The following is a 55,742-nucleotide window of genomic DNA, read 5'->3' as shown; positions in this document are numbered from 1 at the left end:
CCGACGATCCGCATCCGCGACAACATACAGATCAAGCCGAACAACTACATCATCAAACTCAAGGGAATCGAGACAGCACGCGGCGAGCTCATGCTCGATCATTACCTCGCGATGAACTCGGGCACGGTGTTCGAAGAAGTGCCGGGTATCGAGACGACGGAGCCGGCCTTCGGTCTTCCTGCACTGTGGATTGCCGAAGATCAGCGCGAGCAGGCAGAGCTCAACGGCTATACGGTCGTCGATGCCGTATCCGTGCTCGCGACGCATCTGACAGAAGTCATCAAGATGCATGCGGCGGAGATCCTCGGACGTCAGGAGACGCAGAATCTCCTCGACAACTTGAAGAAGACGAATCCGGCGCTCGTCGACGAGGTCGTGCCCGAGGTTCTCGTCGTCGGCGAGGTACAGAAGGTTCTCGCAAACCTCCTGGCGGAGCGCGTTTCCATACGCGACATGGAGACGATTCTCGAAGTGCTCTCCGACTACGGGCGCGCGACAAAGGACACGGACATCCTCACCGAGTATGTGCGCCATGCACTCGCGCGTCAGATCTCGCAGCAGTATGTGCAGAACAACGTGCTGCCGTGCATCACGCTCGACCCGGGATTGGAAAACCACATCGCCGGCGCGGTGCAGCGCACGGAACACGGCTCTTACGTCAGTCTCGATCCCGATGCGATGCAGCGCCTCTTGGCGTCACTCAATGCGGAACTGCCGAAGCTTACGAACATGGGCTACGAACCGATCGTGCTCACAAGCCCTGCCGTGCGCACCTACTTCCGGCAGCTTGTCGAACGCTCCGTGCAGGGGCTTGTCGTACTCTCTCATGCGGAAATCGAGCAGACGGTTGAACTTCAGATTCTTGGGACGGTGAGAATTTAATTGCGCATCAAGGTGTTTCAGGCCGCCACGATGAAGGACGCCATGGCTCAGGTGAAAGACGAGCTTGGCGACGACGCGGTGATCCTGCATACGAAAAAAATAAAGAAGGGCGGCATCCTTGGCTATGGCGCAAAAGAAATCTTCGAGGTGACGGCGGCTCTCGACGAGGTGACACGCCGCCCGCCCAAGAAACGTCCTGAACGTCTGCCGACGCTCGCCGAACTGCAGGCGGAGGCGGCAGGCGGCGAAACGAAGCCGAAGAGCGCGGTGCCGCTGCCGCAAGGTCATGCGGCTGCCCTGCCGCAAGCGGCGCCTGCTGCTCCCGCGCAGCAGGTGTCTGTCCCAGTTCCTACAGGGCCGCCGGCTGCTCCTATGCCGCCGCTTATGCAGTCCGCGCAGCCGATGCAGCCGATGCAGCAGCCTCTGCCGATAGAGTCACAGCAGTCGATGCAGCAGCCGCGGCTTTCGCAGAGCGCAGCCAAGAGCTACCGAACGGCGGGCACGGAAGCTGCGGTTGCCGAGGCCGCGAGGCAGGCGCGTGCAGCAGCGCCCGCCTCGCCTGATGATGCTTCGGCTGAGCCGTTCGTTCCATCGTTTCCTTCGGGAAAGGTGCCGGAAGCTCCCTTTCAGCCGCTCGTGCCGTCTGCCGGGGAAGCTCCGCAGGAGTCGCCCGCACGCAAGGCGCGGCGCAGGAAGCCTGCACAGCCGAAGCGAAGAAAAGTGCATGCGGCGGAAGCGAAAGAAGCTGCAGGAGTAGAGGTGGAAAGGGAGGCGTCGTCTTCGCGCAGAGTGAAGCGTGAGGAGGACGAAGCGGCATCGTCGCAGGAAAAGCGGCGAGAAGACGAGTCACCGTCCGTCAAGAGTGAGGAAGAGCGCCAGCGCGAAACCATCGAGGAATTGCAGAACGAGCTGGCTCAGATGAAAGCGATGCTCGTCCAGGTCGTAAGCAAGGAAAAGACGCCCGAAGACGAGATGTCCCTGCAGCAGGTGCTGAAGCAGCAAGAGGTCGAATCGGACATCATCGACGACGTCGTGCTGCAGCTTCCCGCCGAAGCCATTCTGGCCGATAAGGATACGCCGCTTGCTTTAGACGGACTGACGAAGTATCTCGCCGACAACGTGCAGATGGCGGACGGCCTTGAACTCAAGAGCCGCAAGCGAAAGATCGCGGCTCTCTTGGGGCCGACGGGCGTCGGCAAGACGACGACGCTCGCGAAGATCGCCGCGCAGTGCGTCTTGGAAAAGGGCATCAGCACGGCGTTCATTACGGCGGACACATATCGCATATCGGCGGTCGAGCAGCTCAAGACGTATGCCGACATCCTCGGACTTCCCATCGCCATCGTCTATACGCCTGATGAACTCAAGGAAGCCATACAGAAGTTTCGCCAGAAGCAGCTGATTCTCATCGACACGGCGGGGCGCAGTCAGCACAACCGCCGTCAGATGGCGGAACTCAAGGAATTCCTTGCCGTCAACCAGAATATTGAGAAGTATCTCGTCCTCAGCGCCACGACGAAGAATGAGGATGCGAAAGACATCATCGACAAGTTCTCCGTCTGCAAGCCCGACAAGGTGATCTTCACGAAGACGGATGAAACGAAGAGCCTTGGCATCATCCTGAACATCTTGCGCAGGAAAGAAATGCGGCTCTCCTATCTGACGAACGGACAGAGCGTTCCCGATGACATTGTGCCGGCAGAGGCCGGAAAGCTTGCGGAACTTTTTTTGAGGTAGATTATGCAGGATCAGGCAGCGAGCCTCCGAAAGCTCGTAGAAAACAAAAAGGACTCTGCCGCTGCGGATTCCGGCACGGACGCTGCCCGGGAGGCGCCAGAGCCGAGCGCGGCGCGCCCCGTGCCAAAGGAGGGCGCACGCATCATTGCCGTCACGAGCGGCAAGGGCGGCGTCGGCAAGTCAAACCTGACCGTGAACCTTGCGCTCGCCTTTCTTGCCGAGGGAAAGAAGACGCTTGTCATCGACGCTGACCTCGGCATGGCGAATGTCGACGTCCTTTTGGGAACCTCTTCGAAATACAATCTTCTGCATCTCTTGGATGAGGATGTCGTGCTCGATGACGTGATCTTGAAGGGGCCTTATGGGCTTCGCTACATCTCGGGCGGCTCAGGCATGGAACAGGCGGGCGAGTTCACGCCTGCCGAGCGGGATTTGCTCGAAGAAAAGCTCACGGGCTGCGGGGAATTGGCCGACGTCATCCTCATCGATACAGGCGCGGGCATCGGCAGAAACGTCCTCGATTTTATCCTGGCGGCGGATGAGGTGCTTCTCGTGACGACGCCCGAGCCGACGGCCATGACCGACGCTTATGCCGTCATGAAGGCGTACAGCATGTATGCGGCGAAGCCGAACATGCGCCTCGTTGTCAATCGTGTCTACGACGAGGCAGAAGGTCTCGAAGTGGCGGAAAAGCTCAGGAAGACGGCAGAGCGCTTCCTGCACATGGAAATCCAATCCCTCGGGGCGATTTACGAGGATCGTACGATGATCCAGGCGGTACGTCAGCAAAAGCCGATTCTTGAGGCGTATCCGGACGCGCTTGCGGCAAAGTGCATCAAAGCGATTGCGAGATCCATGCTCTATGGGGAAAAGGTCTTTGTCAAAAAAGGTTGGAAATCATTTCTGCAATATTTCCTTGATTTTACACGATGATGGGGAGGTGCCTTGCCATGGCAGGCGATTTGATGAATGCGGCAACGGTGTTGAAAATTGGGCAGAGGGTTGAGTTTTACCTGGAAGATGACGATATAAGATATACGAGCCGCATAGAAGATATCACTGCGGATCGATTGATCGTCGCGATGCCCGTGGACGAAAAGCGCCGCCCCATCATACCGGCGGCGGGTGAGCAGCTTTACGGTCTTGCCGTGGGCGAGGCATGTCGCTACCGATTTTTCTCCGTATTCAAGGGTAAAGCGCGCGATCCGATTCCTGTCTGGATGATCACGAAGCCGGAAGTCGTCGAGCGCCATCAGAACCGCAGCTTTGTGCGTGCGATGGTGCGCCTGCCGATTCAGGTGCGGATCATCGACACGGAGGGGCGCGAGAGCGAGCTTATGAAGCTTCACACCACGGACGTCAGCGGCGGCGGCATTTCCTTTGCCGTGCCGCGTCACGTCAAGGTCAACAGCCGCGCGTCCATCGTGTTCACGAACTTCCCAAATATCGGCACGCTGTCCGTCATGGCTCGCATCGTGCGCTCCCTGCCGCTTGAGCCGAGCGATCGCGGCTGGCAGCTCGGGGCGCACTTTCTGGAGCTTGACCGGGGAACGATGAATAAGATCGTCCACTTTGTCTTCAGTGAACTGCGCCGCCAACTCACCCTGCACCCTGACAGTCCCGCTCGGGAATAAAAGCAGGATTTTTGGCGGTGACGGCGAAGAATATTAAAGAATGATGCAAGTGATTCGCGATTCGCGTTCTGCCTGGCTGGTACCAGGGCTCTTGGCGAAGGTTGCGGAGCAAACTGACATGCTGTGCCTCTTGCGCAGATACTGCAATGAGCAAGACGCCCGGAGGCGGCAGAAAACAAACAGGGGGATTTGAAATGGAAACAAATCAGTACATGGACATGTTTTTGGACGAGTCGCGCGAACATCTGCAGTCCTTGAACGATGGTCTGCTGAGCCTCGAAAATGACCCGAACGAGGTGTCCGTCGTCAACGAGATCTTTCGTAACGCGCATACGCTGAAAGGCATGTCGGCGACGATGGGGTTCAACAAGATCGCCGAACTTACGCACGAGATGGAAGATGTCCTCGACCTCATCCGCAATAACCAGCTCAAGGTGACAGAGGACATCATTGAGACGATCTTCAAGTGCCTTGACTCCTTGCAGGAGATGATCGAGAACGTTGGCAACGGCGACCCCGAGGATCTCGTTGACGTTTCCGACCTCGTGAAGAAGCTCTCGTCCATTTCCAAGGGCGAGCCGCAGCCGGAGGCGGAAGCGGCGCCGGCCGCAGCGGAGGCGCCGGCGGCCGAGGCAGCGCCCGCATCTTCGCTCGATTATACCGAGGATGATAAGGACGCGATGCGCGCGGCGAAGCAGGGCGGCATGGCCGTCTTTCACATACACATCAGGCTCGCTGACACATGCCTTTTGAAGGCAGCGCGCACCTACATGGTCATGAACGCCCTCGATGAGATCGGCGATGTCATCAAGTCGGTTCCGCCCGCGGAAGACCTGGAGGCGGAAAAGTTCGATCATGATTTCGATCTCGTTCTCGTCACGACATCCGATACGCAGGCGGTTTCCGATGCACTTGCACCCGTTTCCGAATTGGAAGAGGTGAAGATCGAGGAAGTCGACCCCGACAATCTCGCAGCGCCCGCGCCTGCGCCTGCTCCGGCAGCAGCGGCAGAGCCGGCGCAGGCCGCCGCTCCCGCTCCTGCAGCGGCGCCTCCTGCGGCAAAGCCCGCGGCAAAGCCTGCGGCGAAACCGGCAGCAAAGCCCGCCGCAAAGCCCGCGGCCGCAGAGAAGAAGCATCACGCGAGCCAGTCCGTGCGCGTTGACATTGAGAAGCTCGACAACCTCATGAACCTCGTTGGCGAGCTCGTCATCAACAAGGTGCGCCTTGAGCAGATCGGCACGACGAACCGCATGCCGGAACTGACGGAGACGTTGGAGCAGATGGATCGCGTGACGACGGACTTGCAGAACGTCGTCATGAAGGTGCGCATGGTTCCCGTCAGCCAGGTGTTCAACCGCTTCCCGCGCATGGTTCGCGACATAGCGAAGGAGCTGAACAAGGACATCAACCTCACGGTCGAGGGCGAGGAGACCGAACTCGATCGTACGGTCATCGACGAGATCGGCGATCCGTTGATGCACCTTCTGAGAAACTCGCTCGATCATGGCGTTGAGCATCCCGACGACCGTGAGAAGAAGGGCAAGCCGCGCACGGGTGAGGTTGGACTCATCGCGCGTCACGAGGGAAATAATGTCGTCATCATGGTCACGGACGACGGCGCGGGCATCGATGCCGAAAAGATTCGAGCAAAAGCAGTGGAGAAGGGGCTCTATACGCAGGATGAAGCCGACGCGCTTTCCGATGCGGATGCTGTGCGCATCATCTTTGCGCCGGGATTCTCCACGGCCGATCACATCACGGATATTTCGGGACGCGGCGTGGGCATGGATGTCGTGCGCAGCAAGATCGAGTCGTTGGGCGGTCATGTCGATGTCGAGACGAAGATTGATGAAGGCTCTGTATTCAAGATCAAATTGCCGCTGACGCTCGCCATCATCCAGGCGCTTCTCGTCAAGGTGCAGGAAGAGATGTATGCGATTCCTCTCGGCTCGATCGACAGCACGATCAACATCCATCCGGATGACATCAAGACGGTGCAGAATCAGGCAGTCATCGTACTGCGCGGGCAGATCATCCCGATCATCAACCTCAGCACGGCGCTGCAGGTGCCGCGCACAACGGAAGAGGACAACGACGATATCTTCGTCGTCGTCGTATATGTCGGCGAGCGCAAGGCGGGCATCGTCGTAGACAACCTTATCGGTCAGCAGGAAATCGTCATCAAGACGCTCGGAAAACTCCTTTCCGGACTCAAGATCTTCTCCGGAGCCACCGTGCTCGGAGATGGCCGTGTCGCCTTGATTTTGGATGTCGGTACGGTCGTGCAGCAGTAAGGGGGAGGATTAGACATGGCTAAGGAAAAGAAGGCAATCATGGAAGACGTTCAGGTGGCCGCGTTCAAGCTCTTGAAGGAAGAGTACGGCGTCAACATCTTGAACGTGCAGGAAATCAAGGTTTTGACGGACATCACGCGCGTGCCCTTCGCCCCCGACTACATCAAGGGCGTCATCAATCTGCGCGGTAGCGTTCTTCCCGTCATCGACCTCAAGCGCCGCATCGGTCTTGAGGACGCTCCCTACACGGATGCGACACGCATCATCATCATGAAGATCGGCGAGTTCTCCATCGGCATGATCGTCGACGCCGTGACGGAAGTGCTGACCATCTCCGGACGCGACATCAATCCGGCGAAGGACGTCAGCGACAGCACGAGCAACCGCTTTGTCAACAGCATCGGCAACATTGATGCGCGACTGATCATCATGCTGAATCTTGACGAGATCGTTGACCTGCCGGAAGATATGAAATAAGATGTTGCATCCTTCTCCTGCCTAGCAGGACGGGAGAAGGATATTTCTATCGGATCATGCCAATATGCTAGAGGTGCAGTTATGACGGAAGATATTATCGATCTTTCCCCGGTACAGCTTGATGTGCTGCGGGAGATAGGAAATGTCGGTGCGGGAAACTCTGCGACGGCCTTGTCGCAGCTCATCAATCGCCGCATTGATATGAATGTGCCGAAGGTTTCGGTCGTCCCTCTCGACGAGGTTCCCGACCTCGTCGGCGGGCCGGAGACGATCGTCGTCGGCGTTTTTCTGCGCGTCTATGGCAAGGCGCCGAGCAACATTCTGTTCCTCATGCCGAAGGACAGCGCTTTCTACCTTGTCGACGCCCTCATGGGCAAGGAGTCGGGAGAGACGACGCATCTCGACATGATGGCAGAGTCCGCCTTGATGGAAATCGGCAACATCTTGGCAGGAGCTTACCTCAATGCGCTTTACAGCTTCACGAACCTCTCGCTCATTCCGTCGATTCCGGCGCTCGCTATGGATATGGCAGGCGCCATCTTGAACGTCGTGCTCGTACAGCTCGGCCAGATGGGCGATCACGCCATGGTCATCGAGACGGAGTTCCTTGCCGAAGATGATGAGTTGCGCGGGCACTTCTTCCTTGTACCGGATCCAGGCTCCATGGAAATGATTCTTTCTGCAGTGGGGGTTGGATGACATGGCTGATATGTTACGCGTAGGAATCGCGGATTACAAGGTCGGTAAGGCTCCGCAGCAGATCATCAGCTACGGTCTTGGCTCCTGCATCGGCATATCCCTCTACGATCCGCAGACGAAGGTCGGCGGCCTCGTGCACATCATGCTGCCGGACAGCACGCAGGCGAGAGCGCACGAGAATCATGCGAAGTTTGCTGATACGGGCGTGCCTTTGTTGCTCGGCGAGGTCTTGAAACTCGGTGCGGCGAAGAACCGTCTCGTCGCGAAGATCGCGGGAGGCGCACAGATGTTCTCGTTCGCCAATGCGTCCGACGTCATGCGCGTGGGTCTGAGAAATGCCGAGGCTGCAAAGAAGGCGCTCGCCAAGGAAGGCATACGCATCGTTGCCGAGGATACGGGCGGCACGTACGGCCGCACGGTACAAATCGATTTGGCAACGGGAGATTACAAGGTCAAGACGATCGATCGCGGGGAAAAGATTATTTAACGGGGGATGGAATTTGTTTAAGATTGGAACAGCACTCGTCACGGGCGTCCTCGCTGCCTTCCTCACCGTTCTGACCGCCGTTTCGGCAGGCGCACGGTTTTCTACTGCAGCGGGGAGAAGCCTTGCGGTGTTTCTCGTCGTCACCGCGCTCATCTTTCTCGTTGCCTTTTTTTTGGAAAAGCAGTTCCCTGCCCTTTTTGCGCAAGCGCAGTCGGAGGAAATTCCAGCGAGGAAAGAGGGAAAAGCGACGCAGACGGCGAATGATAAAGAGGAGTCGGAAGGCTCGGAAAATGCCGGAGAAGATGGGGAAGCAGCAGACGCACAAGCGGATGGTCAAGAGCAGGATGCGGATTTTGAGGTCATGGAAGAGCCCGCCGCTGCGGTTCCCCGCGGAGAATGACTAGACGAGGAGGCGGCTGATTGATGAAAAAGGCAGAGACCCCCTCCGCAGAAATTCAAGATCTTTGGGCGCTTTACCGGGAAACGCGCGCACCGGAAGTTCGTGACAAGATTGTCGAAAAGTACTTGCCGCTCGTCAATATCATTGCGGGACGTGTCGTCGTCGGCCTGCCCGCACATGTTGATCGGGACGATCTCGTTTCGAGCGGCTTTTTTGGTTTGCTTGACGCAATCGAGCGATACGACGTCGAGCGCGGCAACAAATTTGAAACGTATGGCGGCGTGCGCATTCGCGGTGCCATGCTTGACTATTTGCGTACGATGGATTGGATTCCCGTATCGAAAAGGCAGAAGATTCGGCGCTATGAGCAGGCGGTGACGACATTGGAAGGCCGCCTGGGTCGCTCGGCGACGGACGACGAACTTGCCGCGGAACTCAAGATATCGAAGAAGGAACTGCACGATCTCGTTTCGCAGACGAACATCGCGACGGTCATTCCGCTCGAAGAGTATGTCCGCACGGAGTCTCCGTCGTCACAGACGATCGATCCCGAAGAAAATGCCGAGAAAAACGAATTGCGCGACACCTTGGCGGAAGCAATCGACCAGCTTCCGGAGAAGGAGCGCACGGTCGTTTCTCTCTATTATTATGAGGAACTTACCCTAAAGGAAATCAGCCTCATCCTGCATCTTTCGGAGGCGCGGATTTCTCAGCTCCATACGAAGGCCGTCTTTCGGCTTCGGGGCTTTTTGGCGAGATGGAAAACAAGCCTCATGGAGTGAGGCAAGAAGGAGGCAAAAAGGGCATGAGCGAACAGGAAAGGGCTGACGGAGAACGTCCGGTCTACAGCAAGATCAATATCCATGTCAGTTCGGACAAGATGGTGGCTACGGTCGGGTTTGACCATACGGACTCCAACGCATATCCGACGGCGGAGATGATCAAGAAGGCGCTCCAGGACAAGGGCGTCGTATTCGGCTTCGACGAGGCGGCGATCGAGCAGGGCGCGAAAGACGGAAAGGACTTCGAGGCGGCGCTTGGCAAGGAGCCACAGCATGGCGAGGACGCCTATCTGAAGAAGAACTACGACCTCGGGGTCAAGGGACGCCCCAAGACGGATGAATATGATCGGGCGGACTACAAGAACATGAACCTCTTCGTGCTCGTGAAGCAGGGCGAGCTTCTCGCTGAACGCGTTCTGCAGACGGACGGAGAGCCGGGCATGAATGTGCTCGGCGGCAAGGTCAACCAAAAGAAGGGGAGGCCGCTCGTATTCAAGGCGGGAAAGAACTCCTCGATTCGCGATGAGAATTTCCTCTACGCCGATATCGACGGACAGATCGTCGACACGGGCAAGGTCATCGGCGTCGACCCTCGCCTCGTCATCAAGGAGGATGTGGGCGTCGGCACGGGCAACATCGAATTTACGGGAGCGGTCGCTGTCCAGGGAAGCGTGCAGGCAGGATTTGTGGTAAAGGCTACGGGTGACATCGAGGTCGGCGGCATCGTTTCGGGCGCCGAGGTCGAGGGAAACAACATCCTCGTCAAGGGCGGCATCCAGGGCATGAACCGCGGCTTCGTCAAGGCGAAGGGGACGCTCATGGCATTCTTCGCAGAAAATGCGGAGATCGAAGCGGGACATAATGTCACGATTGCTGACGTTGTACTGAATTCACAGGTGCGTGCAGGCAAAAAGGTCACGGTGCTTGGCAGACGCGGGCAGATCATGGGTGGCTCTACGTTCGCCGGAGAAGAAATCGAGGCGACCCAGATCGGCAACCCTGCGAATGTTGCGACGAAACTTGAAGTCGGCGTCAACCCGATGGTGCAGCGTCAGTACAAGGCGGTGTGCCAGGAGTACGGCGATACGAAGAAGAAGCTCGACGAGATCAAGAAGACGCTCGCGACGCTCGGCAAGGTTGACATCAGCAAACTGCCGCCCGAGAGGCAGGAAATGGTCGCGCAGTTGGGGAAGGTGCGTTTCCAAGTGGAAGGGCAGTTGGAGCGCCTTCTGGAAGAGATGGACGAACTTGAGGAGAAAATCCAGAGCATGAAGCGCGGCCGCATCCGCGCTGCCGATACGATATATCCGGGCGTGAAGCTCAAGATCAACAACGTCATCAAGAATGTTCATTCGGAGGAGAAACGCTGCACGCTGAGCGTGGAAGGCGATCAGATCCGCACGGGCGCTTATTGATACGGGCGACGTTCTTGCGGATCGTGTCCCCTTGACTGTGCTTGGAAAGGATGGTGGGATGCATGGATGTAACACCGATGAGTTTGCAGGCAATCGTGCCGCGCACCTCTGAAGCGACGCAGGTGCAGCACAACATGAATCAGCAGTCGGCTGTACAGCAGGATTTTCAGGCCGTGCGTGACAAGCAGGAAACGGCGTTAAAACAGACGCAGGTCAGGAAGAAGGATCAGGCAGAAGAGGAGCGCATCAAGGACGATCCCGATCGCCGCAGGAAGCAGGGGCGCGGCAGGCGAGGCTCTGGCGGCGGCAGGCATGCCGAACAGGAGGAGGAAGCGCCGACGGAGAGGTTCGCCGTCGATGTATTCCGTGGACGCAATATTGATATATCTACGTAGGGAATGAAACGGGGCTGTCATAAGTCGTAGTCGACTCATGTGACAGCCCTATTTTAGAGGGAGAGCTGAATTTCTCAGCGATTTCTGGAGATAAGGGGAGCTGCGAGAAGTGATCACGGAAATTCTGGGCGCATTGATTGTCTTGGGGGCGGTGCTTGTCCTCATCATGCGGCGTCTTTTGAGCAAGGGAAAGGCCAAGGAGAAAGAATCGGTCGAAGTTTCCGCGAGTCGTCTGCGCTATGAGATCGAGCGCTCGGGTGACGCCGTCATCGGTAGGATGCAGATCCATGTCGAACGATTGGAGCGCATTTTGGCGGAGGCGAACGCGCAGAAGGCGGCTTTGGATGAGCGTCTTGCTGCCCTCGCGCAGTGGGAGAAGGTCTACGGCGCACGGCTCGGCGCTTTGCCGCAGCAGATGGAGTTCGCCTCCTCTGCGCCCCGCACGGCGACACAGGCGCCTCCGACTGTTTCTCCCGTCACTGCAGCGCCCGCTGTTTCCTCCCCTTCTGCCGTCGAAGTTGCCGCATCGTCCGCTGCAGCCATTGCGCCCGCTGCGGTTTCCACCGTCGGTGCGGGAGAGACGGCGTCGAGCTTTCAGGCAGCCCTGATGAAGCAGATGGCCGGAAGCCCGATTGGCGGTGCGGTGGATTTGCAGCTGCCGCCTGAGGAAATGGGGACGGACGCGGCGGCGAACATCGCGCATGGCACTCAGGCGGCGCAGGAGAATATGCGTCGGGAGATTCCCGTCCACGAAGATGCTGCATCCCGTGCATTGTCGGCGGCGCAAATGCCCGATGAGATGCAGGATGATGAGACGCAGGACGATGAGGCGTATGAGTACGAGGAGTACGAGGAAGATGAGTCGGAGGAAGAAGACGAAGAGGCAGTGATGGAAGAAGAGGCGGACGAATACGAAGAGGACGAACCGGCGGACGAGGAAGAGCCGCCGGAGTTTTCGGGCGAGGATTTGACCGCTGTGCAGGAAGCGGACGAGGCAGACGATGTGAAAATCCCGTCGCCTGATGTGCCTCCGAGCCGTCAGCAAGAGCAGATCCGTGCCTTTCTGCGCCAAGGAATGAGCGCGGAGGAAATTTCTCAGCGACTGGGACTCGGACTCGGCGCCATCGAACTCGTTCGTCACATAGAAAAGCGTGCGCACGAAGAGTAAACTACACGCACAAACGTCCACCTTGTGGACATTGTGCGCCGCCCTTAATGAAAGTTACCCAATCGGTCTGCGCCCTTCGGGCTTGACTTCTTGGACTTTCATAGTAAACAAAAGGGCTTGGCAAAATGCCAAGCCCTGCAGTATTCATGGTGCGACAGGAGGGATTCGAACCCCCGACCCACGGCTTAGAAGGCCGTTGCTCTATCCGACTGAGCTACTGACGCGATGGTCGGAGCAGCAGGATTTGAACCTGCGACCCCCTGGTCCCAAGCCAGGTGCTCTACCAAACTGAGCCATGCCCCGAAAACGCCGATGAAAAGTGTATCATGCGTAACATGAAAATTATAAAGGATATGGCGCGTTTTGTCAAGGTAGTGTTGGGAAACAACGATAAGCAGGAATTTCTGAGAAAATCACGACGGAAGAGAGAAGGGCGAAATATGGCACATACAGGTTACAAACTCCATGAGGAAGTAAAGACAGCGGGCGCCGCTTTGCAGCGAGCCGCAAGCCTCGGCGTGCTTGTGGCGGACAATGCCGCGCTCACTGCCGGTGAGGAACGGGATGCCATCCTCGTCATGAGTTTCGGCACGACGTTCAAGGAGACGCGCGAGAAGACGATTGACGCCGTGGCGGAGGAGGTGCGGCGCATGCATCCCGCAGTCAAGGTCATGCTCGCCTTCACGTCGCACATCGTCATCGAGCGTGTGGAAAAGAACGAGGGCATCCGCTATCCAACGCCCGAAGAGGCGCTGCAGAAGCTTAAGGAAGAGGGCTGTACGCGTGTCGCTCTCGTTTCGCTCGACATCATCCCGGGCATCGAGTATGCCTATAAGCGGGAAGTCTTTGACGAATGCAAGCCGTGGTTTCAGCGCATGACGCTCGGCACGCCTCTTGTCTATTGGCAAGGGCAGGAGGAGAAGCGCGATGATGTCGCAGAGGTCATGGCGGCTGTTGCGAAGGAGTTGCCGGCGCGTGCGGAAGACGAAGCCGTGCTCCTCATGGCGCACGGCACGCCGCATCCGGCAAATGCCTACTACGCTGTCATGCAGGCTCGCTTGGAAAATCTCGGTGAAGAGCGCGTCTACATCTACACCGTCGAGGGACGGCCGAATCTGGACGATGTCGTGCCGAAGCTCAAGGAGGCGGGCATAAGGAAGGCCACGCTCGCCCCTTTAATGCTCGTGGCGGGCGATCATGCGACGAACGATATGGCGGGCGACGAGCCGGATTCGCACAAATCGCTTTTGGAGCGCGAAGGCTTTCGCGTGCAGACGATTCTCAAGGGTATCGGAGAGAACGCCGCCGTGCGCAAAATTTTCGCGGCACGGGCAGCCGAGGCGTATGAGGCGCTGCTCGACACGGCAGAGAGTAAGCGTTTTTGAGGGCAACGGATGCAGAAGGTCTGCATCGGATGGTGCGAAGGAGGTTTCGCTATGCTGTCCGCCTCTTTACCGGCGCTGTCGCGCCGCGGGTTTTTGAAAATATCGCTGCGGACGCTGCTTTCGCTGGGAATCGGCAGTTTGTTCCCCGCGCGCTGGCGCAGGGCCTTTGCCGCTGAGGGGCTGGAAGCGTTCTTCGTGCGGCAGATCGTCACCGAGGACAGTCGAACCTCGCGCATGATTGCATGGGAGTCCACGGTGAGTGAGGTGCAGGCTGTCGTCGATCTGCGACTTGTGGGTGCAGCAGGGTTTTCTTCTTTCGCGGTGAGCGAGAAACTTCTCGATGACGGCGGCGAGCGGCTGTTCTCTCACGAGGCGCTTCTGACAGGGCTTTCGCCGGGCGCTTCGTATGAGTACCGCCTGCGCACGGGCGATACATCGTCGCCTTGGTTTTCCCTGCGAACGGCGGGGGACGGCGCATTCAAGGCGCTGATCTTTCCCGATTCGCAGTGCTCGGACGGATATCGCACATGGAAGAAGGCGGCGGAAAGTGCGGCGGCGCAGCACCCGGACGCGGACTTCTTTATCATGATGGGTGATCTCGTCGACAATGGGGAGGCCGCCTACCAGTGGCGGCAGTGGTTCGAGGGGGCGGCGGGACTCATGAGCCGCCTGCCGTGCGCTCCGCTGATGGGCAATCATGAAGCGTATGATCTCGACTGGCAATGTCGCCTGCCCTTGGCTTGGCTCGGCTACTTTCCCGTGCCCGGCAACGGCAGTCTGCGCTTCTCGCATTGGTACTATTCCTTCGATTACGGGCCGTGCCACTTCGTCGCGCTTAACACGCAGTGGGAGGAAGTCGAGGCATTGCGTGCGGGACTCCTGGAGGAGCAGATGGCTTGGCTGCGCCGCGACATGGCGGCGAGCCGCAAGAAGTGGAAGATCGTCTTGATGCACAAGGATGTCATCGAGTACGACTACCCCGATTTGAGCGATCCCGTCACGGGTGACATCAGTGCGACGGGGCGTCTACTCATGCCGCTCTTCGATGAATTGCGTCCCGATGTCGTTTTGACGGCGCATCAGCATACGTATCGGCGGCTAGGGTCTATCGTGAACTTTGCGCCGAGCGAAGAAGGACCTTTCTACATCGATACGGGAAACTGCGGCAACTGCTATTACGATGTGCCTGTGAATGCGCGTTTCGACAAGAAGGTGCTCACCCAGCCTGAGCGCGGCAATTATATGACATTGGAGGCGTCGGCGGAGCGTCTGCACTTTTCGTGCTTCCTGCCCGACGGAAGCCTTGTCGATGAAGTGAGTTTGCGGAAGTGATGACAGGAAGAAGAGGAGATATGACGACGGAGAGTATGGCGGCAGAATGCTTTGCGCCCGAAGAAGTGCTCGTGCTGGAGGAGAAGATTTATTTTTTGCAGGAGGGCGGAAAGAAGACGCGTATAGGAATTCTCAAGGAGATGACGGCAGACCGTCTGATCGTCGAGATGCGCCTGACGGATGCCGAATATGCACACGGCCCTGAGTCCGGCGCACGTTTCCACTGTGCCATGCCGAGCGAGAAGTGCACCTATCGCTTTTCTTCGGTGTTTTGCGCGAGCAGTCCCCTGCCCGATCATATCTGGTACATGGAGCTTCCGGCGGAGGTCGAGCGCCAGCAGAAGCGTGATTTCGTGCGCGTGCCCGTGCCGCTTCCCATGCAGGTGACCTTGTCGAATCTCTACGGCGGCAAGAACAAAGCGAAGGATACGACGCTCGTCGACATCAGCGGCAACGGCGTTTCTTTCGTGTGGAAAGAGCCGCTGGAAGACGGCATGGAAATCGAGATCGCCATACCCGATCTGCCCGCCGTTGGCGAGCTGAAGACGACGGCTGTCGTCATGCGCTCGCTCGACCGCACGGCGCTTGCGACGCCCATTTATCACATCGGCGCACATTTCGCGGCATATCTTGACAAGAGGCAGCAGAACCAGCTCGTTCGATGTATCTTCTTGCTGCAGCGCAAGTATTTGGAGCGCGGGCTTGGCATTTGAGCACGGGATTTTAGAATGAAGAAGACGCCCCCGAGAGCCGAGGATGGCTTTCGGGGGCGTATTTCGTGTCTGCGGTTTCGCGCAGGATGGTAATTGCTTTTTCAAGCGAGAAACGCCGTGAGAAGTCGCTCAAGCGATTCTTGGTCGGCGGCGCCCATCGTCTCGCGCGCCGAGTGCATGGCGAGAATGGGCGCTCCGATGTCCATCGTGCGCACGGGGACGAAGGAGGAAGCGATGGCGCCGAGCGTCGAGCCGCCGCGGCTGTCGGCGCGGTTCACGAACCTCTGCCAGGGAATCTCATGCTCTTCGGCAAGCGCGCGCACGACGGCGGAGGCTTCGGCGTCTCCCGCGTAGCTCTGCGACGCCGCCTGCTTGAGGACGACGCCTGCTGCGAGCGCGGGACGCACGACGGGATCGCTCTTCGCCGCGTGCGAAGGATGGACGGCGTGCGCCACGTCGACGGAGAGCAAAAAGCCGTCGGCGAGCGCACGGCAGACGGCGTCGCTTTCGCCAGAAAGGTCTTGATAGATGCGGCGCAGCACATCGCCGAGCACGGCGGAACCGGCACCCTGCTTCGTTCGGCTGCCGACCTCCTCGTTGTCGAAGAGCGCGATGAGGCGAATGCCCTGTGTGGGATGCGCTTCTTCGATGCCCTTGAGGCAGGCGAGCACGGAGGTGAGGTTGTCGAGCCTTGGCGAGGAGATGAATTCGTCGCGAAGTCCGAAGGTGCAGCCCGTCTCGCAAGGGTAAGCGCCGAGATCGTAGGAGAGGATGGCGTCTCGCTCTGTTTCACAGGCTTCGGCGAGCCAAGCGAGGAAGAAGTCCTCTTCTGCGTCCTTACCGAGGAGCGCGGCGAGCGGCAGCATGTCTTTTTGCGCGTTCAGCGCGCCGTCTTTGTTGACGTCACGGTCCATGTGGATGGCAAGGCTCGGGATCGTCATGAGCGGCTTTTGAAAGTCGACGAGCCGCACCTCGGGATGAAAGGCGTCCTTGCCGCGCAGCACGATTTTGCCCGCGAGCGAGAGCGGCCGGTCGAGCCATGTGCGCAGGATGAGTCCGCCGTACGTTTCGATGTTGAGCGTGCCGCAGCCGTCGCGTGTCATGCCTGCCTCGGGCTTCAGGCGAAAGCATGGGAAGTCCGTGTGCGCCGCCGCCATAAGAAGAGGCGTGCCGTGGCTCTTGAGCGGCTTCTCGCCGACGACGAAGGCGAGGAGCGTCGAGCCGTAGACGCGCAGGAAGTAGCGTCCGCCGGCGGCAAGACGCCACGAGTCCGCAGGCTTGAGTTCTTGAAAGCCCGCACGAAGAAGTCTCTTGGCGCTCTCCTCTACGACATGAAAAGGGGAGGTCGAGCACTGGATGAAACCGAGCAGCTCTTCTGCCGCTGTGGGTATGGCTGTAGTTGTCATGAGAGATTCCTCCGTGTATGTTCTTTACAAATTCCCGGCAGGATGAGTGCCGCACTGACGATAAGGCCGATGAAGAGCGGATGGATGGCGCTTCCTGCAGCGACTGCCGCCGTGGCAGCTGCCGTAGAAAGCAGCATGGAGGCGGTAGCCCAGCGCGGGGAAAGCCGCCCGGGACAGAAAATCGCCAGCGTCAGCGGCAGGAAGATGCCGCCGCCGCGAAGCGCCATCGACAGGTAGTTCCAGACGAGCACCTCGCTGTCGATGTAGGAAAGGGCGAAGAGAGCGGCAAGCGCCATGACGAGGAGCACCATGAGGCGGTGCAGAAGGAGAAGCCGTCTTTCGCTCTTCACGGCGAGGAGCGGCGCGAATACGTCGTGCGAGAGCATTGTGCCGATGCCGAGCGAGAGTCCGCCGATGCTGCCGACGAGGGAGAGCACGATGCCGCCCATGGCGATGCTGCCGATGAGCGTTCCTGCATGCGTAAAAAGGTAGGCGGGCAGTGCGAGAATGGGCGCGATGTCGGGCGCGGCCGCGTGCATGTAGATGCCGATGATCGAGCACGGCAGTCCGACGGGGATGACGATGAGCGCGGCGGTGAATGCACCGATGGTTGCCGTGCGCGGGTTGGCGGCGGAGAAGATGGCCTGGATGTAGGACTGCGTGGAGATGACGCCGACGATGAGCGAGAGGAGTCCGGCGGCGATGCTCTGGGCGCCGGCATGTCCGAGGCTCCATGTGCCGGACGCGAGCGGCGCCGCCGCTGTGAGCGCGGGCAGTCCGTGCCAGGCGGCGATGCCTGCGAGGCAAAGGCTCAGCCATAGGACGATCATCTTCAGGATGCCGCCGACGCCGGCGCTCTTCATGCCGCCGAAGAAGACGTAGCAGGCGACGAGGGCGATGAGGGCGAAGGCCGCCGTGCCGTAGCCGACGCCGAAGATCGCGGCGATGAGATGTAGTCCCGGCAGCGTGCTTGCAACGGCGCTGAAGAAGATGCCGACGGAGGAGACGAGGCTCGAAAAGACACTCGCACTCTTGCCGTAGCGGATGCCGAGGAACTCGGGAATCGTTTCGAGCGAGGTGCGCCGCAAGGGTCTCGCATAGAAAAGCCCCATGATGATGAGGGCGATTCCTGTGCCGAGCGTGAACCACCACGCGGAAAGCCCGAGCGAGTAGGCGAGCTGCGCCGTGCCGACGGTCGCGCCGCCGCCGACGCAGGTGCCGGCGATCGTGCCTGCGACGAGCGGCGCACCCGCACTGCGTCCATTGAGGCTGAAGCCTTCCGCCGAGTGGATGGAGCGGGCGGCATAGAGACCGCTCGCGAGGACGAGCGCGATGGTCGCGAGCATGAGTGCAAGCTGTGCTGTAGAAATTTCCATAGGAAGCGAGCCTCCCAGAACGATTTTTGTCAGAAGATTTTCCTTTCTGCCATTATACGCCTATGGAGTCCGACAGGCAAATGATTCCTCCGTTGGCTTGTACTGGGCATTTTCTCCTGTGATTTTAAGGATGTTCGGCAGGTTTTTGTGTTTCTTCATGGAATAGATATAGGGAGAAGGTTCGTGGGAAAGGATGTGATCGTATGGAATTTGTCGGCGGGACTCCCGCCCTGCAGGTGCTCCTCGTCGCCGTGATCTTTCTTGCGGTGCTCATGGAGGTCAAGACGGGCGGCACGGGATTCGGCGTCTTGCTCGGACTCATTGCGGCGGGCGTCTTCTTCAGCAGTCAGTATGTGAAGGGACTCGTGAGTCTCTACGAAGTCGCCGTCTTTCTCGTGGGCATCCTTCTGATCGTAGCCGAGGTGCTCCTGCCTGCTACGGGTGTCTTGGGCGCTCTCGGCGTCGCGGCGATGCTCTACAGCGTCGTTCTCGCGCTTGGCGGCGACGTCAATGCCGTCTACGCGCTTTTTGCCGCATTCGCGCTCGCGCTTCTTCTCTTCGCACTCATCGCGCGCTTTCTGCCCGAGAGCCGCCTTTGGAAGAGGGTCGTTCTGCACGACGCTTCGACGAGTGCAAAGGGCTATGTGAGCGCCGAGGAGCGCACGGATCTCATCGGACGTGAAGCTCTTGTTTTGACCGACGTGCGTCCTGCCGGTTCGATCCTCGTCGACGGTGTGCCCGTCGATGTCGTCTCCGAGGGCGCTTACATCGAGAAGGGCGAGCGTGTCTGTGTGACGGAGGTGCACGGCAGCCGCATCGTCGTGCGCCGCGTCAGGGAAAAGGATTGATTGGAGGGTTCTTTATGGAAGGCGTCATAGCATTGGCATTTCTCTTCGTCGTCGCTGTCCTCGTCGTCATGGTGTTCCTGCACTTCGTGCCCATCGGGCTTTGGATTTCGGCGATTGCAGCGAACGTTCCCGTGAACATCATCACGCTCATTGGCATGCGCATGCGCCGCGTGCCGCCCGGCAAGATCGTCATGCCGCTCATCAAGGCGAACAAGGCGGGGCTTGATGTGCAGGTCAACCAGCTCGAAGCGCACTACCTTGCGGGCGGCAACGTCGACAAGGTCGTCGACGCCCTGATTGCCGCGCACCGCGCGCAGATTCCCCTGCCGTTCGAGCGCTCGGCTGCCATCGACCTTGCGGGACGCGACGTGCTCGACGCCGTGCAGATGAGCGTCAATCCCAAGGTCATCGAGACGCCGATCGTCTCCGCTGTCGCCATGAACGGCATCGAGTTGAAAATCAAGGCGCGCGTGACCGTGCGAGCCAACATTGACCGCCTCGTCGGCGGAGCGGGCGAGCCGACAATCATCGCACGCGTCGGCGAGGGCATCGTCACGACGGTCGGCTCTTCGGCGAGCCACGGCGAGGTGCTCGCGAACCCCGACGTCATCTCGAAGACCGTGCTCGGCAAGGGGCTTGACGCAGGGACGGCATTTGAAATTCTCTCCATCGACATCGCGGACGTCGACGTCGGGCGCAACATCGGTGCGGAGCTGCAGACCGATCAGGCGGAGGCCGACAAGCGCATCGCGCAGGCGAAGGCCGAGGAGCGCCGCGCCATGGCGGTCGCCAAGGAGCAGGAGATGAAGGCCTACACGCAGGAGATGGAAGCGAAGGTCGTCGAGGCGCAGGCGGAAGTGCCGCACGCGATGGCGGAAGCCTTGAAGAGCGGCAACCTCGGCGTCATGGACTACTACAACCTGCGCAACGTGCAGGCAGACACCGACATGCGCACGGCGATCAGCGAGGCGGGCGCGAATTCGCCGCATACGGCGAAGTAAGATGGAAGAGGGAAGGAGGCAGTCGGCATGAGCGTCACGGGCATCGTCCTCTTCGTCATATTCCTCCTCGTAAAAAGTCTGTTGGACAAGAAGAAAAAAGAGGCGCGTCGGCAGAAAGCGCCGGAATCCTCGGCATCTCCGGACGAAATGGGAGGAACGCCTGAAACGACGCAGGTCATGGCCGAGAATCCCGCAGAAGTACGGGATTTGCTGCGCCGCTTCTTGGACGAGCGGGCGGCAGCGGTTGAGACGAGCGATGTACCGAGCGAGGCGCTCTCCGAAATTGAGTCTGCTTCTGCTGCCCGCTCGTCCGCTTCTTTGCGCCATGCGGAAAACAGGGGAAAAAAGCTGCAGAATTCGCCGGAAGAAGCAGCGCGCCCCCGTGCCCTCGCGCTCGATCTTGCGCCCGCCGGCCTGCTGCAGGCGGTCGTACTCGCCGAGGTCATCGGGCGTCCCAAGGCGCAGCGCAGGCGGAGTCCGTATTTCCGTCCGTGAGAGGAGAGAAGAATCCCCGACACTCCGCAGCAGCGGCAGGCGGCGGGGATTTGCAATATGTAGGAAACAGGAAGAAGCATCCAGGAAAGTGCGGGACGTAACCGCGTTTTTCAAGGGAGGATGAATCGTATGGCAAGAGAAAAAATCGGTTTTATCGGAACGGGCGTCATGGGAAGCAGTATGGTGAGGAATCTCATGAAGGCCGGCTATCCCGTCAGCGTCTACACGCGCACGAAGGAAAAGGCGAAGAAACTCATCGAGGAAGGGGCGGCTTGGTCGGCCTCGCCAAAAGAACTGGCGAAGGAGGCGGACATCGTCATCTCCATCGTCGGCTACCCGAAGGACGTCGAGGAGATTTACCTGGGCGCTGAAGGTGTTCTCGCAGCGAAGGAGGGCGGCATCGTCATCGACATGACGACGTCAAGCCCTGCGCTCGCCAAGAAGATTTTCGCTGCGGCGAAGGAAAGGGGCGTCGCCGCGCTCGATGCGCCCGTCTCGGGCGGCGACATCGGCGCGAGGGACGCGACGCTCGCCATCATGGTCGGCGGAGAGCGAGAAGCATTCGAGAGGTGCAAAGACCTCTTCGCCGCCATGGGAAAGACCGCGCATTATTTCGGTGCGGCGGGCAGCGGGCAGTTCGTCAAGATGAGCAACCAGATCGCCATCGCCTCGAACATGCTCGGCGTTGCCGAGGCCATGGCGTATGCGAAGAAGAGCGGCTTGGACGCTGAGGCGGTGCAGCAGACGATTGCAGGCGGCGCGGCAGGCTCGTGGTCGCTGACGAATCTCGCGCCGAAGATGCTCGCGGGCGACTGGTCGCCGGGCTTCTTCATCAAGCATTTCCTCAAGGACATGCGCATCGCCGTCGAATCGGCTGAGGAGATGGGGCTTGACCTTCCGGGACTCAAGCTCGCCAAGAAGCTCTACGAGGAGCTTTCCGCGCGAGGCATGGAAGACTGCGGCACGCAGGCGATCTTTTGCTGGTATGAAGGTGAATGAAGGAGCTTTTTGAGGGCGGCTCACTTCCTGCCGAAGGCGAAGAGCTTTACGGCGAGGAAGGTGATGGGCACGCCGAGGACGGCGGCTAATATGAAAGCCGCGAGACTGGGAAAGCCGAGCTGGTTGTAGAAGAGGAAGACGATGACGTTCTGAATCACATAGTTCGGAATATAGGAAATCGCGAACTTCACACACTTTTGGAGCGTCATCGGTTCGTGGAAGATCAAGCGGCTGTTGAGCGCGTAGGCGATGATGTTTGCGAGGATGTAGCCGATGTTGAACGCGAGATTCGTATCGACGAGAAGCTCGAAAATTTTGGCGAGCAGACTGCCGTTGAACGTGTTGAGGCAGCCGACGGCGAGAAACAATAGGAACTCGCGTGTGAAGAAGTGACGGCGCATCGTCTTGGAAAATGCGGACATGAAAATCCTCCCCTTGCTGTTTGTTGTCAGTATAGCATAAGAAGGGCAGGAGAGGAAAGGAAATGCGCCGCAGGATATGATGAAAGAAGAGGAGCGGATCATGAAGGGAACTGTTGTGGCGACGTGGATGGATACGGCGCAGAAGCTTTGGGATGGAACGGCCGTCCAAGAATCATGCCGGGAGGCGGGATGGGCGCCGGGCCGCATCTTCACCCCGTTGGAAGATGTGCCGGACAGTGAGATCCGCACCTTTGTCGATGCTCTGGCAAGGCATACGGGGCAGACGCCGGATGATGTTTGGTACGAATTGGGGCGCGACAACGTCCTGACCTTTGCCGCTGTATATCCGTCCTTTTTTGAAGGCAAGAACATCTATACGTTCCTCGCTTCCATCTACAACGTGCATGTGGAAATCGTCAAGAAGATTCCGGGCGCGAATCCGCCGCTCTTGAAGGTGACGCCGCTGTCCGAGCACGAGGCGGAGCTTCTTTACAAGTCGAAGCGCAGCCTCATTCCGTACTTCCGCGGCCTGTTGAAGGGCGCGATCGACTACTTCAAGGAGCCGGTCGAGGTCAATGTCGTGGAGGAAGGGACTGGCGTCGTGCGCCTGCGGCTGCGCTTCAAGGAGCGCATATTGGAAAAACGGAGATTTTCGTTCAGCTGTGCGCTTGGCCTGTTTTCTCGTTCATTGCCCGTCAAGTTCGCCATCATGTCCTTCGCCGCATCGCTCGTGCTCAGCGTGCTCTTTTGGCTTTTCGGCACATCTTCTGTCGTATTCGCTTTTCCCCTTCTCATGGGCATCGTGGGCGGCGCCAGCGCATTTTTGCTGCTCGCACCGCTGCGCCTTTTGCGCCGCGAGCTTGCGGACATCGCCGAGCATCGCTTCTCCGCTGATCTCGTGCTGACTTCGCGCGATGAATTTGAGGAGCTGGGGGCGCTGATCGACGCCTACAAGAAGTCGGTGCGTGCAGACTTCACCGGATTTCGCGGCATGGGGGATGAACTCATCGCCTATGGCGGCAAGTTCAATGAACTGGCGAGCAACATGAGTCATGCTTCCGCCCACATCGCGGAGGTCGTCGACAGCGTGTCGGAAGCGACGACAGAGAGCGCTTCTTCGACGGGGCAGGTGGCCGAGGTTCTGAACCGAAACGTCGAGGCGCTGCAGCAGGTCGTCTCCTCGCAGGAGAAGAACAATCGAAGCCTTGCGGAAGCCGTGGAAAATGTGGCGCTCGGCTTCGACGGCGTGCGTGCCTCCAGCGATGCGCTGGGCAGGAGCATGGAAAACTTCGCCGCCGTGCGCAACGCCGCCGACTCCTTGAAGAGTGAGACGGAGAAGATCATCTCCATCGCCAACATGGTGACGGAAATCGCCTCGCAGACGAATCTCCTGGCCCTCAACGCTTCGGTCGAAGCGGCGCGCGCCGGCGAGCAGGGCAGGGGCTTTGCCGTCGTCGCGCAGGAGATCGGCAAGCTCGCCGCCGAATCGCGCGATCAGGCGGACACGATCACATCTGACGTGCGCAACATCACGCGCATCATCAATGACGTCGTCGCGAGCATCGACACGGAATACCATGCGCTCGGCAAGGAGAGCGGAGAACTCGTGCAGGTCGTTGAGAGCAACAACGCTTTCGTCGCGAATATCCGCGAGGTGTCGGCGAGCATCGGCGGCATCATAGAGCGTCTCAACGACGAGATGAGACGCATGAATGATGCCATCGGACAGGTGAAAAATGTCGCAGGACTTTCCGAGGAGAATTCCGCTGCAGCAAAGTCCGTCAACGAGACGGTGGGCGATCATCACGGGAAACTGCAGGACATGATGGAAAAGATCCAGGATTTCCAGAAGATCGCCGTGTCGTTCACGGACGACATCAAGAATTTCAAAATATGATTTTCAAAACGCTTGCTTTGTCTGACCGTGCATAGTATCATAGGAGCGTAGCGGGGCGCTGCCCCGAAGATTTCATTCTGACAAGGAGGAATTTCTTATGAAAACTTGGACTTGCACGGTTTGCGGCTGGGTGTACGATGAGGCGCAGGGAGATCCTGACTATGATCTCGCTCCGGGCGTGAAGTTTGAAGATCTGCCGGAGGACTTCGTCTGTCCCTTGTGCGGTGTGGGCAAGGATATGTTTGAAGAGCAAGCATAGCCTTTGCGCATACGGATAAATGGGAGTAATGATTTCATCAAAATTTGCATGAAACAAATTGATTATTTCTGTAAATTTTGGTATAATCAAAGGCGATGAACTTGGGTTTTATTTATCATCCAAGCACTGGAGATGCGTCCCGGCAAGTGGGGGATGCCTCGCCGAATTTCAAAGGAGGCAGATTTTACATGAAAGTAACAGTTGTTGGTGCAGGTAATGTCGGAGCTACCGTTGCGAACGTTCTTGCGACGAAGGCGTTCTGCAGCGAGGTCGTCCTCGTTGACATCAAGGAAGGCGTGCCTGAAGGCAAGGCCATCGACATCATGCAGACGGCTCACATGCTGAACTTTGACACGACGGTGAAGGGCGTCACGGCTCTGCCGGACGATCCGAACGGCTATGCTCCTACGGCGGGTTCCGAGGTCGTCGTCATCACGTCCGGCATGCCGCGCAAGCCGGGCATGAGCCGCGAGGATCTGATCGGCGTCAACGCAAAGATCGTCAAGAGCGTTGTCGATCAGGCTCTGAAGTTCTCCCCCGATGCGTACTTCATCATCATCTCCAACCCGATGGACGCCATGACGTACTTGGCGCTGAAGGATTCCGGCCTGCCGCGCAACCGCATCCTCGGTCAGGGCGGTATGCTCGACAGCAGCCGTTTCCGCTATTACCTCTCCGTCGCATTGACGGAAGCCGGCTATCCTGCGACGCCGACGGACATCGACGGCATGGTTCTGGGCGGCCACAGCGACAAGACGATGGTTCCGCTCGTAAGCCATGCTACGCTGCGCGGCGTCCCCGTGACGCAGCTCCTCTCGAAGGAAGCGCTGACGGACGTCGTCGAGAAGACGAAGGTCGGCGGCGCAACGCTCACGAAGCTCCTCGGCACGTCCGCATGGATGGCTCCGGGCGCTGCGGCGGCGATGATGGTCGAGGCGATCGCTCTCGATGCGAAGAAGCTCATTCCGTGCTGCGTCGGCTTGGACGGCGAGTACGGCGAGAAGGATCTCGCGATCGGCGTGCCCGTCATCCTCGGCAAGGGCGGCTGCGAGAAGATCATCGAGGTTCAGTTCTCCGACGAGGAGAAGGCGAAGTTCGCGGAGAGCGTTGCCGCTGCACGCGACACGAACTCGAAGCTCGGCGATGCGCTGAAGTAATCTCTCATACGTCAAAAAAGCTCCTGCATCTTGCGGGAGCTTTTTCTTTGGGAAAATGGCTTTTTTGACGATATAATGTCATAAGAGTGGAAAAAGGGGAGTGGATGTATGAAGGCTTTGGCAGGGAGATTCGCCGCCATCACGCTGGCGGCTGTCGTCCTTTGCGTTGGCGGCTATTGGTTCTTCTTTGCGGGCGGCAGTGCAAGGCTTCTTGCAGGCAGTTCGCAGCAGGCGGCGAGCACATCGTCTCAGGAGAAGGCACAGGAAGGGAAGGCGGCGAATGGCGGAGAAGCGGCCGCTGTGGACGCCAAGGACGTGAAGGAAGCGCAGGAAAAGGCGAAGGAAGAAGCGGACAAGGACAAGGAAAAGAAGGAAGGCAAGAGTCCGTATTCGCTGCAGGTCATGATCTTGGAGGCGAAGCGCGTCGAATCGATCGAGGGCGCAAAGGAGGATGGGCCGTTCCTCATCGTCAAGGCTTCGATCGCGAATGCCGACAAGCAGCCCGTGAGCGTCGTGCCGCAGGGCATATCGCTCACGGACAGCGATCAGGAGCGGCACAGTGTATCGAAGGACGGCATGGCGGCTCTCGCTGCGCGGCAGACGCCCGTGTTCAACGCCGTCGACATCCCGCCGGGTGCAGCGGCGACGGCGAGCCTCGTCTTCGAGCTCGACGCGGACGAGCATCCCTCCGTGCTGACGATACAGCCTGCAGGCGGAGGCGACGTGATGAAGTTCCATCTGCCGGAAAGCGTGAAAGGGATATGAAAAAAGGAGCCGGCCGGCTCCTTTTTTCCTGCACGCAAAGCGAGTATTGACGTGTGCAGGTTACAGTCGTTCCGCAAGCGCTGCGGCAACCTTCGTTTGTTCTTCATCGGACAGCGGATGCTCGTCGGGGAAGCTCTTGATATGATCGAGCACCGCATCTTCCGACGTGTAGCAGCCCTCGATTTGTTCTTCGAATTCTGCACGCGTGAAGCAGACGCTGCCGTCGATCCACGGGCGAACGCCGCAGGAGGCGAGATACGACTGCAGTTCGCGGATGTTGCGCTTCATCTGCTGCAGGGGATTCTTCATCGGCACGCGATACGGCGTGCCCTTGCTGCCGACCTTGTGACGAATCCAGTCGCTGCCTGCCGTCGGCTCGATCTTGCCCGAGCGGGTCTTGACGTCGACGATGAAGACGCCGTTCGCCCCGACGATGACGGCATCGAGGTTCGTGCGCACGCCGATGCTCACGTTCGTGAAGATCTGGAAGGATTCGGGCAGACTCTTGAGAAATTCGACTTTTTCCGAACTTTTCATCGTGGCTGCCTTCGGTCCGCGTGCACTGCTTCCGGCGGCCAGCGTGACGACGGCGAGAATGATTCCTGTGAAGATGTAGAGCGCGTAGGGATCGGGCTCAAGGAAGACGAGTCCTGCGAGCCAGAGCAGGAAGACGATGAGGCAGACTGCCGCGAGGAAACGGTAGGTCAGCTGCGCCGTATCGGCAGGAAGTGTGTTTTGTGGTTGAACTGTGGTCATGAATGACTCCTTTCTTGGAGAAATCTAATAAGACAAAAAGCCTAAGAAACGTAGGTTTTTTATTAAGTTGCAGACTATTTTGAACGATATAAGAAGCATAAGGGAAAACGATTTTCCTTTAATGGAATCCTTTTTCATTTTCAGGAGGTGTCCGCCATGATTGACAAGGTTGAAAGGATCGCACGCATGAAGGGCGCCGTCTATGATGTACGTCGCCGCGAGGCGAAGGACGGCGAGAGCGGGAACAAGAAGGAAAACTTCAAGCGCATGCTCGAGTCGGCGATGGAGAAGAATAAGAAGAATCGCGAGGAAAAGGAGCAGGCTGCTGTGCAGGACGCCTACCATCTCGATGTGCACCGTGCTACGCAGTCGCTTTTCTATCGGAACCGGCAGGCGCTCGACCTGCGCGGGCTTGCGAGCCGAATCCATGCTGGATGACATCGCTTTTATGAAGGAGGCGCTCAAGGAGGCGCAGGAGGCTTTCCAGGCGGGCGAGGTGCCCATCGGCGCCGTGCTCGTCGATGCGGATGGCACGGTCGTCGCGCGTGCGCACAATATGCGCGAAACCTGGCACGATGGCACAGCACATGCCGAGATCATCGCCCTGCAGGAAGCGGCGAGGAAGCTTGGCCGCTGGCGTCTTTCGGGGCTGACGCTCTACGTTACGATCGAGCCTTGCCCGATGTGTGCGGGCGCGCTCGTCATGAGCCGCGTCGATCGCGTCGTCTACGGTGCGACGGACGCAAAGGCGGGCGCGTGTGAGTCGCTTTTCAACATCGTCCGCCATCCCGCGCTCAACCATCAGCTGGAGATGCGTGCAGGCGTCCTAGAGGACGAATGCAGAGCCATCATGAAGCGATTCTTCGGGCAGCGGCGCAAAAAAAGCAGTGCTTTGAAGAAGTGTGCGAATCAAGCGTTCGATGCGCCCGAGTGATCGGGTGCCCTAAATATCCCAAGAAAGAAGCTCGGGGCGCGGTGTTGCGCGGTCGATTTCGTTCAAGATCCAAGAGGCGTTCTCATGCGTGGCGGAGAACGCCTTTTCGAGTGCGTCTTCGTATTCTGCGGGAATCTCCATCTCGTGAAGCGCCATGTGCATGTAGTCCTTTGCGACGAGGACGACGCCGCGCTCGGCGGCGAGCTGTGCCTTGAAGCGGTAGCCGTAATAGAGATAGCTGTTGTGCTTGACGGGAATATCCTCGTAGGCGGCGATGCGCTCGTCGCATTCGGCTTCGGCTTCGGCGGCGCGTCCCATCGCATGCAGGATGTTCCAGCGCGCTGCCCAAAGTTCGCCGCGCAGGATGAACTTGTAGAGATAGTCCGTCTCCTCGGCAAGCTCGATCGCGAGGTTTATATGGGCGAGCGCATCTTCGTGCTCCTTCGCCGCATGCTCGATTTCGCTGAGGCGCTGCAGGGCGAAGACCTTTTCCTCAATATCCTCGCTGTTTCTCTCGTCGACGTCCTCGTCGAGAACGGAGCAGAAAAGCTCCCGCGCCTCCTGTGCTTTGCCGATTTCCTGCATGGCAAGAAAATGGCCGAGCCGTGCGCGCGCATGCCAGTCGCCGAAGCCGCTCGCAAAAAGCGCCTCGGGCGGTTTCCTCTTGCTCGCGAGCACAAGGGCGACGAGCGCATCAAAATCCTCTTTTGTCACGGATGAATCCTCCCTTGAATTTCTCATATATATTTCTATATTCGACCTTCGCCTGCGATTCCCTGCCGTTTGCAAAACATCTTCTTCTTGCGGTATAATCAAGATGTACGAAGAAAAAATCTGTCCTGTATGAAATGGATGTGAGGAAATATTGAAGCGGATGATCGTCAATGCCGATGATTTCGGTCGCCATGTGCGCATCAATGAGGCGGTGGAAAAGGGTGTCGAGATGGGCGTACTGCGTTCGGCGACGCTGATGGCGGGCGCTGCGGCGTTCGAGGACGCAGCGGAGCGCGTGCGTCGCCTGCCGAAACTCGGTCTCGGCATACACTTCACGCTGGTCGATGGTTTTCCCGTCCTGCCGCCCGAGGAGATTCCGTCGCTCGTCGATGAAAGCGGCGTCTTTTTGCCGAACTACGGCGCTTTTTCCAAGCGCTATGCGAAGGGCGGCGTGCACCTGGCGGAGGTGCGTGCCGAGCTTGCCGCGCAGCTGAAAAAGTTTGAGGCGGCGGGACTTTCCCTCGATCATGCCGACAGCCATCAGCACATGCACGTCCTGCCGGGAATCATCGAAATCGTCATCGGGCTTTGCCGCGAGGCGAAGATTCCCGCGCTTCGCGCACCGTTTGCGCCGCTCTTTGCCGGAAAGTTCGGCGGCATCGGCCAGTTCGCAGGACGCGTCGGACTCGCGCTCCTCGCGAGGAACGCCGCGAGTCTGGCAAGGAAGGCGGGGATTTCTGTGCCCAATCATTTCGTGGGTATCGTCGCGGGCGAGGCCGTCGATGAGGCGGAGTTGCTCCATGCGATCAAGAACCTTCGAGAAGGTGTGACCGAGGTCATGATGCATCCGGGCACGGCGAACGAGGAAATCGTGCGCGCCTCGGGCTGGCAGCACGACTTCGAAGCGGAGTTTGGCGCGATCCTCTCGCCGAAGGTCGCGAAGCTGGCGGCAGAAGAGGGCGTTGAGATCGTGAACTTTCAGGCATTGGGAGGAAGGATTGCATGACGAGAGGAAGATGCTGGCAGACGGTTCTTGTGGCGGCGGGAATCTTTGCGCTGATGTATGCGCTCAATCATCTCATGCCGCTGCATCGCGACGACTATGACTATTCGATGATCTGGCAGACGGGGCGGCACATCGCTTCTCTTTCGGACGTCATGGAATCTTTGCAGCGTCATTACCTGCTGCATGGCGGACGCATGGCAGCATTCTTCTTTCTCGACGTCTTTCTCCTTTTGGGCAAAGGGATCTTCGACGTTGCCAACGCCTTGATGTTCCTTGTGTTCATCGTATTGCTGACAATCCATGCGCGGCGCGATGGACGCTTCTGGCAGGAGCCGGGCATTTTTGCTGCCATGGGGATTCTTGCCTGGCTCTCGTTCCCGCATTTTGGCGAGGTGGCTGTTTGGAAATGCGGCGCTGCCGTCTACTTGTGGACGGGGGCGATCGTCGCCCTCTTTTTCGTGCCGTACAATCTTCATTTCAAAAAAATCGATAAGAGCGATATGCCTGCAAGACATTGGCTCATCGCGCCGATGTTCGCGCTCGGCGTCCTGGCGGGATGGTCGGTGGAAAATCTTGCCGTGACGGTGTTCGTATTGGCGGCGGGGATTTCTTGGCAGGCGAAACGCAAGGGTGCCTTGCCCCTTTGGATGCCGGCGGGGGCTTTCGGCGCACTCGCAGGACTCGTGCTGCTCGTGGCGGCGCCCGGCAATTTCGTGCGCTACGACGCGCAGGGAAGCGGCAAGGGAATTCTCATCCACATCGGCAACCAGTTTGCAGGAAACGGTGAGATGGTACTTTATCTCCTGCCCGTCATCTTGCTGCTGATCGCTGCGGGACGGATCTATCGACTGCATCTTGCGGAGGGTGCAAGGGCTGGCGGTGAGAAGCCGGAACCTCCCAGGCAAGCTTTTGGCTGGGGCAGGATGCTTTGCCTTGCCGTCATTGTTCTGCTCGTCGTTTCTTATTTCAACGGCAGTTTCTTTGCCGCTGCTCTGCGCGATTTCCTCGTCGCCCATGTGCTCGCACCGCTGGGGCTTGATAAGCCGCGCACCGTCGAGCACTTTGCCAATGTCATGGCGGGATTCGAGGAGATGGCGATCTATTGGCTCGCGATCTTCTTCTTCTACAGTCTCCTGAAGCGTGCTTTGGGCTTCTCGCATGAAACGCTTGCCAGTGCTCGAACGGTTCCGTGGCGCAGTGTGCTCCATGCTTTTCCTGCAGCACGGTATGCGGCGTTCCTCATCGTATTGGCGCTTTTCAACAACTTCGTCATGATTGCCGCGCCGACATTTCCGGCGCGGGCGACTTTCAGCTCCGTCGCCATGATTCTTATCGGCGCCTGTGCCGTGCTGCGCGATCCCATCGTCCGCGACTGCCTGTGGAATCGCGCGAAGAGGACGCTCCTGGCAGGATCTCTAGCCATCGGCATCTTCACGATGACCGCTGCGCTCTTCATCACGGCGGCGATGCAGCAGGAGAACGACGTGCGCCTCGCCATCGTCAAACAGGCAGCAGAAAATGGCGAGGAGATCGCCTATATGAAACCCATTCTTTTGAAAAATCGCGCTCTGCGCCACGTCTTCTTCGTCGACTTTGACAACGGCGTGACGAAGGACGGCCTCTGCCAGTATTACGGCATCAAGGACATTCGTGTGGAACGATAATGAAATAAGCAAGGCTGCTGCATGAAGCGAAAACAGCTTCATGCAGCAGCTGTTTTTACGGAAGCGTAACTCACAACGCTGGCGAAGTGAATTTCTGCGCGTGTGCTTCATCCGAAGAGGGGAATATGGTAGAGGAAAATATCTATTTTGGTGAAAGAGTCCTAACTTATGAATCTTGCTCATTTTCATGTTGCTTTCATTTATGATATATGATATCATTCTCACTAGCAAAGGGCTTGAGGATTGCTTGAGGAAACATGGATACTCTGAGGAATTCCTCACTCCTTTGCAGGATGTTCAAGATTCATTTATTTCAAAAGGAGGAGTCTCTCATGAAGAAGACACTTACAGCAGCGCTTACGACAGCGCTCGTCGTCGGCGCGGCCTCGACGACGTTCGCGGCAGCGAATCCGTTCAGTGATGTACCTGCCGACCATTGGGCGTATGATGCTGTTGCCGAATTGGCGGATGAAGGTGTCATTGAAGGCTATGGTGACGGTACGTATCGTGGTCAGAATGAGATCACGCGCTATGAGATGGCACAGATGGTCGCAAAGGCCATGGCGAAAGAGGATCAGGTCAATGCGCAGCAGAAGGCCATGATCGATCGTCTTGCCGCTGAATTCAGTGAGGAGCTCAACAATCTCGGCGTTCGCGTCTCGAATCTCGAAAGCCGCATTGACAACGTCAAGTGGACGGGCGAACTGCAGTACACCTACGAGCGTCAGAAGGCAGAGGACGCGGCTGACGCAGATACGACCAATGAGCTGGTGTTTCGCCTTGAGCCGGAGGCCACGGTCAACGACCATTGGAAGGTCAAGGCTCGTCTCGATGCGACGTGGGATGCGAAAGAGGACAAGGGTGATTCTGGATCTGTCGAACTCAAGCGCGCCTATGTCGAGGGAAATTACGGAACGACGGTGATCCGTGCTGGCAAGATGCCTATTCTCACGGAGCAGGGAATGTTGATTGATGATGACTTGGCGGGTGCGTCCGTGACCTTCGGTGAGGGAACGAAATTCGCAGGCACATTGTTTGCTGGTCGTTGGGATTTGGAAGATGCTGAAGGCGTGAAGGATAGTGTTCAGGATGCCCGAAGAAATCTGTGGTTTCATGGGAGTGCGACTGCAGACGTGCAGATGGTGAACCTCAAATGGATGCCCTCTGAGAAATTCGATATCGCGGCAGAGTATGTGCGCATTCATCAGAAAGCGGTTCTGAATACTGCTTTTGAGATGCACGATGCCAGCGACATTTGGGGAGTTGGCGCGACGTGGAAGCCGGTTGACACGGTATACCTCTCCGGTGGATATTGGAAGAATACCAGCGATGAAGGAAAAGCATATCTTGCCGGAAGGGATGGCATGAAAGCTTATAATATCGAGCTTGGCTACAAGGGCGCAGAGCCAGAAAATGCCCGTACCTTCGGTCTCTATGCAGCTTATCGCTATGTTGGCGGTGCTGTGGCATTTGCGCCGACGTTCGATGGGGCGCCTTGGAATACTAAGGGCTGGGAAGTTGGCGGTCAGTATACGTTCGCCAAGAATGTTGTCGGCTCGATGATTTACTTCAATGGTAAGGACTTGGCGAAGAGAAATCAGGATGGTGTGAACAAGTTCTTCACGCGCCTCGAATACTTCTTCTAAGCAGAGCTTTCTCCAGATGCTGAAAGAAGCCTGTGCACGAGTTTTGTGCGCAGGCTTCTTTGTAGTTTGTGTATATTCGCGCCTCAAGACCCAATTCTTGACGCAGGCCGTTTTGCAAGGTCTGGGGAAAGTCGATGTTGTTGGCGACGGCCAAATCGTTCATCCATTGTGGAATCGAGATGGTTTTCTTTATATTTGTTGAAACGCAGGCGGGCTATTCTTCGCATAAAAAAACCCATCTTGCGATGGGCTTTTTTGATCGTATGCCGCTCAGCCTTCGTGACGCGGTACGAGGTCGGCAGATTCGAGAGTGCCTTCCTTGGCGCGTTCGGCAAATTCGGCTGTGGCGGTGAAGAGGACGTCGCTGGAGCTGTTCAGAGCCGTTTCGCACGAGTCCTGCAGTACGCCGATGATGAAGCCGACGCCGACGACCTGCATGGCGACATCGTTGTGGATACCGAAGCTCGCGCAGGCGACGGGGATGAGGAGCAGCGAGCCTCCGGCAACGCCCGAGGCGCCGCAGGCGCCGACGGTCGAGATGACGCAGAGGAGAAGCGCCGTCGGCATGTCAACCTCGATGCCGAGCGTGTGTGCGGCGGCGAGCGAGAGGACGGCGATCGTGATGGCGGCGCCGCTCATATTGATCGTCGCGCCGAGCGGGATGGAGAGCGAATAGGTGTCCTCCGACAGTCCGAGGCGCTTGCACAGCGAGAGGTTCACGGGGATGTTCGCCGCAGAACTGCGCGTGAAGAAGGCGTAGATGCCGCTTTCCCGGAGCGTCGTCCAGACGAGAGGGAAGGGGTTGCGGCGGATGTGCAAGAAGACGATGAGCGGGTTCATGATGAGCGCGACGGAGAAGAACGCCGCGAGGAGAACGGCGAGGAGCTGCGCGTAGCCGATGAGCGCTTCGATGCCGCTTTCGCCGATGGCATTCGCGACGAGGCCGAAGATGCCGAAGGGAGCGAAGCGGATGACCCACTGCACGATTTTCGTCACAGCTTTGGCGAGGTCGGCGATCGTTTCCTTTGTCGAGTCGTTCGCTGAATGAAGTGCGACGCCCGCGAGCACAGCCCATGCGAGGATACCGATGTAGTTCGCCGTCACGATGGCGTGCAGCGGGTTGTCGACGACGCTCAGGATGAGGTTGTGCAGAACTTCGACGATGCCGCTCGGCGGAGACACCTCAGATGAGGCGACGGCGAGATGGAGCGTCGTCGGGAAGAGAAACGAGTAGCTGACGGCGACCATCGAGGCGAGGAAGGTGCTGATGATGTAGAGGCGCACGATGGGGCGCATGGAAGCGCTGGCGTCCGCGTTCTTCTGCGCCATGGCATTCATGACGAGTACGAAGACGAGAACGGGAGCGACGCCCTTGAGCGCCTTTACGAAGAGGTCGCCGAGGATGGAGATCGCAGGAACGACCTGCGGCAAGGCAACGGCGACGATGATGCCGAGGACGAGTCCGATGGCGATGAGCTTGATCAAGGCAGTTTCCTGATACTTTCTGCCGATGGAACTGAACAAAGAAATTCCTCCTTTAATAATTGTAAAGTACTTTGACAGTATAGTATAAAGCCAGAAAATATGCAAGTTTTTTCTGCCTTTGTGTATTTATACAGTGGACACGATGGCTTTCTGCATAATGAGACGAGAAAGCCCCCCAAGATGGCAGCTTGGGGGGCTTTCGTGTGCCTTGACGTTATCCACGTTTGCCACCCTTAGTGTAGCATACTCTCGTTGGTGTGCAAGTTGATTATCCGTACTCTTCAGAGCGAAATAACCTGTTTCATGCGGCTGAGGAGCGGCAGGTCGTGGGTGATGACGATCAGCGTGCCGCCCCTTTTGTCGAGGGTTTCGAGTACGGCGGCGATGAGTTTTGCGCCGCGTGCGGCGTCGAGGCCTGCCGTCGGCTCGTCGAGCAGCAGCAGGGGAGCGTCTGCGGCGAGCGCCAGCGCCGTTAAGAGACGGCTTCTCTGGCCGCCTGATAGGCGCGAGGCGTTTTCGCCGAGCGGTTCGTCGAGTCCTTGCGGCAGGGAGCGCACGACGTCGGCGAGCTGTGCCGTTTCGAGCGATTGCCACATCGTATCTTCCGTGATGCTTTCGTGCAGACGCAGGAAGTTGTCGCGCACCGACGCGCTGAAGAGATAGCTGCCCTGCAAGGAGACGCCGAAGAGGGAGCGCACTGCGTCCGCCGTCAGAGAAGTATGGGATACGCCGCTGTAGAAAATCGTGCCGCTGTCGACGTCCCAGAGGCGCAGGAGAAGGCTCGCGAGCGTCGTCTTGCCCGCGCCGCTCTCGCCGATGATCGCCGTGTGCTCGCCGCGTCGGATGCAGAAGGTGAGGTTTTCGAGGACGGGCAGTCCCGCTTGATAGGCGAAGCTGATGTTTCGTGCTTCCAAGAAGGGGACGGCGCTGTCGGCGGCGGGAAGCGCCGGCATGGGCGGCTTTCTTGTCGCCATTTCTTTCATTGGAGCTGCTTCCGGCTGCGTCTGGCCTTTCGAGGGCAGGATATTCTGTGCCGCTTGTCGGGCGGCCGAGGCGCCGAGAACGGCGGCGGGAAGAGCGCGGTATTCGGCGAGGGCGGCCTCAAGGGCGAGCGCCCAGACGGCATATTCGATGCCGCTGATCTCGCCGGCCTGCGCATGAGGCAGGAGGAGCAGCAGCAGCCCAACCCAGAGACTGACGCGCGAGGCGTCGAGCAGCGTGAACAGGCGCTCGCGCTTTTGGCGCTTTTCCGACTGCTTTTCCTGAAAGGTTTTGGCAGCGTCGTCGAGCATCTGCCGGGCATGGGGAAGTGCGCCCGCCTGATGAAGTTCGGTGCGCCCGTCGATGAGATCGAGGAGCGTGTCCCGATAGGCGGCGCTTTCCTCGCGCAGGCTTTCCTCCTTGAGCAAGAGGGGCAGGGCGAGGTGCAGCAGGTAAAGCGCCGCGACGAGGAGCGCTGCGAGTGTGGAAAGAGGCAGGAGCGCGACAGCGGTGAAGAACGCGACGAGTCCCGCGAGGAGCGGCGGCGGCACGGTGCGCAGGTAGAAGTTTCGCAGCGTCTCGCAGCCCGTCAGAAGGTCGTGCAGGAATTCGCCCTCGCGCATTGTGCCCTCCTTGAGCGGCAGCTTTTCTGCCGCTTGACGGTAGGTCAGAAGCTGCAGCTTTTCGTAGCAGGCGAAGGCGAGACGGTGCGAGAGAAGGCGGTCGAGGTAGCGGAAGACGGCGCGCGCGACGCCTGCGGCACGCACGCAGGTGATGCCGAGCGTCAGCGCCGAGAGAGGCGGCGCGAGTGCGGCGCTCGCGATGATCCACGCGGCGGCGCCGATGAGCGCGATACCCGAGAGGGCGGCGAAGAATGCCGCGAGAAGCGCGGGCAGTCCTTTGGCAGGAGAAGCGAGGCGCATGAGATGCAGGATTTCCGTCATTCGGCGTCACCTCCTATGTCGATGATATGATCGGCCCAAGCGATGAGCGCGGGACGATGCGAGGCGAGGATCAAGGTGCGGCGGCGAGAGAAATCGTCGAGGGCGGCGAGAACCGCCTTTTCCGTCTCCTCGTCGAGCCCTGCCGTGATTTCGTCGAGGATGACGAGGGGGCGAGCTTGGAAGAAGGCGCGCGCAAGGCCGAGACGTCTCCTCTCGCCGGCGGACAGCGGATGTCCGCCCGCGCCGAGCGGCGTGGCAAGCCCGTGGGGAAGTGCTGCCAGGAAGCCGCCGAGCGCCGCCTGCTCAAGGGCAGCGCTCAGGGCGCTTTTCGTCGCGCCATCCTGCCACAGGCTGATGTTTTCGGCGAGCGTCGCGTTGAATACATGCGTTTCCTGCGGCACATAGGTGATGAGCGCGCGGCGCGAGGCAGGCGAAAGATGCGCGAGGTCGTAAGACTTTCCGTCGCCTGCGCCGTCCTGCAGGACGATCGTTCCTTCGGTCGGCGTGAGAAGACCGGCGAGAAGATTGAGCAGGGTCGTCTTGCCCGCACCGCTCGCGCCGATGAGCGCGGTCTTCTTGCCCGCGCGAAAGTTGAGATCGAGTCCTTGGAGGACGGCTTCTTGCGTCAGCGGATAGCGATAGGAAAGTTTTTCGGCAAGGAGGCGCGGCGGCACGAGAATCTGATCGCTCCTGCCGTCTTCGCTGTCGAGGGGAGCGGCGAGCCACGGCTCAAGCGCCTTTGCTGCCGTGTGCGCGTCCATGGCGGCGTGAAAGGCGATGCCGCCTTCTCTGAGCGGCTGGTAGAAGAGCGGCGCGAGAATCAGCACGAAGAATGCCGTAGGAAAGCCGATCTGTCCGTCGATGAGCCTGAGGCCGATCGATACGGCAATCAGTGCGATCGAGAGCGTCGTGATGAGTTCGAGCGCGAAGGAGGAGACGAAGGCGAGGCGCAGGACGGCGAGCGATGCTTCGGAAAAGGAGCGGCTGCTTGCCCTTAGATGTGCACCTTCAGATTCCGTGCGGCGAAAGAGTTTCAAGGTCATCGCCGCGCGGATCATCTCGCCGAAGCCCGCGGTCAGAGCCTCCATCTTCGACCACTGGCGCTCGCTCGCGCGACGCGTCGCCTTGCCGATGAGCATGAGCAAGAAGGGCGCGATGGGGAGCGTCGCAAGAAAGAGCAATGCCGAGAGCGGATCGAAGACGGCGCTGACTGCGAGGATGAAGGGCACGAGCACGGCGAACGATATGGCCGTCGGAACGACGGTATGAAACCACGGCTCAAGTGCATCCACGCGTTCTAACGCCAGGGTCAGGACGCCGTGCGTATCGCGCCCCTCGGCAAGAAGCGCACGATGCAGCGTCTTGCGGCAGAAGAGGCGCATGTGCTCGGACAGACGGTCTTCCAGGCTGCTTTTGGGCAGACGCAGGAGAGCCGCGCCCAGGACGCACAAAAACAGCACCAGAAAATCTGATGCTGTTTCGTGCATTCCCGCGCCATGGAGGAAGACCTTGTTGACGACGGAAGCCGTCTGCCATGCCGCGGCGATGACGGAGACGCCCGAGAGCGCTTCGAGCAAGGCGCGGCAGAGGACGATATGCTTTTTTTCCTTGAGCGTGAGGAAGAGCAGACTGTTCTTCATGTGCTGCTCAATAGCCGTGGTGGTTGGCGTCGGCAGCCGTCACGCGCTTGCGGAAGATGTAGTACGTCCAGATCTGATAGCAGAGTATGATCGGGACGAGGCAGCCGGCAGCGATCGTCATGATCGACAGCGTGTAGGGCGTCGAGGACGCATTGTAGATCGTCAGGCTGTACTCGGGCGAAAGGCTCGACACCATGAGGCGCGGGAAGAGCCCGAGGAAGAAGGCGACGACCGTCAGGGCGACGGCGAGGCCGCTGCAGACGAAGCCCTTCGTCGAGGCCTTGTTGATCACATTCGCATAGGAAGCGAGGAAGACGACGGCGGCGAGGACGAGAGCGCCCGCAGCGAAGGGATTCGCGTAGAGGTCGGTATAGACGTAGGTGAGTCCCATGCAGAGGACGAAGAAGACGACGGCGAGAGCGCCGGCCTTTTTCGCCACGTCCTGCACGCGCATGATGAGGTGGCGGTCGGCGAGGCGCATCGTCAAAAATGCCGCGCCGTGGAAGGCGAAGACGAAGACGAAGGCGAGGCCGCCGACGATGGAATAGGGCGAGAGCAGACCGAAGAAGCCGCCCGTGTACGTCATGTTCGCGTCGATGGCAAGGCCTGCGATGAGGTCGGTCACGGCGACGCCCCAGAGGAAGGCGGGAACGACGCTGCCGAAGACGATGCACTTGTCCCAGCCGCTGCGCCAGACGGCGGAGTCCTTGTGACCGCGCAGTTCGAAGGCGACGCCGCGCAGGATGAGCGCGACGAGCATCAAGAAGAGCGCGAGGTAGAACGTGCTGAACATCGTCGCGTAAAGGTGCGGGAAGGCCGCGAAGCTCGCGCCGCCCGCCGTGATCATCCAGACTTCGTTGCCGTCCCATACGGGCAGGATCGTGCGCAGCGTGATGCGGCGCTCCTCGTCGGTCTTGCCGACGAAGGGCAGCAGCATGCCGACGCCGTAGTCGAAGCCCTCAAGGAAGAAGAAGCCCGTGAAGAGCACGACGATCAGGACAAACCATAAGATGTTCAAATCCATTATGCTGCACCCCTTTCCGGCGAAGGACTGGTCTTGATGAAGCGGATCGCAACGCCGAGGGCGAAGACGATGAGCACGAGATAGATGAGCGTGAAGCCGATGATCGTCAGCCATATATCCGTTGCAGTGAGGTTCGGGGAGACGGCGTCGACCGTCTTCTGCAGGCCGACGACGATCCAAGGCTGACGTCCCGATTCGGTCACGAACCAGCCGACGGAGTTGGCGATGAAGGGAAGCGGCAGACTGTAGAGCAGCACCTTGAGCATGCAGCGCTTGTCCGCGAGCTTGCCGCGCATCGCGAGGAGGAGCGCTGCGCCCGTGATGAGAATCATGAGGCCGCCCGCGCCGACCATGATGCGGAACGCCCAGAAGAGCGCCGTGACGTTCGGCACGTAGTTATCCGAGCCGTACATTTGGACGGCTTCTTCCTGCAGGTCGCGGATGCCCTTGATTTCGCCGGCAGGCTTATTGTAGACCATGAAGGAGAACATCGCAGGAATCGTGATCTCGAAGTCGTTCTGCATCTTGTCCTCGTTGATGATGGCGAAGGCGGCGAACGGTGCGGGATCTTCCGTCTCCCACAGAGCCTCCATGGCGGAGAGCTTCATGGGCTGGACTTCCTTCAGGTACTGGGCGTGCATGTGGCCGGCGCCCGCGACGCCAAGAAGGCCGATGAGCGTGAAGGCGAGGATGCCCTTCATGGCTTTCTGGAAGAGGTCGGCGGCAGGGCCTCCCTGCAGGATCTTATAGGCGGTGATCGCTGCGAGCAGGACGCCCGCCGTCGACATGCCCGCGAAGAACGTATGCGTGATCTCGCCGATGACGTAGTGATTCGAGAGGAGAGCGCCGAAGTCCGTCATGACGGCGCGGCCGCCTTCGATGGCATAGCCTGTCGGATGCTGCATGAAGGAGTTGGCGACGATGATCCAGAGCGCCGAGAGGTTGCCGCCGATGGCGACGAGCCACATCGTCACGCAGTGAAGTTTCGGTGACAATTTATCCCAGCCGAAGATCCAGATGCCGAGGAACGTCGACTCAAGGAAGAAGGCGGAGAGTGCCTCCAAGGCGAGCGGCGCACCGAAGATGTCGCCCATGAAGCGCGCGTACTCCGACCAGTTCATGCCGAAGTGGAACTCCTGTACGATGCCCGTGACGACACCCATGGCGAAGTTGATGAGGAAGACCGTGCTGAAGAATTGCAGCAGCTTGCGGCTTTCCTTCTTCCACTGCGCGTCCTTCGTGCGGACATGACAGGTTTCGAGAAGTGCCAGGAAGAATGTCAGCCCCAGCGTCAGCGGGACGAAGAGAAAATGATACGTCGAGGTGATGGCAAACTGCCATTGTGATAGGACAGCCGTGCTCATAGGATGATACCCCTTCCTTTCAGAAAATAATTATTTTTTATGTGTCCATTATAAAACAAGGGACAGCAAAAAACAAGGTATTAGTTTATCGGTGAATTTGAATCTTTGGATAAGGAAATCGCCGTAATTTTTAAGGGATTTTAGGCAAATTCAGCGTTTCCTTGAAATTGTTGAAGAAAGCCGCCCCCGCGAGGAGGCTGTGCTCGCATGTCTCGTGTTCCTTGAAGCTCAGTAGTCGAGCGTGTGCGGCGCGAATTTGAAGCTCTTGAGTCCGAGCGGGACGAGCGTCGCTGCGACGATGCCCGCGAGCATGGAGAGGACGGAGAGCAGCGGCAAAAAGCGCAGGTCGCCGAGGAAGAAGAGCGAGGCATGCAGCAGGACGGCCGCCAGGACGGCGGCGAGGAAGGCGAGAGTGAGCGCGAGGCGCACGGTGCGGACGGTCTTCCTTGAAAGAGTGATGAGCTGGGGAATGTGCGAGGGATCTCCTGAGGCGATGAGGATGTCGGGTGCGATCTCGCTCTCGCCCGTCTGCATGGCGAGCACGACGTCAGCCATCGAGGCTGCCTCCGCGTCCTCCTTTTTGGCGGCGAGCAGGGCGACAGAGTGACCGTGCGCCTGAAGCATCTGCACCTCCTTTGCCTTGTCGGCGGGCGCAAGATCGGCGCGGTAGACGGAGATGCCGGCATCCTTTGCCGTGCGCTTTGCCGCAGTGCGGCAGTCGCCCGTCATCATCACGGTCTGGACGCCCAGAGATTCCAGCAGGCGGATCGTGCGCGGCATGTCGCTTCGTGCCTCGTCGGAGAAGACGAGGAGACCCTTGGCGATCTTGCCCGTGGCGAGATAGATGACGATCTTGCCGCGCGAGGCGAATTGGTCGCCCTGCGTCAAGAGGGAATTGCTGATGGCAACGCCTTCTTCTTCGAGCCATTCGCGCTTGCCGAGGCGCACGGCTCTGCCGTTGATCAGCGCCTCGACGCCTTTGCCGGGGATGCTGCTCGTTGCCGAAACGCGCATGAGGCGAGCGCCCCGACTGACAGCGCTGGCGACGAGGACGCGTGCGAGCGGATGGGAGACGCCGTTTTCCGCGCTCGCGGCGAGTCCCAAGATCGCACTGTCGGAAAGCCCCTCGCCGACGATGGTCGCGAGGAACGGCCTGCCTTCGGTGATGCCGCCGCTCTTCGAGAGCGCGATGGCGCTGATGTGCTTGAGCGTGCCGAAGACGCCGGCGTTCTTCACGAGGATCTTCTGTGCGCGGCACTTTTTCAGCGCTTCAGGCAGGGTGAACGAGGAGGCGAAGAAGAGTGCGGCAGGGCAAGCGAAGAAGAGCACGGAGAAGAAGAAGATCGCCGTCTGCAGAAGATCGAGTCCCATGGCCTGCCAGAGGGCAGCATCGGCGATGGCGAGCAGCAGACCGAAGGCGAGAAAGCGCAGGGCGGCATTGTCCGTGACAGCGAGCAGCGGCGTGTGCTCGGGCGTCTTCGCCGCTTCCTCCTGCCTGGGCGCGTCGCTTGCGGCAGGCTCATCTTCCTCTGCGGGCAGCACCTCGCCTCGCGCACGCCTCGCTTCGAGTTCGGCGAGGCGGCGCTCCTCGGCGCGCAGCGCTTCGAGTTCGCGGTAGCGCGCCTCGGACTCCTTCTTTCGCCGTTCCTCCTCCTCGCGCCTTCGGCGCTCGGCTTCATGCTCCGCCATCATCTCCTCTGCGCCCGGCGGCACGACGCCCTCGTCCTCGTCGAGCGAGAGCTTCCGCGCGGCGAGGCGCACTTCGAGGTATTTGCCGCCGAGCGTGAAGGTCAGGAAGAGGCCGAGCGGCGTGAAGAGAAGCTGGTGAAAGAGCGCTTCTCCCGTCAGCATCATCTGCACCATGAGGAGGAGGCTCGCGATGACGGCGGAGATGGCGCTGACGGCGATGAGTGAATCGGCGCACGGCGATTTGAAGAGCAGGCGGACGCCGCGCACGAGGATGGATTTGCACGCGAGCAGCATGGCGAGCGCGAGGGAGAGCTCGATTCCTGCAAAGAGGAGCGGCGCCTCCTCGGGAGAGAGCGGTCCTAGGTCTATGCCAAATGTGGAGGCTGCGAGCAGTCCCGGCGAAAAGGCGAATGCCAGAAGCGTCAGGGGCAGGACGATGAGGAGGGAGGAGCGCACGTCCTTTTTGATGCGTTCCGTCTCCTCTGGTGCTGCAGACTTTTCATCCATAATAAAATTCCCTCTTTTCCAAGGTATAGTAAATATAGATATAGAATCTATTTTGTTTGATTCGCCCTTTTGCCGGTTAATTCCTACCAAAATTTTTTCTAAGACTTGCTGTAAAGAGAAAAAATTGATAGAATTTATGATGGTATATAGGGAAGGATGGTGCATTTCTTTTGCTGAAGCTTTTGGCGCGGGCGAAGATCAATCTGACGCTTGACATTCTGGGGAAACGTCCCGACGGCTATCACGAGGTGGCGATGGTCATGCAGTCCGTCGCGCTCGCGGATGAGGCCGAGCTGGAAAAGACGGCGCAGGGCATTTCTTTGGAGGTCGAAGGCGCGGCGCTCGCTGCGGACGAGAGCAATCTCGCGTGGCGTGCGGCGGCGCTCTTTTTGCGCCGTTTTCCGTCGGAGGGCGGCATAGCGATCCGCTTGAAAAAGACGATTCCGATGGCGGCGGGACTTGCGGGCGGTTCTGCGGACGCTGCTGCCGTGCTCCTCGGGATGAACGATCTTTTTAAGAAGGGGCTGAATGAGGCGGCGCTTGCGAAGCTTGCAGCCGAGATCGGCTCTGACGTGCCCTTTTGCCTTGCGGGCGGCACGCAGCTGGCGACGGGGCGCGGCGAGATTCTGCGCCGCCTTGCCGATCTGCCGCCCTTTCCCGTCGTGCTGGCGAAGCCGCCCGTCGACGTCTCGACCGCTTGGGCGTATGGGCGCTACGATGCGCAGAAGGCGGTGCGCCACCCGGATACGGAGAAGATGCTCGCCGCCATCGGTGCGGGAGACCGCTTGCGCATCTGCCGGGAGTTGTGCAATGTGCTCGAAAGTGTTACCATAGAGGAGCATGGGGAGATCCGTCGTCTGAAGGAAAGGATGCTGGAGCAGGGCGCACTCGCCGCCATGATGTCCGGCTCAGGGCCGACGGTCTTCGCGCTGATGGAAAGCGAGGGGGCGGCGCAGAATCTGGCGAAGAAACTGCGCGAAGAGACGGATGCCGCCGTCTTTTGCACAAAGACGCAGGGGGCGCAGATGTTCTGAAGCGCCATACCTGTGCGGGAGGAAAAACGATGGGACAGGAAATGAAGCTCGCGCCGATCCGCCTCGACAGCTACCAGCCTCTGCGCGAGGTCGTTGCCGAGGCTCTGCGCGATGCGATCAAGAGCGGTACGCTCGCGCCCGGGCAGCGGCTCATGGAAATCCAGCTCGCCGAAGAACTCGGCGTCAGCCGCACGCCCGTGCGCGAGGCGATCCGAAAGCTGGAGCTGGAAGGCTACGTCGTCATGATGCCGCGGCGCGGCACCTACGTCGCGAACCTTTCCATCCGCGACGTCAACGATGTCTTCGAGATTCGCACGGCGCTCGATTCGCTCGCCTGCGCCCTCGCGGCGGAGCGCATCACGGAGAGCGAGCTGGAAAGCCTGCAGCGTCTCCTCGTCGCCATCGGCGGACATATCGAGGCGGGCGACATGGAAAAGATCGTGGAAACGGACATGCGCTTTCACGACCTCCTCTATCAGGCGAGCCGCAACACGCGTCTCGTCGGCATCATCTCGAACCTGCGCGAGCAGCTCACGCGCTTTCGTTCCGCCTCGATGTCGTTTCCGGGTCGTCTCAAGGAGACGCTTGAGGAGCACCGGGAGATCGTCGATGCCATCGCCCAGGGCGACGTGCAGGGCGCGAAGCAGGCGGCAGAAGCCCATATGGAAAAGGCGGAGCGTACGCTTCTTCTGAGCATGGAGGCGGCGAAGAATGCCGGCATCTAAAAAGATGGCAGGAAAGGATGTGTTCAGAACTCTGCAGGGATCGGCTGCAAAGTTCCCTGAGAACGATGCTGAGGAAATGTCTTTGAGCAATGGAGGCTGAACGAATGGCAGATCTGACAACAGTCATATTGGCGGCGGGCAAGGGGACGCGCATGAAGTCGTCTTTGCCCAAGGTGCTGCACAAGGCGGGCGGCAAGGCGATGCTCGCCCATGTGCTCGCGGCCGCGAAGGAGGCGGGTGCCGTGCGCAATATCGTCGTCGTGGGATTCGGCGGCGAGACGGTGGAAAAGGCGCTTGCGGGCGAGGCGGATTTCGTCACGCAGGAAGAGCAGCTCGGCACGGGGCATGCCGTCCTGCAGGCGGAACCGTTGCTGCACGAGGAAAAGGGCACGGTTCTCGTGCTCTGCGGCGACACGCCGCTCCTGACGGGGAAGCTCCTCAAGAAGCTCGCGAAAGAACACGCGGCATCGGGCGCGAAGGCGACCGTTCTGACCGCCGTCATGCCCGATGCGACGGGATATGGCCGCATCATCCGCGCCGCAGACGGCACGGTGGAAAGAATCGTCGAGCACAAGGACGCGACGGAGGAGGAGCGCACCGTGCGCGAGGTCAATTCGGGCATCTATTGCTTTGAAGCGCCCGACCTTTTCGCCGCCTTGCACGAGGTCAAAAATGACAATGCGCAGGGCGAGTACTATCTGCCTGACGTGCTGGAAATCCTCCGAAAGAAGGGCGAGAAAATCTTCGCCGCCACGGCTGACGACTACGAGGAAACGCTCGGCGTCAACTCGCGTGCCCAGCTCGCCGCCTCGGAGAAGATCCTGCGCCGCCGCAAGAATGAGGCGCTGATGGCAGAGGGCGTGACGCTCATGGATCCCGATACGACCTATATCGACGTCGATGTCATCGTCGGCCGCGACACCGTGATCTATCCGGGCACGTGGCTTGAGGGCGCGACGGTCATCGGCGAGGGCTGCGAGATCGGCCCGAATTCGCGCTTTCAGGACGTGAAGGTCGGCGCCCATGTCACGGCGCATTTCTGCTATGCGCATGAATGCGAAATCGCCGACGGTGCGACGCTTGGCCCGTACGTTCATCTTCGCCCCGCGACGAAAATCGCCGCGCACGTCAAGATCGGCAATTTCGTCGAGGTCAAGAACTCCGTCGTCGGTGAGGGAACGAAGCTGCCGCATCTCTCGTATATCGGCGACTCCGACATCGGTGCGGGCGTCAACATGGGCTGCGGCACGATCACGGTCAATTACGACGGCAGGCGGAAGTTCCGAACGAAGGTCGGCGACGGCGCTTTCGTCGGCTGCAACTCGAACCTCGTCGCACCCGTCAGCGTCGGCGACGGCGCCTACATCGGCGCAGGGTCGACGATCACGAAGGACATCCCCGCAGGCGATCTCGCCATCGCGCGCGCCCACCAGAAGAATATCACGGGCTGGGCGGACAAGCGCAAAGAAGAAATGGAGGCTACTGGAAAATGACGAACCTTGACAACCTATGCATCATGACGGGCAACGCCAACCCCGAGCTCGCGAAGAAGATCGCATCGCACATCGGCGTGCCGCTTTGCGATGCATACGTCGGTCATTTCAACAACGGCGAGACGCAGGTGATGATCAGCGAGAGCATTCGCGGCAAGGACATCTTCATCATTCAACCGACCTCGCAGCCGGTCAATGACAATCTCATGGAACTCCTCATCATGACGGATGCCTGCAAGAGGGCTTCGGCGCACAGCATCACGGCCGTCGTGCCGTACTACGCCTACGCGCGCCAGGATCGCAAGACGCGCGGGCGCGAGCCGATCTCGGCGAAGCTCGTTGCGAACCTCATGGAGACGGCGGGCGTCTCGCGCGTCGTGACGGTCGACCTCCATGCGGGGCAGATCCAGGGCTTCTTCGACATCCCCGTCGACCACCTCGGCGCGGCGCCCGTCCTCGCTTCATATCTCAAGGATCGCAGCCTCGACAACGTCGTCGTCGTCTCGCCTGACCTCGGCGGCGTCACGCGCACGAGAAAGCTCGCCGATCGCCTGCACGCGCCGATCGCCATCATTGAGAAACGCCGCCCGGAGCCCGGCGTCGCAGAGGTCATGAACCTCATTGGCGACGTCGAGGGCAAGACGGCAATTCTCATCGACGACATCGTCGACACGGCAGGCTCTCTTTGCGAGGGGGCGAAGGCACTTGCAAACCTTGGTGCGAAAGAGGTCTACGCTGCGTGTTCGCATGCGGTTCTGACCGAGCCCGCCATCGAGCGCATCAACGCTTCGGTGCTCAAGCAGCTCATCGTGACGGATACGATCCCCTTGGGTGACAAGAAGTCGGACAAGATCGTCGTGCTCACGATGGCGGATGCCATCGGCGACGTGCTCATCAGCATACAGGAGCATCGTTCGGTCAGCCACCTGTTCCGCTGATGGAGAGCGTCATGGAGGTCAAGGCATACCATCGTGTGAATTTCTACGACACGGATGCCATGGGTGTCGTGCATCATGCGAACTACATCCGCTGGTTCGAGATCGGCAGGGTCGAGTTCCTGCGCGCGCTCGGCATCACGCTCGGAGATTTGATGGAAGCGGGCTACGTCTTTCCGCTGACCGACGTCAGTGCGAAATTCGTCGCCTCGGGAAAGTTTGATGATGAACTCGCCATCGTCACGCGCCCGACGGCGCTGACGAAGGTTAAGATGGCGTTCGACTATGAGGTGCGGCGCGCGGCGGACGACGCATTGCTCGTGCTCGGCCATACGCAGAACGTCTTCACGAGCCGAGAGACGGGACGCATCACGAAACTGCCTGCAGAGTTTTATGAAAAGCTTCATGCTGCGTTCTCGGAGGATGCGCCAATGGGCGCAGGAAATACCTGAACGTTTGCTGGGAAGCTTTGGGAGGTCTTGAAAGTTGTATATTGCAGTCGGTGTTGTTCTCGCCGCGATTTTCCTTTGCATCATCGCGGTGAAACTCTTCTTTGTCAAGGAGGGTACGGAAGAGGTCGTCGTGAAGCTTACGGAGCGCACGCCCCTCGAAGTAACGGCGCAGGATGAAAAAAGCGTGACGCTCGTCACGAAGCTGGAGTTTGCCAATGTCGGCAAGCAGGTCGGCACGATCATGGACGCCCTTGTGCGTCCGCTCGTGCCCTACGAGCAGTACGACGGACTTGAAGTGCGCGGCAGAGCCGAGCGGGAGGGCGCACCGCGCGAGGACGATTACTTCGAGGCGGTGCTCATCGAAGCGGGTAAAAGCATCTTCGTCAAGGCGTATGTGACGCTTACGGCGCGAAAGGGCAGGAGCATCAAGGAGGCGGCCGCGCACATGGTCGATTTCCCGGCGGAACTCATTTACCAGGAAACGGGCAGACGGCCGTGGCGTTATTCGAAAGTGACGATTCCCGTGCGTGCGGCGGAGGTCGCCGCGCTCGTCGGCGTGACGCCGGCGGACGATTGAGGAGGGGCGAACATGAAAGAGAACGTAGAGATTCTGCCCGTTCCCACGCGCATTCTGACGGACAGGGATGACATCATTGACTGCGTGGAGAAGTATACGCGCGGCAAGATCGGCAAGGACGACGTGATTTCTGTGGCGGAGAGCGTCGTCGCCATCACGCAGGGGCGCATCGTGCGCCCCGAGGATCTGAAGATTTCTCGCGTCGCGCAGTTCTGCTGCCGCTTCATCCCGGACATCGGCAGCCTCGCGAGCCCGCACGGCATGCAGTCCTTGATGAACGTCGAGGGCAAGTGGCGCGTCGCCGCCGCGCTCTTCGCGGGATTCTTGGGCAAGATCGTGGGAAAGAGCGGCCTTTTTTATAAATGGGGCGGCGAGCAGACGGCGCTCATCGACGATGTGACGGGCACGATGCCGCCTTTCGACAAGCATATCGTCTACGGGCCGCGCGACCCGGAGGACGTTGTCGCGCGGCTCAAAGAGAGGCTCGGCTGCTTCGGCGCTGTCATCGCCGACGTCAACGATCTCAAGCGCTCGCGCATCGTCGGCGTGACGGACGGCACGAAGGGCGATCTCGTCGCGAAGCTCCTCATCGACAACCCGTTCGGCAACGCTTCGCAGAAGACGCCGATCTGCATCATAAAGAACTTCCGGCAGTATCAGGAAGGCTGAGACTGAGTTGGGGCAGGGCTTGACGCCCTGCCCTTTTCAAGTGAGAGGAGAGGAACATGCGCTATGCAAAGAATACGCGGACGTGCCGCTGATGCGCTGCGTCCCTTGAAGATGATGCGCGGCTTCCAAAAGGGGCCGGCGGGTTCGGTGCTCATCGAGATGGGGCGCACGCGCGTCATCTGCGCTGCGTCCGTCGAAGATCGCGTGCCGTACTTTCTGCGCGGCACGGGCACGGGATGGATCAAGGCGGAGTACGCGCTCTTGCCGAGTGCGACTTCGACGCGCACGCCGCGCGAGGCCTGCCAAGGCCGCCAGTCGGGGCGCACGCAGGAGATCCAGCGGCTCATCGGCCGCTCGCTGCGCTCCGTCGTCGACCTTGCGGCGCTCGGCGAGCGCACGATCGCCTTGGACTGTGACGTCATCGAGGCGGACGGCGGCACGCGTACGGCGGCGATCACGGGCGCTTTCGTCGCGCTCGTAGAGGCATGTGCGAGCTTCTATGAGAAGGGCAAGACGTTTCCTGTCAAAGATTTCCTCGCGGCGGTCAGCGTTGGTCTCGCACAGGACGGCGAGCCGATCCTCGACCTTTGCTACGAGGAGGACAGCACGGCGCTCGTCGATATGAACGTCGTGATGACGGGCGCTTACGACTTCGTCGAGGTGCAGGGCACGGGCGAGGGGCGCCCCTTCTCGCGCAGGGAGATGGCGGATCTCCTCGCGCTGGCGGAAAAGGGCGTTGACGAATTGATTGCAAGACAAAAGGACGCGCTCGGCGGTGAGCTCGTCTGGAAAGTGGGGCGAATCGGATGAAGAAGATCGTAGTCGCTACGAAGAATGAAGGCAAGGTGAAGGAAATCCTTGCAGCTTTTCAAAAGCTCCCTGTGGAGCTTCTGACGCTCAAGGAGTTCGGCTCTTTGCCTGAGGCGGTCGAAGATGCAGACACCTTCGAGGGGAACGCGCGCATCAAGGCGCGCTTTTATGCAGAAAGGACGGGATGCGCGTGCCTCGCCGACGACTCGGGGCTTGAGGTCGAAGTTCTGGGCGGTGCGCCGGGCGTTCACTCGGCGCGTTATTCAGGGCGGCACGATGATGCGGCGAACAACGAGAAGCTCGTGGCAGAGCTTCAAAAGAGGGGTGCTGTCGAATCCGCCGCCGCCTTTCGCTGCGTGCTTGTCCTGCACGATGCGGACGGTACGGAACTTATCTCCGAAGGGACGTGCGTCGGGCGCGTGCGTCAAGAGTCTCGCGGTGCGGGCGGTTTCGGCTATGACCCGTACTTCTACCTCGCGAGCGGCAAGTCGCTGGCGGAACTGACGGTTTCTGAAAAGCAGGCGGTCAGCCATCGCGGCGCGGCGCTTCGCCTCATGGCGGCGCAGATGAAGGAGCGTCTCACATGAAGATTGGCATTATGAGCGACAGCCACGGCGACCGCCGTGCGATCGACCGCGCCGTGGAACGTGCGGGCAAGGTCGACCTCTGGCTTCATGCGGGAGACTGCGCTCCCGATGCGGCGTACCTCGCGCTCGTCTCGGCGGTGCGTGTGGAAAACGTCGCGGGCAACACGGACTGGCCCGACGGCAGGACGCCCGACGAGATCGTCGTCGAGGCGGCAGGGCATCGCATTTTCCTCACGCACGGTCACATCTACGGCGTGCGCTCGACGCTTGAAATGCTGGTGGCAGCGGCGAAGGAGGCGCAGGCGGACATCGCCGTCTACGGTCATACGCATGTGGCGCAGGAAGTTGCGGGAGATGTTCATGTCCTCAACCCCGGCAGCGTGGCGCGCCCGCGCGATGAGGCGCGGCCTTCCTTCATGCTCGCCGACCTTGAGGCGGGGAAGCCGCCGCAGGTCGAACTCATCCGTTTGGGAAGAGCTTGACGGCAGAAGGCTTGTCGGTAAGCGTGCGAAAGGAATATCGGGAGAGAGTTCCGTTCGCTTTTTCGCCGGTTTTCGACGTGCAAAAAAGCGAACGGGATTCATCTTTTTCTCTGCAGAAACTCAAGAAACACAAGGGTTTCGGTGTTGAATGTGCGATGAAAATATGATATGATGGAGCTATGTGAGTATTACAATTTCTTATGGGAGGGTTTATCTTGCGTACAATCGAAGCGAAACAGATTACGGAAGCCGTTGCCGAGATGTGCAAAGAGGCTGCCTACTATCTGCCGGACGACGTCTACGAGGCTTTGAAGCGCGGACGCGAGGCAGAGGAGTCGCCGGTAGGGCGCGACGTGCTCGACCAGATCATCCGCAATGCGGAGATCGCCAAGGCCGAGGATCGCCCCATCTGTCAGGACACCGGCATGACGATCGTCTTCCTTGAGATCGGTCAGGATCTGCACATCGCAGGCGGCGATCTCGAAGAGGCGGTCAACGCCGGTGTCGCCAAGGGCTATACGGAAGGGTATCTCAGAAAGTCCGTCGTCGCCGAGCCGCTGTTCAACCGCAAGAACACGCAGAACAACACGCCTGCCGTCATCTACACGAGCATCGTGCCGGGCGATAAGCTCAAGATTACGGTCGGCCCCAAGGGCTTCGGCAGCGAGAACAAGTCGGGCGTCAAGATGCTCGTTCCTGCGGATGGTGTCGAAGGCGTCAAGAAGGCCGTGCTCGACATCATCCTGCACGCAAGCTGCAACCCCTGTCCTCCTATGGTCGTCGGCGTCGGCATCGGCGGCACGATGGACCGCGCGGCCTACTATTCGAAGAAGGCGCTCGTGCGCTCCATCAACGAGCGCAACCCCATGCCCGAGTACGCGAAGCTTGAAGGCGAGCTTCTTGAGATGATCAACAAGACGGGCATCGGCCCTCAGCTAGGCGGCTCCGTATCGGCTCTCGCCGTCAACGTCGAATGGGGCCCGACGCACATCGCGGGACTGCCCGTGGCCGTCACGATCTGCTGTCATGCGATGCGCCACAAGGATCGCGTCCTTTAATTGCTCGGGATGGGAGGATAAGAAAAATGGCTGAAAAGATTCGTATCGAAACACCGTTCACCGTGGAGCAGTCCAAGAAGCTCAAGGCGGGTGACAGCGTGCTCATCACGGGCACGATCATCAGCGCGCGCGATGCGGCGCACAAGGTCATGTGCGAGGCTCTGGCGCGCGGCGAGAAACTCCCCGTGGAATGGAAGAATGAAATCGTCTACTACCTCGGACCTACGCCCGCAAAGCCCGGCGATCCGATCGGCTCGTGCGGCCCGACGACGGCAGGCCGCATGGACGCCTACACGCCGACGATGCTTGAGCAGGGCATCACGGGCATGATCGGCAAGGGATCGCGCGACCCGAAGGTCATCGAGTCGATGAAGAAGAACGGCGTGACGTACTTCGTCGCCGTCGGCGGCGCGGCGGCACTGATCGCCAAGTCCGTCAAGAAGTACGAAGTGCTCGCCTATCCGGAACTCGGCCCGGAGGCTGTGGCACGTCTGACCGTCGTCGACTTCCCGGCGATCGTCGGCATCGACTGCGAGGGAAATAACTTCTACGAGATCGGCCAGGCGCCGTATCGTAAGTTATAGGAAGCGCCGCCCCTTGGCGCTTTCATGGAAGCGCTGAACAGGCGCTTCCTGCAATCCGCCCCCCGCATGATGCGGGGCGCAAAGAATTTATAGGAGGTATAGAATGATTAACACAACTTTTTACGCCCGCCGCCTGCATTCTCTGGTCGGCTTGCTGGCACTCGGAGGATTCCTCATGGAGCACATCCTCACCAATGCTTCGGCTCTGGGCGGCGCTGAAGCGCTGAACGGCAAGCTCGCCATGATGGAGCTGATCCCGAAGCCGATCTTCCTCGGACTTGAGATCGGCGCTGTCGCCATCCCGTTCCTCTTCCATGCGATCTATGGCATCTACATCTGCATGCAGGCGAAGAACAACCCGACGAAGTACGGCTACCTCAACAACTGGAACTTCGCTTTCCAGCGCTGGACGGCATGGTTCCTGCTCGTCTTCCTCGTATGGCACGTCGGCTACCTGCGCTGTTATGTCAAGGGTGTCCTCGGCACGCCGATCACCTACGAGCTGATCCAGAGCTACGTCACGAGCAGCCCGATCGTCTTCGTCCTCTACCTCATCGGCATGCTCGCGGCGATCTTCCATTTCACGAACGGCATCGCGACCTTCCTCATGACGTGGGGCGTCGTCAAGGGCCCTCGCGCCCAGAAGACGGCGGGACTTCTCTCCATGATGCTCTGCGCGGCTCTGAGCCTCGTGACGATTGCCTTCATGGTGAGCTACTTCGTTCCCATGCATTGATCGATTGTTTGTGATGTATAGATAAGGAGAGAACCTACATGGCTGAAAAGAAAAAAATCATTATTGTAGGCGGCGGTCTCTCGGGTCTCATGGCGGCCATCAAGGTCTGTGAGCTCGGCGGCGAAGTCGACCTGTTTTCCTACTGCCCCGTGAAGCGCTCCCACTCGCTGTGTGCGCAGGGCGGCATCAACGCCTGCATGGACTCGAAGGGCGAGCATGACAGCGTTTACGAGCACTTCGATGATACGGTCTACGGCGGCGACTTCCTCGCCGATCAGGTCGCGGTCAAGGGCATGGTCGAGGCAGCGCCGAAGCTCATCAAGATGTTCGACCGCATGGGCGTTCCCTTCACGCGCACGCCGGAAGGCAACCTTGACCTCCGCAACTTCGGCGGTCAGAAGAACAAGCGCACCTGTTTCGCCGGCTCGACGACGGGTCAGCAGCTCCTCTATGCGCTCGACGAGCAGGTTCGCCGTTGGGAAGTCAAGGGCGGCGTCAAGAAGTATGAGTTCTGGGAATTCATCCGCATCATCAAGAACAAGGACGGCATCTGCCGCGGCATCGTCGCGCAGAACATGAACTCGATGGAGATCAAGGCGTTCCCCGCCGACGTCGTCATCCTCGCGACGGGCGGCCCCGGCCAGGTGTTCGGCCGCTGCACGGCTTCGACGATCTGCAACGGCTCGGCCGTTTCCGCTGTCTATCAGCAGGGCGCACACATCGGCAACCCCGAGTTCATCCAGATTCATCCGACGGCGATTCCGGGTTCTGACAAGAACCGTCTGATGAGCGAGGCATGCCGCGGTGAAGGCGGACGCGTCTGGGTCTATCGCGACGGCAAGCCCTGGTACTTCCTTGAGGACATGTATCCGGCATACGGCAACCTCGTGCCACGCGACGTCGCCTCGCGCGCCATCTTCAAGGTCTGCGTGCACATGGGTCTGGGCATCAACGGCGAGAACCGCGTCTACCTCGACCTTTCCCACATCGATCCGCACTACTTGGAGCGCAAGCTCGGCGGTATCCTCGAAATCTACATGGACTTCGTCGGAAAAGATCCGCGCAAGGTGCCGATGGAGATCTTCCCGTCCGTCCACTATTCGATGGGCGGCATTTGGGTCGATCGCCTGCACCACACGAACATCAAGGGGCTCATGGCCTCGGGCGAGTGCGACTACCAGTACCACGGCGCGAACCGCCTCGGCGCGAACTCGCTCCTTTCCGCCGCTTACTCCGGCACGGTATCCGGTCCTGAAGCCATGCGCATGGCGAAGGCCGGCGAGCTTGGCGACGCCCTCACGCAGGCGGAGCTTGACAAGGCGCGTCAGGAAGTCGTCGACCAGTTCGAAGGCATCCTCAAGATGGACGGTCCTGAGAACGCACACAAACTCCACCACGAGCTTGGCGATCTCATGTACAAGTATGTTTCCATCGAGCGCGACAACAACGGCCTTGACCAGTGCCTCGTGGAGCTCAAGGGAATCCTCAAGCGCTGGGACAACATCGGCCTGACGGATCGCGGTCATTGGGCGAACCAGGAAGCCATGTTCGTGCGCCAGCTGCGCAATATGATCCTCTACGCGATGTGCATCACGAAGGCGGCTCGCTGCCGCGACGAGAGCCGCGGCGCTCATGCCAAGATTGCCCTCGACGCGAACGGCAAGCGCATGATGGACGGCGACGAGCTCGTCTTCATGCCGCGTGACGACAAGAACTTCATGCGCATCTCCATCGTCGACTACGACCCGAAGACGGAAGAGCCGATCGTCAGCTACGACGAGTTCGATCATTCGCTCATCAAGCCGCGTGCGCGTAACTACGCGGTAGCGAAGAAAGAGTAAGAGGAGGAGATAGCAAATGGCAGAACAGAAGAAAGTAAGATTCATCATAGAGCGCCAGGATGGCCCTGACGCCAGCCCCTACAAGCAGGAATTTGATGTCGACTATCGTCCCGGCCTCAACGTCGTCGCGGCTCTGATGGAGATCCAGAAGAACCCTGTGACGGTCGACGGCAAGACGGTCGCACCCGTCAACTGGGAGTGCAACTGCCTGGAGAAGGTCTGCGGCGCCTGCATGATGGTCATCAACGGCAAGGCGCGTCAGGCCTGCTGCTCGCTCATCGACGAGCTTGAGCAGCCGATCACGCTCGCGCCGGCACGCACCTTCCCCGTCATCCGCGACCTCCTCATCGATCGCTCCGTCATGTTCGAGAGCCTGAAGCGCATCCATGGCTGGATCGAGATCGACGGCTCTTGGGACAACCCCGATGCTCCGCTGCAGAATCCTTACACGGCGGAGACGACGTACGAGATCTCGCACTGCATGACGTGCGGCTGCTGCCTTGAGGCGTGCCCGAACGTCGGCCCGCAGTCCGACTTCATCGGACCTTCGCCTACGGTGCAGACGCTTCTCTTCAACCTTCATCCGATGGGCAAGTTCGACGAGCCGAAGCGCCTCGAAGCCCTCATGGGCAAGGGCGGCATCACGAGCTGCGGCAACAGCCAGAACTGTGAGAAGGCCTGCCCGAAGGAGATCAAGCTCACGAAGCACCTCGCACAGCTCAACCGCGACGTCAACAAGCAGGCGCTGAGGAATATCTTCAACAACTAAAAAAAGGAACGACGGCGAATTCTTCGCCATCGTCCCAAGATAGAAGGAGCGCACTTCCCGATTTCTGGGGAGTGCGCTCTTGTCTTATGCACTCACGGGAAGCGGAAGGTTGAAATATTTCTTTCAGATTCCTTGACAAGCCCCCCATCGCTCTGTATAATAGTATCTGTTGCCGACCTTACGGAAGGCGATGGATGGCCCGGTAGTTTAG

The 55,742-nt window shown here is 59.5% G+C and carries 56 protein-coding genes and 3 tRNA genes (2 of these 59 cut by a window edge); 45 read left to right on the top strand and 14 right to left on the bottom strand.

The features are described 5' to 3' along the window. The 13 genes from flhA to SELSP_RS08450 all read left to right on the top strand — a co-directional run. Nucleotides 1–882 carry the final stretch of a flagellar biosynthesis protein FlhA gene (gene flhA, locus SELSP_RS08510; RefSeq protein WP_006191325.1) on the top strand. It extends 1,191 nt beyond the left edge of the window, so the window shows 882 of its 2,073 coding nt (coding positions 1,192–2,073); its start codon lies beyond the left edge, outside the window; it ends in the stop codon at nt 880–882. Beyond that, a complete protein-coding gene (gene flhF / locus SELSP_RS08505; RefSeq protein WP_006191327.1) occupies nt 883–2,619 on the top strand; it encodes a flagellar biosynthesis protein FlhF in 1,737 nt (578 codons plus the stop codon). A gap of 3 nt (nt 2,620–2,622) precedes the next feature. After that, entirely contained in the window at nt 2,623–3,552 is a 930-nt protein-coding gene (locus SELSP_RS08500) for a MinD/ParA family protein (RefSeq protein ID WP_006191329.1), read from the top strand. A 17-nt stretch (nt 3,553–3,569) separates the two neighbouring features. Continuing rightward, entirely contained in the window at nt 3,570–4,253 is a 684-nt protein-coding gene (locus SELSP_RS08495; protein WP_013740933.1) for a flagellar brake protein, read from the top strand. A gap of 194 nt (nt 4,254–4,447) precedes the next feature. Continuing rightward, complete coding sequence (locus SELSP_RS08490; RefSeq protein WP_013740932.1) at nt 4,448–6,547, top strand: chemotaxis protein CheA; 2,100 nt, start codon at nt 4,448–4,450, stop codon at nt 6,545–6,547. Between the two features lie 15 nt (nt 6,548–6,562). Beyond that, complete coding sequence (locus tag SELSP_RS08485; RefSeq protein WP_006191334.1) at nt 6,563–7,024, top strand: chemotaxis protein CheW; 462 nt, start codon at nt 6,563–6,565, stop codon at nt 7,022–7,024. Nucleotides 7,025–7,105: 81 nt separating this feature from the next. Continuing rightward, nucleotides 7,106–7,723 carry a chemotaxis protein CheC gene (locus SELSP_RS08480; RefSeq protein ID WP_006191336.1) on the top strand — a complete coding sequence of 206 codons (618 nt, stop codon included), beginning with the start codon at nt 7,106–7,108 and terminating at the stop codon, nt 7,721–7,723. A 1-nt stretch (nt 7,724) separates the two neighbouring features. Continuing rightward, entirely contained in the window at nt 7,725–8,210 is a 486-nt protein-coding gene (locus tag SELSP_RS08475; protein ID WP_006191338.1) for a chemotaxis protein CheD, read from the top strand. 13 nt (nt 8,211–8,223) lie between these two features. Further along, nucleotides 8,224–8,610, top strand: a complete 387-nt coding sequence (locus SELSP_RS08470) for a hypothetical protein (protein WP_006191340.1) — start codon at nt 8,224–8,226, stop codon at nt 8,608–8,610. A 23-nt stretch (nt 8,611–8,633) separates the two neighbouring features. Then, nucleotides 8,634–9,392 carry a FliA/WhiG family RNA polymerase sigma factor gene (locus SELSP_RS08465; protein ID WP_006191342.1) on the top strand — a complete coding sequence of 253 codons (759 nt, stop codon included), beginning with the start codon at nt 8,634–8,636 and terminating at the stop codon, nt 9,390–9,392. 23 nt (nt 9,393–9,415) lie between these two features. Beyond that, on the top strand, nt 9,416–10,807 hold the full coding sequence (locus SELSP_RS08460; protein WP_013740931.1) for a DUF342 domain-containing protein: 1,392 nt from the start codon (nt 9,416–9,418) through the stop codon (nt 10,805–10,807). Nucleotides 10,808–10,869: 62 nt separating this feature from the next. Continuing rightward, nucleotides 10,870–11,202: a hypothetical protein gene (locus tag SELSP_RS08455; RefSeq protein ID WP_013740930.1), complete on the top strand. Its 333-nt coding sequence runs from the start codon at nt 10,870–10,872 to the stop codon at nt 11,200–11,202. A gap of 109 nt (nt 11,203–11,311) precedes the next feature. Continuing rightward, nucleotides 11,312–12,370: a hypothetical protein gene (locus SELSP_RS08450; RefSeq protein ID WP_006191347.1), complete on the top strand. Its 1,059-nt coding sequence runs from the start codon at nt 11,312–11,314 to the stop codon at nt 12,368–12,370. Nucleotides 12,371–12,517: 147 nt separating this feature from the next. Here the strand turns inward: SELSP_RS08450 and SELSP_RS08445 are convergent. Continuing rightward, nucleotides 12,518–12,594: transfer RNA gene (locus SELSP_RS08445), tRNA-Arg, on the bottom strand. 2 nt (nt 12,595–12,596) lie between these two features. Further along, a tRNA-Pro gene (locus tag SELSP_RS08440) sits at nt 12,597–12,673 on the bottom strand. A 137-nt stretch (nt 12,674–12,810) separates the two neighbouring features. Here SELSP_RS08440 and SELSP_RS08435 point away from each other — a divergent pair. From SELSP_RS08435 to SELSP_RS08425, 3 genes are read left to right on the top strand one after another with little or no spacing between them, the layout of a single operon-like run. Continuing rightward, a complete protein-coding gene (locus SELSP_RS08435; protein WP_013740929.1) occupies nt 12,811–13,755 on the top strand; it encodes a sirohydrochlorin cobaltochelatase in 945 nt (314 codons plus the stop codon). A 51-nt stretch (nt 13,756–13,806) separates the two neighbouring features. Beyond that, nucleotides 13,807–15,087, top strand: coding sequence for a purple acid phosphatase family protein (locus SELSP_RS08430; protein ID WP_013740928.1), 1,281 nt, complete (start codon nt 13,807–13,809; stop codon nt 15,085–15,087). A gap of 20 nt (nt 15,088–15,107) precedes the next feature. Further along, nucleotides 15,108–15,800, top strand: a complete 693-nt coding sequence (locus SELSP_RS08425; RefSeq protein WP_006191352.1) for a flagellar brake protein — start codon at nt 15,108–15,110, stop codon at nt 15,798–15,800. A gap of 101 nt (nt 15,801–15,901) precedes the next feature. On the opposite strand, the gene SELSP_RS08420 is transcribed toward SELSP_RS08425, so the two are convergent. Beyond that, nucleotides 15,902–17,206: a M18 family aminopeptidase gene (locus tag SELSP_RS08420; protein ID WP_006191353.1), complete on the bottom strand. Its 1,305-nt coding sequence runs from the start codon at nt 17,204–17,206 to the stop codon at nt 15,902–15,904. After that, nucleotides 17,203–18,582 carry a sodium:solute symporter family protein gene (locus tag SELSP_RS08415; protein ID WP_006191354.1) on the bottom strand — a complete coding sequence of 460 codons (1,380 nt, stop codon included), beginning with the start codon at nt 18,580–18,582 and terminating at the stop codon, nt 17,203–17,205. Before SELSP_RS08415 ends, SELSP_RS08420 begins: the two co-directional genes overlap by 4 nt. 203 nt (nt 18,583–18,785) lie before the next feature. Here SELSP_RS08415 and SELSP_RS08410 point away from each other — a divergent pair, with 203 nt between their 5' ends. The 4 genes from SELSP_RS08410 to SELSP_RS08395 all read left to right on the top strand — a co-directional run bounded on the left by SELSP_RS08410 (nt 18,786) and on the right by SELSP_RS08395 (nt 21,925). Then, nucleotides 18,786–19,430, top strand: a complete 645-nt coding sequence (locus SELSP_RS08410) for an NfeD family protein (RefSeq protein WP_006191356.1) — start codon at nt 18,786–18,788, stop codon at nt 19,428–19,430. A 14-nt stretch (nt 19,431–19,444) separates the two neighbouring features. Continuing rightward, nucleotides 19,445–20,431 (top strand): flotillin-like protein FloA, encoded by a 987-nt coding sequence (floA, locus tag SELSP_RS08405; RefSeq protein ID WP_006191357.1) that lies wholly within the window; start codon nt 19,445–19,447, stop codon nt 20,429–20,431. A gap of 27 nt (nt 20,432–20,458) precedes the next feature. Further along, nucleotides 20,459–20,926, top strand: a complete 468-nt coding sequence (locus SELSP_RS08400; RefSeq protein WP_006191359.1) for a large conductance mechanosensitive channel protein MscL — start codon at nt 20,459–20,461, stop codon at nt 20,924–20,926. A 120-nt stretch (nt 20,927–21,046) separates the two neighbouring features. Further along, on the top strand, nt 21,047–21,925 hold the full coding sequence (locus SELSP_RS08395; RefSeq protein ID WP_071585608.1) for an NAD(P)-dependent oxidoreductase: 879 nt from the start codon (nt 21,047–21,049) through the stop codon (nt 21,923–21,925). 20 nt (nt 21,926–21,945) lie between these two features. On the opposite strand, the gene SELSP_RS08390 is transcribed toward SELSP_RS08395, so the two are convergent. Then, the gene (locus SELSP_RS08390) at nt 21,946–22,347 is read right to left on the bottom strand and encodes a GtrA family protein (protein WP_006191362.1); all 402 of its coding nucleotides are present in this window, start codon (nt 22,345–22,347) and stop codon (nt 21,946–21,948) included. A 76-nt stretch (nt 22,348–22,423) separates the two neighbouring features. Here SELSP_RS08390 and SELSP_RS08385 point away from each other — a divergent pair, with 76 nt between their 5' ends. The 4 genes from SELSP_RS08385 (at nt 22,424) to SELSP_RS08370 (ending at nt 26,425) form a co-directional block, all read left to right on the top strand. Further along, a complete protein-coding gene (locus SELSP_RS08385) occupies nt 22,424–24,244 on the top strand; it encodes a heme NO-binding domain-containing protein (protein WP_006191364.1) in 1,821 nt (606 codons plus the stop codon). 97 nt (nt 24,245–24,341) lie between these two features. Then, the gene (locus SELSP_RS08380) at nt 24,342–24,503 is read left to right on the top strand and encodes a rubredoxin (protein ID WP_006191366.1); all 162 of its coding nucleotides are present in this window, start codon (nt 24,342–24,344) and stop codon (nt 24,501–24,503) included. Between the two features lie 188 nt (nt 24,504–24,691). Then, nucleotides 24,692–25,660 carry a malate dehydrogenase gene (locus SELSP_RS08375; RefSeq protein WP_013740926.1) on the top strand — a complete coding sequence of 323 codons (969 nt, stop codon included), beginning with the start codon at nt 24,692–24,694 and terminating at the stop codon, nt 25,658–25,660. A gap of 108 nt (nt 25,661–25,768) precedes the next feature. Then, nucleotides 25,769–26,425, top strand: coding sequence for a DUF4352 domain-containing protein (locus SELSP_RS08370; RefSeq protein WP_006191369.1), 657 nt, complete (start codon nt 25,769–25,771; stop codon nt 26,423–26,425). Between the two features lie 60 nt (nt 26,426–26,485). On the opposite strand, the gene SELSP_RS08365 is transcribed toward SELSP_RS08370, so the two are convergent. Further along, nucleotides 26,486–27,181, bottom strand: coding sequence for a nuclease-related domain-containing protein (locus SELSP_RS08365; protein WP_006191371.1), 696 nt, complete (start codon nt 27,179–27,181; stop codon nt 26,486–26,488). Nucleotides 27,182–27,337: 156 nt separating this feature from the next. Between SELSP_RS08365 and SELSP_RS08360 the strand changes: the two genes are divergently transcribed. Both SELSP_RS08360 and tadA read left to right on the top strand, forming a co-directional pair. Continuing rightward, entirely contained in the window at nt 27,338–27,619 is a 282-nt protein-coding gene (locus SELSP_RS08360) for a hypothetical protein (protein WP_006191372.1), read from the top strand. After that, nucleotides 27,609–28,115, top strand: a complete 507-nt coding sequence (tadA, locus tag SELSP_RS08355; RefSeq protein WP_006191373.1) for a tRNA adenosine(34) deaminase TadA — start codon at nt 27,609–27,611, stop codon at nt 28,113–28,115. Before SELSP_RS08360 ends, tadA begins: the two co-directional genes overlap by 11 nt. Before the next feature lie 9 nt (nt 28,116–28,124). Here the strand turns inward: tadA and SELSP_RS08350 are convergent, their stop codons facing one another. Then, nucleotides 28,125–28,829, bottom strand: a complete 705-nt coding sequence (locus SELSP_RS08350) for a hypothetical protein (RefSeq protein ID WP_013740925.1) — start codon at nt 28,827–28,829, stop codon at nt 28,125–28,127. A 160-nt stretch (nt 28,830–28,989) separates the two neighbouring features. Here SELSP_RS08350 and SELSP_RS08345 point away from each other — a divergent pair, with 160 nt between their 5' ends. From SELSP_RS08345 to SELSP_RS08335, 3 genes are all read left to right on the top strand, one after another. Further along, nucleotides 28,990–29,835, top strand: a complete 846-nt coding sequence (locus SELSP_RS08345; protein WP_006191376.1) for a ChbG/HpnK family deacetylase — start codon at nt 28,990–28,992, stop codon at nt 29,833–29,835. Continuing rightward, nucleotides 29,832–31,499 (top strand): DUF3329 domain-containing protein, encoded by a 1,668-nt coding sequence (locus SELSP_RS08340; protein WP_006191377.1) that lies wholly within the window; start codon nt 29,832–29,834, stop codon nt 31,497–31,499. Before SELSP_RS08345 ends, SELSP_RS08340 begins: the two co-directional genes overlap by 4 nt. Nucleotides 31,500–31,831: 332 nt before the next feature. Then, entirely contained in the window at nt 31,832–33,145 is a 1,314-nt protein-coding gene (locus tag SELSP_RS08335; protein WP_013740923.1) for an S-layer homology domain-containing protein, read from the top strand. Here SELSP_RS08335 and SELSP_RS12280 read toward each other — a convergent pair. The 7 genes from SELSP_RS12280 to SELSP_RS08305 all read right to left on the bottom strand — a co-directional run bounded on the left by SELSP_RS12280 (nt 33,120) and on the right by SELSP_RS08305 (nt 42,779). After that, complete coding sequence (locus SELSP_RS12280; protein WP_169311129.1) at nt 33,120–33,308, bottom strand: hypothetical protein; 189 nt, start codon at nt 33,306–33,308, stop codon at nt 33,120–33,122. The two genes, SELSP_RS08335 and SELSP_RS12280, sit on opposite strands and share 26 nt — an antisense overlap. A gap of 107 nt (nt 33,309–33,415) precedes the next feature. Next, nucleotides 33,416–34,669, bottom strand: a complete 1,254-nt coding sequence (gene sstT, locus SELSP_RS08330; protein WP_013740922.1) for a serine/threonine transporter SstT — start codon at nt 34,667–34,669, stop codon at nt 33,416–33,418. A 242-nt stretch (nt 34,670–34,911) separates the two neighbouring features. Further along, nucleotides 34,912–36,555 carry an ATP-binding cassette domain-containing protein gene (locus SELSP_RS08325; RefSeq protein WP_006191381.1) on the bottom strand — a complete coding sequence of 548 codons (1,644 nt, stop codon included), beginning with the start codon at nt 36,553–36,555 and terminating at the stop codon, nt 34,912–34,914. Then, nucleotides 36,552–38,195 (bottom strand): thiol reductant ABC exporter subunit CydD, encoded by a 1,644-nt coding sequence (cydD, locus tag SELSP_RS08320; protein ID WP_006191382.1) that lies wholly within the window; start codon nt 38,193–38,195, stop codon nt 36,552–36,554. Before cydD ends, SELSP_RS08325 begins: the two co-directional genes overlap by 4 nt. 7 nt (nt 38,196–38,202) lie before the next feature. After that, nucleotides 38,203–39,219, bottom strand: a complete 1,017-nt coding sequence (gene cydB, locus SELSP_RS08315; RefSeq protein WP_006191383.1) for a cytochrome d ubiquinol oxidase subunit II — start codon at nt 39,217–39,219, stop codon at nt 38,203–38,205. Then, the gene (locus SELSP_RS08310) at nt 39,219–40,583 is read right to left on the bottom strand and encodes a cytochrome ubiquinol oxidase subunit I (RefSeq protein WP_006191384.1); all 1,365 of its coding nucleotides are present in this window, start codon (nt 40,581–40,583) and stop codon (nt 39,219–39,221) included. The genes cydB and SELSP_RS08310 overlap by 1 nt, the downstream gene beginning before the upstream one ends. A gap of 228 nt (nt 40,584–40,811) precedes the next feature. After that, nucleotides 40,812–42,779 carry an HAD-IC family P-type ATPase gene (locus SELSP_RS08305; RefSeq protein ID WP_013740921.1) on the bottom strand — a complete coding sequence of 656 codons (1,968 nt, stop codon included), beginning with the start codon at nt 42,777–42,779 and terminating at the stop codon, nt 40,812–40,814. A gap of 170 nt (nt 42,780–42,949) precedes the next feature. Between SELSP_RS08305 and ispE the strand changes: the two genes are divergently transcribed. From ispE to SELSP_RS08225, 16 genes are all read left to right on the top strand, one after another. Continuing rightward, nucleotides 42,950–43,813 (top strand): 4-(cytidine 5'-diphospho)-2-C-methyl-D-erythritol kinase, encoded by an 864-nt coding sequence (gene ispE / locus SELSP_RS08300; RefSeq protein ID WP_006191386.1) that lies wholly within the window; start codon nt 42,950–42,952, stop codon nt 43,811–43,813. 29 nt (nt 43,814–43,842) lie between these two features. After that, a complete protein-coding gene (locus SELSP_RS08295; protein WP_006191387.1) occupies nt 43,843–44,538 on the top strand; it encodes a GntR family transcriptional regulator in 696 nt (231 codons plus the stop codon). Nucleotides 44,539–44,642: 104 nt separating this feature from the next. Next, entirely contained in the window at nt 44,643–46,031 is a 1,389-nt protein-coding gene (gene glmU / locus SELSP_RS08290; protein ID WP_013740919.1) for a bifunctional UDP-N-acetylglucosamine diphosphorylase/glucosamine-1-phosphate N-acetyltransferase GlmU, read from the top strand. Continuing rightward, entirely contained in the window at nt 46,028–46,969 is a 942-nt protein-coding gene (locus SELSP_RS08285) for a ribose-phosphate diphosphokinase (protein ID WP_006191389.1), read from the top strand. Before glmU ends, SELSP_RS08285 begins: the two co-directional genes overlap by 4 nt. Nucleotides 46,970–46,980: 11 nt before the next feature. After that, nucleotides 46,981–47,418 (top strand): acyl-CoA thioesterase, encoded by a 438-nt coding sequence (locus tag SELSP_RS08280; RefSeq protein WP_013740918.1) that lies wholly within the window; start codon nt 46,981–46,983, stop codon nt 47,416–47,418. Nucleotides 47,419–47,452: 34 nt separating this feature from the next. Continuing rightward, nucleotides 47,453–47,995, top strand: coding sequence for a hypothetical protein (locus SELSP_RS08275; protein WP_006191391.1), 543 nt, complete (start codon nt 47,453–47,455; stop codon nt 47,993–47,995). 12 nt (nt 47,996–48,007) lie between these two features. Next, nucleotides 48,008–48,664, top strand: coding sequence for a coenzyme F420-0:L-glutamate ligase (locus tag SELSP_RS08270; RefSeq protein ID WP_006191392.1), 657 nt, complete (start codon nt 48,008–48,010; stop codon nt 48,662–48,664). 63 nt (nt 48,665–48,727) lie between these two features. Then, the gene (gene rph / locus SELSP_RS08265; RefSeq protein ID WP_006191393.1) at nt 48,728–49,474 is read left to right on the top strand and encodes a ribonuclease PH; all 747 of its coding nucleotides are present in this window, start codon (nt 48,728–48,730) and stop codon (nt 49,472–49,474) included. After that, nucleotides 49,471–50,061, top strand: coding sequence for an RdgB/HAM1 family non-canonical purine NTP pyrophosphatase (rdgB, locus tag SELSP_RS08260; protein ID WP_006191394.1), 591 nt, complete (start codon nt 49,471–49,473; stop codon nt 50,059–50,061). Before rph ends, rdgB begins: the two co-directional genes overlap by 4 nt. Then, on the top strand, nt 50,058–50,543 hold the full coding sequence (locus SELSP_RS08255) for a metallophosphoesterase (protein WP_006191395.1): 486 nt from the start codon (nt 50,058–50,060) through the stop codon (nt 50,541–50,543). The genes rdgB and SELSP_RS08255 overlap by 4 nt, the downstream gene beginning before the upstream one ends. 215 nt (nt 50,544–50,758) lie before the next feature. After that, nucleotides 50,759–51,601, top strand: coding sequence for a fumarate hydratase (locus tag SELSP_RS08250; RefSeq protein ID WP_013740917.1), 843 nt, complete (start codon nt 50,759–50,761; stop codon nt 51,599–51,601). A 26-nt stretch (nt 51,602–51,627) separates the two neighbouring features. Continuing rightward, nucleotides 51,628–52,185, top strand: a complete 558-nt coding sequence (locus SELSP_RS08245) for a Fe-S-containing hydro-lyase (protein ID WP_006191398.1) — start codon at nt 51,628–51,630, stop codon at nt 52,183–52,185. A gap of 103 nt (nt 52,186–52,288) precedes the next feature. After that, a complete protein-coding gene (locus tag SELSP_RS08240) occupies nt 52,289–52,921 on the top strand; it encodes a succinate dehydrogenase (protein WP_006191399.1) in 633 nt (210 codons plus the stop codon). A gap of 38 nt (nt 52,922–52,959) precedes the next feature. After that, nucleotides 52,960–54,762 (top strand): succinate dehydrogenase flavoprotein subunit, encoded by a 1,803-nt coding sequence (gene sdhA / locus SELSP_RS08235; protein WP_006191400.1) that lies wholly within the window; start codon nt 52,960–52,962, stop codon nt 54,760–54,762. 16 nt (nt 54,763–54,778) lie between these two features. Then, nucleotides 54,779–55,531 (top strand): succinate dehydrogenase iron-sulfur subunit, encoded by a 753-nt coding sequence (sdhB, locus tag SELSP_RS08230; RefSeq protein WP_006191401.1) that lies wholly within the window; start codon nt 54,779–54,781, stop codon nt 55,529–55,531. A gap of 196 nt (nt 55,532–55,727) precedes the next feature. Continuing rightward, a tRNA-Asp gene (locus SELSP_RS08225) sits at nt 55,728–55,742 on the top strand (it continues 62 nt past the right edge of the window).

The sequence above is a fragment of the Selenomonas sputigena ATCC 35185 genome (assembly GCF_000208405.1).
GTDB classification, from domain to species: Bacteria; Bacillota; Negativicutes; order Selenomonadales; family Selenomonadaceae; genus Selenomonas; species Selenomonas sputigena.
The sequence above is the reverse complement of the archived record's forward strand: the minus strand, read 5'-3'. Positions and strand labels throughout refer to the sequence as shown.

What these genes read in the sequence shown, in the direction of transcription:
- SELSP_RS08500 (WP_006191329.1), top strand. Translation starts at nt 2,623, where the DNA reads ATGCAGGATCAGGCAGCGAGCCTCCGAAAGCTCGTAGAAAACAAAAAG.
- SELSP_RS08495 (WP_013740933.1), top strand. Translation starts at nt 3,570, where the DNA reads ATGGCAGGCGATTTGATGAATGCGGCAACGGTGTTGAAAATTGGGCAG.
- SELSP_RS08490 (WP_013740932.1), top strand. Translation starts at nt 4,448, where the DNA reads ATGGAAACAAATCAGTACATGGACATGTTTTTGGACGAGTCGCGCGAA.
- SELSP_RS08485 (WP_006191334.1), top strand. Translation starts at nt 6,563, where the DNA reads ATGGCTAAGGAAAAGAAGGCAATCATGGAAGACGTTCAGGTGGCCGCG.
- SELSP_RS08480 (WP_006191336.1), top strand. Translation starts at nt 7,106, where the DNA reads ATGACGGAAGATATTATCGATCTTTCCCCGGTACAGCTTGATGTGCTG.
- SELSP_RS08475 (WP_006191338.1), top strand. Translation starts at nt 7,725, where the DNA reads ATGGCTGATATGTTACGCGTAGGAATCGCGGATTACAAGGTCGGTAAG.
- SELSP_RS08465 (WP_006191342.1), top strand. Translation starts at nt 8,634, where the DNA reads ATGAAAAAGGCAGAGACCCCCTCCGCAGAAATTCAAGATCTTTGGGCG.
- SELSP_RS08460 (WP_013740931.1), top strand. Translation starts at nt 9,416, where the DNA reads ATGAGCGAACAGGAAAGGGCTGACGGAGAACGTCCGGTCTACAGCAAG.
- SELSP_RS08455 (WP_013740930.1), top strand. Translation starts at nt 10,870, where the DNA reads ATGGATGTAACACCGATGAGTTTGCAGGCAATCGTGCCGCGCACCTCT.
- SELSP_RS08435 (WP_013740929.1), top strand. Translation starts at nt 12,811, where the DNA reads ATGGCACATACAGGTTACAAACTCCATGAGGAAGTAAAGACAGCGGGC.
- SELSP_RS08430 (WP_013740928.1), top strand. Translation starts at nt 13,807, where the DNA reads ATGCTGTCCGCCTCTTTACCGGCGCTGTCGCGCCGCGGGTTTTTGAAA.
- SELSP_RS08425 (WP_006191352.1), top strand. Translation starts at nt 15,108, where the DNA reads ATGACGACGGAGAGTATGGCGGCAGAATGCTTTGCGCCCGAAGAAGTG.
- SELSP_RS08420 (WP_006191353.1), bottom strand. Translation starts at nt 17,206, where the DNA reads ATGACAACTACAGCCATACCCACAGCGGCAGAAGAGCTGCTCGGTTTC.
- SELSP_RS08415 (WP_006191354.1), bottom strand. Translation starts at nt 18,582, where the DNA reads ATGGAAATTTCTACAGCACAGCTTGCACTCATGCTCGCGACCATCGCG.
- SELSP_RS08410 (WP_006191356.1), top strand. Translation starts at nt 18,786, where the DNA reads ATGGAATTTGTCGGCGGGACTCCCGCCCTGCAGGTGCTCCTCGTCGCC.
- floA (WP_006191357.1), top strand. Translation starts at nt 19,445, where the DNA reads ATGGAAGGCGTCATAGCATTGGCATTTCTCTTCGTCGTCGCTGTCCTC.
- SELSP_RS08400 (WP_006191359.1), top strand. Translation starts at nt 20,459, where the DNA reads ATGAGCGTCACGGGCATCGTCCTCTTCGTCATATTCCTCCTCGTAAAA.
- SELSP_RS08395 (WP_071585608.1), top strand. Translation starts at nt 21,047, where the DNA reads ATGAATCGTATGGCAAGAGAAAAAATCGGTTTTATCGGAACGGGCGTC.
- SELSP_RS08390 (WP_006191362.1), bottom strand. Translation starts at nt 22,347, where the DNA reads ATGTCCGCATTTTCCAAGACGATGCGCCGTCACTTCTTCACACGCGAG.
- SELSP_RS08385 (WP_006191364.1), top strand. Translation starts at nt 22,424, where the DNA reads ATGATGAAAGAAGAGGAGCGGATCATGAAGGGAACTGTTGTGGCGACG.
- SELSP_RS08380 (WP_006191366.1), top strand. Translation starts at nt 24,342, where the DNA reads ATGAAAACTTGGACTTGCACGGTTTGCGGCTGGGTGTACGATGAGGCG.
- SELSP_RS08375 (WP_013740926.1), top strand. Translation starts at nt 24,692, where the DNA reads ATGAAAGTAACAGTTGTTGGTGCAGGTAATGTCGGAGCTACCGTTGCG.
- SELSP_RS08370 (WP_006191369.1), top strand. Translation starts at nt 25,769, where the DNA reads ATGAAGGCTTTGGCAGGGAGATTCGCCGCCATCACGCTGGCGGCTGTC.
- SELSP_RS08365 (WP_006191371.1), bottom strand. Translation starts at nt 27,181, where the DNA reads ATGACCACAGTTCAACCACAAAACACACTTCCTGCCGATACGGCGCAG.
- SELSP_RS08360 (WP_006191372.1), top strand. Translation starts at nt 27,338, where the DNA reads ATGATTGACAAGGTTGAAAGGATCGCACGCATGAAGGGCGCCGTCTAT.
- tadA (WP_006191373.1), top strand. Translation starts at nt 27,609, where the DNA reads ATGCTGGATGACATCGCTTTTATGAAGGAGGCGCTCAAGGAGGCGCAG.
- SELSP_RS08345 (WP_006191376.1), top strand. Translation starts at nt 28,990, where the DNA reads ATGATCGTCAATGCCGATGATTTCGGTCGCCATGTGCGCATCAATGAG.
- SELSP_RS08340 (WP_006191377.1), top strand. Translation starts at nt 29,832, where the DNA reads ATGACGAGAGGAAGATGCTGGCAGACGGTTCTTGTGGCGGCGGGAATC.
- SELSP_RS08335 (WP_013740923.1), top strand. Translation starts at nt 31,832, where the DNA reads ATGAAGAAGACACTTACAGCAGCGCTTACGACAGCGCTCGTCGTCGGC.
- SELSP_RS12280 (WP_169311129.1), bottom strand. Translation starts at nt 33,308, where the DNA reads ATGAACGATTTGGCCGTCGCCAACAACATCGACTTTCCCCAGACCTTG.
- SELSP_RS08325 (WP_006191381.1), bottom strand. Translation starts at nt 36,555, where the DNA reads ATGACGGAAATCCTGCATCTCATGCGCCTCGCTTCTCCTGCCAAAGGA.
- cydD (WP_006191382.1), bottom strand. Translation starts at nt 38,195, where the DNA reads ATGAAGAACAGTCTGCTCTTCCTCACGCTCAAGGAAAAAAAGCATATC.
- cydB (WP_006191383.1), bottom strand. Translation starts at nt 39,219, where the DNA reads ATGGATTTGAACATCTTATGGTTTGTCCTGATCGTCGTGCTCTTCACG.
- SELSP_RS08310 (WP_006191384.1), bottom strand. Translation starts at nt 40,583, where the DNA reads ATGAGCACGGCTGTCCTATCACAATGGCAGTTTGCCATCACCTCGACG.
- SELSP_RS08305 (WP_013740921.1), bottom strand. Translation starts at nt 42,779, where the DNA reads ATGGATGAAAAGTCTGCAGCACCAGAGGAGACGGAACGCATCAAAAAG.
- SELSP_RS08295 (WP_006191387.1), top strand. Translation starts at nt 43,843, where the DNA reads ATGGGACAGGAAATGAAGCTCGCGCCGATCCGCCTCGACAGCTACCAG.
- glmU (WP_013740919.1), top strand. Translation starts at nt 44,643, where the DNA reads ATGGCAGATCTGACAACAGTCATATTGGCGGCGGGCAAGGGGACGCGC.
- SELSP_RS08285 (WP_006191389.1), top strand. Translation starts at nt 46,028, where the DNA reads ATGACGAACCTTGACAACCTATGCATCATGACGGGCAACGCCAACCCC.
- SELSP_RS08280 (WP_013740918.1), top strand. Translation starts at nt 46,981, where the DNA reads ATGGAGGTCAAGGCATACCATCGTGTGAATTTCTACGACACGGATGCC.
- SELSP_RS08270 (WP_006191392.1), top strand. Translation starts at nt 48,008, where the DNA reads ATGAAAGAGAACGTAGAGATTCTGCCCGTTCCCACGCGCATTCTGACG.
- rph (WP_006191393.1), top strand. Translation starts at nt 48,728, where the DNA reads ATGCAAAGAATACGCGGACGTGCCGCTGATGCGCTGCGTCCCTTGAAG.
- rdgB (WP_006191394.1), top strand. Translation starts at nt 49,471, where the DNA reads ATGAAGAAGATCGTAGTCGCTACGAAGAATGAAGGCAAGGTGAAGGAA.
- SELSP_RS08255 (WP_006191395.1), top strand. Translation starts at nt 50,058, where the DNA reads ATGAAGATTGGCATTATGAGCGACAGCCACGGCGACCGCCGTGCGATC.
- SELSP_RS08245 (WP_006191398.1), top strand. Translation starts at nt 51,628, where the DNA reads ATGGCTGAAAAGATTCGTATCGAAACACCGTTCACCGTGGAGCAGTCC.
- SELSP_RS08240 (WP_006191399.1), top strand. Translation starts at nt 52,289, where the DNA reads ATGATTAACACAACTTTTTACGCCCGCCGCCTGCATTCTCTGGTCGGC.
- sdhA (WP_006191400.1), top strand. Translation starts at nt 52,960, where the DNA reads ATGGCTGAAAAGAAAAAAATCATTATTGTAGGCGGCGGTCTCTCGGGT.
- sdhB (WP_006191401.1), top strand. Translation starts at nt 54,779, where the DNA reads ATGGCAGAACAGAAGAAAGTAAGATTCATCATAGAGCGCCAGGATGGC.